This window comes from Cohnella terricola (genome assembly GCF_007786475.1).
Classification (GTDB): Bacteria; Bacillota; Bacilli; order Paenibacillales; family Paenibacillaceae; genus Cohnella; species Cohnella terricola.
On the sequence record NZ_VNJJ01000005.1, the window covers coordinates 115343 to 173013 of the forward strand.

The following is a 57671-nucleotide window of genomic DNA, read 5'->3' on the forward strand; positions in this document are numbered from 1 at the left end:
ATGTCTTTGTCTACGACCATGCCTTTGCCATAATATTTCTCGTTGAGATCGTAATAGATGGAGCTGAACTCCTGCGGCGTCAGAGCTTCGCCTTTCTCTGCTCTCTCGTGAACGATCTTCTCGAACTCCGCGAACATCGTCTGACGGAACACCGTCGTCCGGAACTGATCTGCATAATAGGTCAGTAGATACATTTTCTCCTTCGGATCGGTCGACTTCTCAAGCAAATAGTTCATCAGCAAAGCTTCGTTCAGCGTAGAAGCGACTTCCGCGAGGAAAATCGTATACTGCGCGTCGCGGTACTCGTTGTTGTCGTCCGAGTAATAAGAATGCAGGGCGTGGCCCATCTCGTGAGTTAACGTAAACATGCTGTTCAGGTTATCATTATGGTTCAGCAACACGTAAGGATGCGTGCCGTAAGCGCCCCAACTGTACGCGCCGCTGCGTTTGCCCTCGTTCTCATAAATGTCGATCCATCCGCCGTCGAAACCTTCCTGCAGAACTTTACGGTATTCGTCGCCAAGTGGGGAGAGACTGTCGTAGACGGTTTTTTTGGCTTCTTCATACGTAATGTCCATGTCGAACTCATCGACGAGAGGCGCGAACAAATCGTACATATGTAACTCGTCCAGCTTCAGCAGCTTTTTGCGCAATTCCATGTATCGATGCATTAAAGGCAAGAACTCGTGAATCGTCCCAATCAAGTTATCGTATACGGACTGAGGGATGTTATCGCCGAACAGCGACATTTCCAGAGCGGAAGGATAACGACGGGCTTTGGCGTAAAAAAGGTTTTTCGTCACGTTGGCGTTAAGGGTCGCGGCGATCGTATTGCGCCACTTGCCGTACGTCTCGTACATCGCTTTGAACGCATCGCGGCGGACATCCCGGTTTTTGCTTTCGAGAAACTGTATGTATCTGCCATGCGTCAATTCGACTTCTTCGCCTTGTTCGTTTTTGACTTTCGGAAATTTGAGATCCGCATTGTTCAGCATGCCGAAGATCGTTCCGGGAGCCTGGGATACGTTGCCGACTTGCGCGAGCAAAGCTTCTTCGCTTTTGGACAACGTATGCGGCTTCTGGCGGAGCATCTCTTCCAGTGTGCGCTTGTACTTGGAGAGGGAGGGATCCGCGATCAATCCGGTAAGTTGCTCCTCGGACAAGCTAAGAATTTCCGGCGTGATAAAAGAAGTTGCTTCTCCGACTTCCACGCCAAGCTTCTTGGATTTGTCGGACAGAGCCTGATATTTCGCTTCGGCCATATCCTCGTGGTGGCGCATGTTGGCATAGACGTAAAGACGCTCGGTCAGTAAAGAGATTTCGTCGTCCAGGGCAAAGCATCCTGCGATGGAGGAGGCGTTGTCAAGCTTCCCCTGATAACCGGAGATTTCGCCGAGTTTTTTCCTGACTTGGGCGAATTCGGCGTCCCAAGCGGATTGGTTCGGGTACAGATCCTCCAGCTTCCAGCGGTGATCTTTCGAAACTTCTGATCGTTTGAGGACTTGATTCATAGGCTTATACAACCTCCTGGGTATCGTATCGTAGACATATTTCGGTACTGCGACGAAGCGCGGCAAGATCGGCTTCGCGGAGACTGGAACGGCGACCGCGGTAGAGCACAGAAGGGAAATCGCCGCCAGAGAGGCGGTTAAGGGAATGGCCAATTTGATCATCTAGCGCCTCCGGCAATGGAATAAGTTGCCGGATTAGTATGTCCTCGACCGCGTCGATTATCAATTGCGCGTAAGTCAGGAGCCGATACTAAAGAAGCTGTAAACGATTAAGAAAAAGGCGAACAATACGAGAAAAATCGATAGAATGGCCATCGGACGGCGCAACGGATTGGGAATCCGCTCTCTCATCAGGATCAATACGATGGCGAGGCCGAACGAGGCGATAATAAAAATCAGGTTTTCGTTATTCATGAATGACGGTCTCCTCCAGTTCCGGCCTCATATGCTCTTTAGTGTTTCCAGCGTTTGACGAAGCCCTTCTTCCCCATTCGGGAAATCTTCTGGCGCAAACCTCTGTTCGGCCCAATGGATCATTTCCGGGCGACTGAGGAACTTGTGGCACGTTTCCCCCCATTGGTCGGAAATTTCCCGGACGACGAGCGTTTTCCCTTGAACTTCTACAGTCAGCATATTGTAGTTGTCATGTTTGTAGACGGTATGTTTGGCGAACATTTTATCTCCTGGTCTAGGGCATCGGAAATGCCGTTTTTCTCATCATAGAAGAGATGAAGAGAGAAATCAATGTAACGTTGGAAAAATAAGGTTGACAGAGGCGACTGACTGTGGGATTCTACTAAACAATCCCTCCAAGATGAGGGGGGAGATCGCCAATGAGCCGAGCCGAGATGAGTTAGAAGAGCCGAGAGGAGACGAGGAAAAATGGAAAACAAATTTGTTGCGCCCGCTTATCCGCAGACGGGGGTGGCGTCGACTTGTCGATCGTTCGACGAATACCGCGCCATGTTCCGGTTAGAGGATGAGATCTTGCGGAGAGGGCCGGTGCTGGATGTCGCTGGAGGTGCATCGTCGTTTACGGCGCAGCTTGACGCGATGGGTATCCCGGCAGTCGCCGTGGATCCATTCTACGATGGTTTGTCCGAACAGGTCATCGCCGACGGATATAAGGAAATCGAAGTCTCATCCGCCAAAATCGCGGCAATGGCGAACAGCTACGACTGGAGCTTCTACGGGTCGCCCGAGAATCACCGGCGGATCAGAGAAAGTTCGATGGATTTATTCGCCGAACACTTCCGTAATGAGACAACGAGGTCCAGATACTATGCGGCTTCGCTTCCAAATCTTCCGTTCGAGGACGATACTTTCCAATTGGCGGTATGCAGCCATTTTCTGTTCTTATACTCAGATGCCTTCGACAAACGTTTTCATGCCGCCGCGATCGCTGAATTGCTTCGCGTTTTGCGACCGGGTGGAGAACTCCGTATATATCCCTTGATTACCTTGAAATGGGAAGAACCATCATTCCTTAACGAGCTTTTGGAGGAGCTAAAAGGGGTCGCCCAGGTGGAATTTCTGACCTCGTATTTACCGTTCACTCCGGCCAAAAGTCCCTTGTTACGCCTGGAAAAATCGATCTAATGGGTATATCAGGATATCTTGCAAAAATGGGTTAAATCGGTTATACTCATCGTATTCGCTGACTAACAGCGAGATTTTAGGAGGTTTTTCATTTGAGAGGAATAGTTAAATGGTTTAACGCAGAAAAAGGATACGGCTTCGTCTCCATCGAGGACGGCAACGATGTATTCGTTCACTTCTCGGCAATCCAAGGCGATGGCTTCAAAACTTTGGAAGAAGGTCAAGAAGTCGAATTCGAAATTACGCAAGGAAATCGCGGTCCTCAAGCTTCCAACGTGGTGAAACTGTAAGTCGCGCGAAGCGTAGACTTATTATCATATCACGAACTAGCAGCAAAACCCCTGGCCTTATGCCGGGGGTTTTGCTGTCTCTCCCTTTGACCATGCCCTTGACATAGTGTTACACTATTTCTGGAACAATCAGAAGTTTTTACTTGTTTTATCGATTCTAACGTCTTTCGGGGGTAACAAGGTTATGCCAAAATTCAAGCTTTTTGCGGATCGCAAAGGCAAAGCAGACCAAGCCAAGAACAATCGTTTCGTTAAGCTGGCACGCGAGATTTACGTGCAGGCTCGCAGGGGAGGGCCAAGTCCGGAGTCTAACTATGGTCTCAAGGCGGCCATCGCCAGCGCCCGCGCGATCCAGATGCCGGCAGACAATATTGAAAGAGCGATTAAGAAGGCGGCCGGCGGAGCCGACGGCGTTGATTACGAAGATGTTCTCTACGAAGGGTATGGGCCGGGAGGAGTCGCGATCATGGTGAAATGCCTGACGGACAACCGCAACCGCACCGCCGCCGACGTACGTTCGATCTTCGGCAAGCGCGGGGGTAATCTCGGGGAGTCGGGCTGCGTTTCCTATATGTTCGATCAGAAGGGTTTGATCGTGATCGCGCGCACGGAAAATATGCAGGACGAAGACGGCTTTATGATGGAAGCGTTGGAAGCGGGAGCGGAAGATGTCGTTATCGAAGAAGAAAGCTTCGAAGTTCTGACCGCTCCGGAGGAGTTCGAAGCGGTGAAAGGCAAACTCGAAGCCGCAGGTTATGCTTTCGAAACGGCTAGCGTCCGCTGGCTGCCGCAAAACACGGTTTCGGTCGAAGGCGAGAACGCCGAGAAGCTGCTGAAGATGATGGATGCGTTCGAGGACAACGACGACGTGCAGGACGTCTACCATAACTTCGAGATCAGCGACGAGGAAATGCACCGTCTGGGTTAAAGTTACTTGCTAAACCGCACATCATATCGTCAAGAGGCCGAGAGGCCTCTTTTTGTCGTTGAACCGGAAATTTCTTTTCTATCTCTTGGCCTGCCATATTCGTTTAAGGAATAGATGGTCGAGCACCCGCTGATGATCAGCTTGATCAGGGCTCCCGCAGGGTCGTGCTCGTTGTTGTTGCGAAACCGGTATTCGTAATAATACTTCTCTCGCCGCCACTCGGGAATGCGGCCGTAATGCTTGCGGATGAAAGCTCTGGCTTTCTTCAGCAGGCTTATTCTGGCTTGTCTCACAATGTTGTGGGACTTGCCCAAACATGTGTTTGTATGTCAATAAAAATAGCAGTTTTTCCAAAAATATCTGATCGATTTGCGGCTAAATCTCCAATTTCGCAACCCTGAGTAAAGTGCATATACCGTTGTTCTTTGACCACTACAACTCGTTTTTCGCGGATTCCGAATGTTTTTCAAATGAAATATTTCCTTGGATATCGTTTCATAAGGAAATAGGAAGACCGATGAAAACGCAGGAGGTTCCCATTAACGTGTTGCATGTGTAGATAACTCAGGGTATAGAAAAGGGCGAAAGGCCAATTGAAAAATTTGTTATGATCTAGGAGGGAATAGCATGTGTAGATGACTCAGGGTAAAGAAAAGGGAGAAGAATCGATTGTAAATTCGGGTATGATCCAGTATGGGGTTACGTGTGTAGATGACTCAGGGTTAACGAAAGGGAGACATCGATGGAAGTGAATATTGAGGATGATCTTGGATGGACCGGATGTATGTAGATGACTCAGGAAAGGCGAAAATAAAGAACCCGCCAGTTCCAAAGGAACCGGCGGGTTCGGGCAAGATTAGGCGTCAGCAACGGCGGAGGCGGGCTCCAACATACGGACTTTGTCGATTGTGCCGCCCCCGAGACAGCGATCGCCGTCATAGAAGACGACGGCTTGTCCCGGAGTGATCGCTTTCTGGGCGGTGTCGAACTCGACGAGACCGGAGCCGTCCGGTTGAAGCGTCAACGTGACGCCTTGATCCGGCTGACGGTAACGGAATTTGGCGGTACAGCGGATCGGTCCGTTAGGCTTGTCAGGGCTGATCCAATTGACATCCGTTGCGGTCAAGCCGACGGAATACAGGCTGGCATGGGTTTCCCCTTGCACAACGTATAATGTGTTGCTCTCCAGGTCCTTACCGGAGACGAACCAAGGCTCGCCGTTGCCGGAGCCGCCGATTCCGAGGCCTTGGCGTTGGCCGAGCGTATAGTACATGAGACCGTCATGACGGCCTTTGATTTCGCCGGAGACAAGGTCGACCATATTGCCGGGCCTGGCGGGCAAGTATTGGCTGAGGAATTCTTTGAAGTTGCGTTCGCCGATAAAGCAGATACCGGTGCTGTCTTTTTTCTTTGCTGTAGCGAGGCCGGCTTCCTCGGCGATCTTGCGTACATCCGCTTTCTGCATATGGCCGATCGGGAACATGGCACGAGACAGTTGCGCTTGATTCAGCGCATGAAGGAAATACGTTTGATCCTTGTTCGTGTCCGCGCCGCGCAGCAATTCGTAATTGCCGTCTCGAAGCTCCACGCGGGCGTAGTGCCCGGTGGCAATGGCTTCGGCTCCAAGTTCCAGCGCTTTTTGCAGGAATTCCCCGAACTTGATCTCCCGATTGCACATGACGTCGGGGTTAGGCGTTCTACCCCGGCGGTATTCCTCGAGGAAATATTCGAATACTTTATCGTGATACTCTTGTTCGAAGTTGACGGTATAGTACGGGATTCCGATTTGGTTGCATACCCGACGCACGTCTTCGGCGTCTTCCTCAGCGGTGCATACACCGAATTCGTCGGTATCGTCCCAGTTTTTCATGAATACCCCGACGACGTCGAAACCTTGCTTTTTTAAGAGCAAAGCCGTCACCGAGGAATCCACTCCCCCGGACATGCCGACGACGACGCGGACTTTGGACGGGTCCGGAAACCGATCTTCGAACGAAAGCGCATTGGCGTCTAAATTGTTCATTCGTTCATCTCTCCTAGCTGCTGGCACTTTAAATAAATATTATTTTAGCATAAAGGACGAGATTTCTCACATCGGGGCAGCCCTTTCATGAATATGTCACGTTTTTTTTGCCCAAAAAGGGAGTAGTTGTGATAACATAGATTTAATATGGGGATACCCTCCATTTTAATGGTATGGATAAGTATCCAGGCAACTTATTCTATGCTAACGGCATGAAAGCAGGTGTTCTACTTGAAAATTTCAACAAAAGGCCGCTATGGCTTAACGATCATGATGGAACTTGCGGCCAAATTCGGCGAAGGGCCGATTTCATTAAAAAGCATCGCGGAGAAAAACGCTCTGTCCGAGCATTATTTGGAGCAGCTCATCGCTCCTCTTCGCAACGCGGGATTAGTCAAGAGCGTTCGGGGCGCATACGGTGGGTACATCCTGTCAAAGGATCCCGAGACGATATCGTCCGGCGACGTGATCCGGATTTTGGAAGGGCCGATCAGCCCTGTGGATTTTACGGAAGAAGACGATCCGGCGAAACGCGATCTGTGGCTGCGCATTCGCGACAGCATCGCCGAAGTTCTCGATTCGACTTCCCTTCAAGATCTGATTTCTTATAAGGGCGAAGACAAACTCGACAACTATATGTTTTACATTTAAAAGAAGGTGCAAGGCAATGAGCGTTATTTATTTCGACCACTCGGCTACGACGGCGATGAGCCCGGAAGCGATACAAGCTTATGTCGAGACTGCGTCTGCGGGCCCGAGCAATCCTTCGAGTCTCCATTCCGACGGCCGCGCCGCCAAAGATAGACTGTCGCGGGCGCGGGATGTATTCGCGGAGCTCTTAAACTGCTCTTCTTCGGAGATCGTCTTCACGGGCAGCGGCACGGAAAGCGACAACACGGCTTTGTTCGGCGCCGCGTACGCCCAGCGGAAGCGGGGGCGCACCGGAATCGTTACGACAGCAGTCGAACATCACGCTGTGCTCAATGCGTGCCGCAAGCTCGAAGATGAAGGTTTTACCCTCAAGGTGTTGCCCGTGGATGAATACGGGTGCGTTCGCCTCGAAGATGCGAAAGCCGCCATCGACGAATCGACGGCCGTCGTCAGCGTAATGGCGGGCAATAACGAAACCGGGACACTGCAACCGATCGCGGCAATTGGCGATTGGGCCCGCAAGCATAAGGCATGCATGCATGTCGACGCGGTGCAGGCTTTTGGATATCTTCCATTCGATCTGCAAAAGCTGCCGATCGATTTGTTAAGCTTATCCGCTCATAAAATTAACGGCCCGCAAGGAGTGGGTTTGCTCTATATTCGCAAAGGTACTCCGTTTCTACCCCGTCAATTCGGCGGCATGCAGGAACGCAGCCGCAGAGCCGGCACCGAGAACGTCGCCGGCATCTCGGCGTTCGCCCGTGCGGCGGAGATCGCATGCGGACAAGCCCAGATCAGGCGGGAACACGCGGAGAGCATCAGATCCGCCGTCCTGCAAGAGCTTACGGACCATATAGGTCCGGAACGATTTGTCGTGAACGGACATCCCAACGATCGACTTCCTCACGTTCTGAACGTCAGTTTTCCCGGCATTTCTTCCGAAAGCATGCTGATGAATCTCGATCTGGCCGGCGTAGCGGCATCCGGAGGTTCGGCATGCAATTCGGGCTCCCTAAAACCTTCCCACGTCTTATCGGCTATGAACATTTCTCCCGATAGAATCTCGTCAGCGGTACGATTTAGCTTCGGTTTGGGCAATACTAGAGAAGAAGCCGAAAAAATGGCGAAAATTATTGCAACTATATCAGCCCGTTATGCGTAATAATTAACAAGGCGCTGAAATGGTTAGGAGCCTTCGATGTTTCAAGTGGAGAGAATTCTTGGATTGCCCGTGCTGCGCGAGAGCGGCAAGGGTGTCGGGAAAGTGAAAGACGTTTGGTTTGATGAATTTTGGAGATTGGTTGGCTTTGTCTTGGACAAATACGACCGAGCCGGGTTCATCCGCAAGTTGTCTCGAATTGTCTACTTGGAAGATATCGTTCATTTAGGCGAAGATGCTTTGTTGATCCGCGGCGATACGGCAATCGCGTCGAAAGATGGCAACGAGTTGCTGCGCACGTACGATACGGGCATCGTCCGTCTGAAGGATATGCCGGTCTATACGATTGAAGGACAATATTTAGGCAAAATATCGGACGTTTATTTTAAGTCGTCCGAGGGTACACAGATAATAGGATACGAGTTGACGGACGGTTTTCTCGCAGACGTATTCGAGGGAAGGCGGAGACTGCTTCTGCCGGAAGCGCCCGAGAATATGACGTTGGGCGAGGATGCCATCCTGGTACCGGCTTCTTACGAGCGGATACTGACGAGAGACCATACGTGGAAAGTGACAGGTGAAGACGGATGATGAGATGTCCGAATTGCGGTTCCAAAGATATCGGAAAGATCGGTTCCCATCAATTTTATTGCTGGAGTTGCTTTATCGAATTGACGGTGAACGGCGAGAAAATGTCGGTGTATCAAGTCGAGGAAGACGGAACGCTCAGCTCGCTGGACGATTTGTTTTTCGACGAGCCGATGCCGGCCGAGATTCACGCAAACTAAAAAAGAACGAAATGCCATTAGAGAGCGCTTCGGACTCCGCGGGAGTCCGAAGCGCTTTTTTGCGTCCCTCCGGTTTACAGCAAAGGACAAGTACATATACTAAGGGAGAATTGCCGTTTGCGGGAAGCGGGAAGGGAGAAATGGGGAATGAACCGGTTTGCCCAAAGCCGATTGTTCAGTGCGCTTATCTATACGATACTCATTCTGATCGTGTTGTTCCTGTTAGTTCTCGTTCGGCCGATGCTGTTGTCCGTGTACGGTTTTCTGAAGGCTGTGCTGGCTCCTTTTCTCGTGGCCATGATTATCTCCTATGCGCTAAACCCGATCGTTAATCTGTTGCATGACCGCAAAGTGCCCCGCACGGCGGCAGTGCTGCTCATCTATGCCGTTTTTATTTCCGTATCCGTCGTTATTCTGATGAACGTCATTCCGATGTTCATGAAGCAAGCGGAGGAATTGAACGAGCATATTCCGGAACTGACGATACGGGCGCAAGGTTTGGTCGATCACTTCAACAATAACGACATGCTGCCCGAAACGGTCAGAGACGGCATCAATCGCTCGATCAGCACGATGGAGAAGCAAATCGAGCAGCGGATCGCCGATTTCCTGAACAATATCGGAGCCGTCGTCAACGTGTTGTTCATCGCGATGATCGTACCTTTCCTAGCTTTCTATATGATGAAGGATCTCGACGTGTTCGAACGAGCCGCGCTTCAATACGTGCCCCGAGCGAGGCGCAAACACGCAGTCAGGCTGCTCAAAGACATCGACTCGGCGCTCGGCAGCTATATTAGAGGGCAATTGATCGTTTCCCTGTGCGTAGGAGTACTCGCATATATCGGATATTTGATTATCGGGATGCCATATCCTTTGCTTATGGCAGGCTTTGTCTCCCTTTTCGATATTATTCCCTACCTGGGTCCGTTCTTCGGGGCGCTGCCGGCTCTCATCATGGCAGCGACGATCTCATGGAAAATGGTACTGATGGTCGTCATCGTGAACATGATCTGTCAAAACCTCGAAAGCAACGTGATCAGTCCTCAAGTCGTGGGCAAATCGATGAAAATGCATCCCCTCACGATCATACTCGTTCTCCTTGTCGGAGGAGAACTCGCGGGAATCGTCGGCATGATCCTGGCTGTTCCCCTCTACGCGGCGATGAAAGTAGTCGTCCAGCACGTCGCTGCCTACTATATCCACAGAAAAACCGTTTGACAGCTCTGAAATCGGTTGTCTATAATCTATGTAATATGGATATTTAAACACGTTGACGAAACATAAGTACCTCGAAGACCGCATGGCCAGAGAGAAGATTTCAAACCGGAAATTCCCTTTATTGAGGTTAGACGGTTTGGCTGGGAGAATCTTCGTTGCGAAGAGCGGGGGAAGCTCGTTTCGGAGTGCGGATCGAAGTCCGCCGGCCAGGGCCGTTATCCCGTCAAGAGGAGATCGCGTCTTACGCATGCGATAACCAGGGTGGTACCGCGAAGATTTTCGTCCCTGATTATGGGGGCGTTTTTTTTATTTTCGAAAGAAGTCAAGGAGGATTCCCTTAATGAAACCGATGAAAGCAGCAGAAATCCGCAGCAAATGGTTAGCGTTTTTCGAAAGCAAAGGCCACAAAATCGAACCGAGCTCTCCGCTCGTTCCCCATAACGATCCTTCCTTGTTGTGGATCAACGCCGGTATGGCCCCGCTTAAGGCGTATTTCGACGGCCGGGTCAAGCCGGAAAACCCGCGGATAGCCAATTCGCAAAAGTGCATCCGTACGAACGATATCGAGAATGTAGGCAAAACTCGCCGGCACCATACGTTTTTCGAAATGCTCGGCAATTTCTCAATCGGCGACTATTTTAAAGAAGAAGTGATTACGTGGGCTTGGGAATTCCTGACCAGTCCGGAGTGGATCGGCTTCGATCCCGAGCGTCTCTCTGTTACTGTATATCCGGAAGACGAGGAAGCTTATCGCTACTGGAATGAGAAAATCGGGCTTCCACCGGAGCGGATCGTTAAACTGGAGGACAACTTCTGGGACATCGGCGAAGGACCTTGCGGGCCGTGCACGGAAATTTTCTACGACCGCGGCGACAAGTATGGGGATCTGTCCGATCCCGAGTGCACGCCTGGCGGTGAAAACGAGCGGTTCCTCGAGGTATGGAACCTCGTGTTCTCGCAATTCAATCATAACAAGGATGGCAGCTATACGCCGCTTCCTAATAAAAACATCGATACGGGCGCAGGGCTCGAACGTTTCGCTTCCATTCTGCAGGACGTGGATTCGAACTTCGATACCGACTTGTTCATACCGATGATCGAACGCACTTGCGAGATCGCCGGCGTAAAGTACAAAGAAAACGAAGAAAACGACGTCGCATTGAAGGTGATCGCGGACCATATTCGCACGGTAGCATTTTCCGTAGGAGACGGCGTACTTCCGTCTAACGAAGGCCGCGGATACGTCATTCGCCGTCTGCTTCGCCGCGCGGTGCGTTACGGCAAAGTGCTTGGCATTGACCGTCCGTTCCTATGGGAGCTTACGCCGACTGTCGGCGAGATCATGGGCGTTTATTATCCGGAAGTGCTCGAGAAGCGCGAGTTTATCGAAAAAGTCATTCGCACGGAAGAAGAGCGTTTCCATGAGACACTGTCCGATGGACTGGCGATCTTGTCGGAGCTGTGCACGAAGGCGCGCGCGGAAGGCCGTACGGTCATCTCTGGTCCGGATGCGTTTAAGCTGTACGATACGTACGGCTTCCCGCTTGACCTGACGGAAGATTACGCGACGGAACAAGGCATGGCGGTCGACCGCGACGGATTTGATGCGTCGATGCAGGAACAGCGGGACCGCGCGCGGGCAGCCCGTCAAGAGACGGACAGCATGAAGGTGCAAGGCGGACCTCTTGCAGACTATACGGAGAAGAGCGAATTTATCGGCTACGACGCTCTTACTGCCGAAGCTCGCGTTCAAGCGATTGTTGTCGATAACGAGTTCGTCGACGTCGCCGGTGTGGACCAGAAGGCGCTTGTCGTGCTCGATCGCACTCCGTTCTATGCGGAGAGCGGCGGTCAAGTCAGCGACCGCGGGGTACTGTTCGGAAGCGAAGTCAACGCTGAAGTCATCGGCTTGAGCAAAGCGCCGCACGGTCAATCGGTTCACCAGGTGGTCGTGACCTCTGGATTCCTGAAAGTCGGTGATACGGTAACAGCGTCCGTCAACGCTTCCGACCGCGGAGACATCGTGCGCAACCATACGGCGACGCACTTGCTGCATAGAGCATTAAAAGATGTGCTCGGCGAGCATGTCAACCAAGCGGGCTCGCTCGTCGAGCCGGAGCGCCTGCGCTTTGACTTCTCGCACTTCGGCGCGATTACGCCTGAAGAACTGGCCGAAGTCGAGCGCCGCGTGAATGAGCAAATCTGGATCGGCACCGAACTGGACATCAGCTTGAAGCCGATCGCCGAAGCGAAGGCGATGGGCGCGATGGCTTTGTTCGGCGAGAAATACGGCGATGTCGTTCGCGTCGTCAAGGTCGGCGATTACAGCTTGGAGCTGTGCGGCGGCTGCCACGTTCGCAATACGTCGCAGATCGGTTTGTTCAAGCTCGTCAGCGAAGGCGGCATCGGCTCCGGGGTACGCCGCATCGAAGCGGTAACGGGACGTCATGCGTACTCCTTCCTGGACGATCAATTGAACATTCTCAAAGGCGCAGCGGCGCTGCTGAAATGCAACGTCGGCGACGTGCCGAAGCGGATCGAAGCCGTGCAAGGCGAAGCGCGTCAGTTGCAGCGCGACAACGAATCGCTGCAAGGCAAGCTTAGCCGCCTTGAAGCGGCCGAGCTCGTCTCCGCCGCGAAGCAGGTCGGCGGAGTGACGTTGCTCGCCGCGCAAGTGAACGCGGGCGGCATGGACGCTCTTCGCGGCGTGGCCGACGAGTTGAAGCTGAAGCTCGGCTCGGCTGTGCTCGTGCTCGGTTCCGCTGCGGACGACAAGGTGAACTTTGTCGTTGCCGTAACGCCGGATCTGGTCAAGCAAGGCTTGCACGCCGGCAAGTTGATCAAAGACGTTGCCGCCATCTGTGGCGGAGGCGGAGGCGGAAAACCGGAACTGGCGCAAGCCGGCGGCAAGGACCCTTCGAAGCTGTCCGAGGCGCTAGCTGCGGCAGAACGTTTCGTATCGGCTCAAATTTCCTAAGGCATGAATTTCCTGTCCAACGGAGATTGTGTTATGATGAAGATAAGATATTAACAGCTTGTCACTGAAAGCGAGGTGCTGGAGATGAGCACGTCGGACAAAAACCACTTCGACCAAACGGTCAAATTCGATGTCGTGGCGGATCCCCGCGAGGTGTCGTCCCGAGACATTTTGTTTACGGTTCATGACGCCTTGGTGGAGAAGGAATACAACCCGATCAATCAGATCGTCGGTTATCTGCTTTCCGGAGATCCCGCATTTATTCCGCGTCACAACAACGCGAGAAGCTTGATTCGCAAGAAAGAACGCGACGAACTAATCGAAGAACTCGTTCGCTTCTATCTTCAGCAGAACCGTTAACGATGAGGACAATGGGACTGGATTATGGGGAGAGAAGGATCGGCGTCGCGATGAGCGATTTGTTCGGTTGGACAGCGCAAGGTCTGGAAGTGATCGACCGCAAAGTGGTCACCGATCCGATGGCGCGAATCGCCGAGCTGATCAAGGAGTATGAGGTCGGCGCCATCGTCGTCGGTCTGCCAAAGAACATGAACGGCACGATCGGACCGAGTGGGGAAAATTGCATCACATTCGCGGAAAGCATAAAGCAGACACTAGATTTACCTGTACGCCTGTGGGATGAAAGGCTGACAACGGTATCGGCGGAGCGGACGCTGCTCGAAGCGGATGTCAGCCGAAACAAACGCAAACAAGTCATAGACAAGATGGCGGCGGCGATATTGCTGCAGAGTTATCTTGATTCGGTAGTGAAATGAGGGAACGTCCATGGCGGATTTAATCCATAACGAAGAAGAAGAAGCGGAGATCATTTATATTACGGACGACGAAGGCAACGATGAGCCGTTCGAAGTCATCATGCGTTTCGAGCTTGACGACGGAACGGGCCGGAAATATTTAATGGTCGTTCCGGCGGAAGATGAAGAAGAAGAGCAGGAAGTATTCGCTTTCCGTTACGATGAAGAGAACGAAGAAATCAAGCTGTATCCGATCGAGGATCCGGCCGAATGGGACATGGTCGAGGAGACGTTTAACACCTTGATTGGCGAGTTCGGCGAAGCTGAAGACCAATAAAGAAGTATCGCCGTCAGGCCGAAAGACCGGGAGGATAGATTAATGGCGGACAACAATCAAGACCGCAATAAGCTCTCCGCCCTGCAGCAACGCTACGGGGACAGCGTAGAACTGCTTGCCGAGGATGGTTCTTCCGTGGAATATCGGATACTCGCCGAGCTGTCCGTGGATGGACGCCGCTACGCGGTGCTTCAGGCGGAAGCCATGAAGCAGGAAGACGAGATCGAGCCTTTTAGAATCGTCGAGGATTCGGACGGCGAACTTCAGCTTGAATCGGTAACGGATGAGGACGAGTGGGAAAACGTTGCCGAAGCTTACGACGATTTGCAGTTCGGCAGCGAGGATCAACCATGAGAAAGTTCGAGACCCCACTTTGTGGGGTCATTTTACGATGAAATGTCAGGATTTGCTGGAGGGGAAAAGCAGTGAATAGAGATGATGAATCGGCATCGGGATGGAGATCCATATACGGCGACAAAGTTCCGGACGATTCCAAGAAATCGGCTGAGAATAAAGAGACGGCGGCGGCTTTAGAGACGAACCGGTTTTCTTCGCTGTCCAGATCTTCTTCGATGCGTTCCGAATCCCCGCGCCGGGAGCCGTCGCCCGAACGGCCTTCCGGTTCGGAACCGGAAGCCCGGACGACGTCGGTTCCGGCGGTTCGCAGGCGTAAACCCAAAGTGATGCTATGGTCATTCCTTATTGCGCTCGGTTTGGTGCTGGCAATGGCGGGAAGCGTTTTGTTTTATCTGTGGAACGGCTTAAGGCCGACTGCCGCTTCTTCGAAGACGGTAATGATTACGATCAGCTCGGGCATGCGCGCTCAGAAGGTAGCCGAGATGCTCGAAGAAAACGGACTTATTCGCAATGCGTCTCTTTTTAACGGTTGGTTGAAGCTTCAAGGCGAAGGGTCTCGATTTCAAGCGGGTGAATACGAATTGACGCCGGGTATGACCCGCGATCAAATCGTTGCCAAGCTGAACAAAGGGGATATCGTGGCGGCGAGTACGATCAAGTTTACGATTCCCGAAGGTTTTACGGTTCAGCAGATTGCGGATCGGCTCGCGGAGAAGGCGGGAATCGACAAAGCCAAGTTCCTCGAAATCGCGGGCAAGCCCGAAGAGTGGACGGGATCCATATGGACCAAAACGCTGCCAACCGACAAAAATTTGAGATATCCGTTGGAAGGTTATTTGTTCCCCGATACGTACGAGATGAAAGCGGGATCGACGGAGTCCGAGATTATCAACCGCATGCTGGCCGAGCTTGACCGCAAGCTTGATCAACTGCCCGAGGATTGGCTCGGGACACTTGAAGAACGCGGGCTTACCGTTCATCAATTGTTGACGGTCGCTTCCTTAGTGGAACGGGAAGTCGTCATTGACGAAGAGCGACCGATCGTCTCCAGCGTCATCGAAAACCGGCTCAAGAAAAAAATGCCGCTGCAGATCGATGCCACGATCCAATACTCGCTCGATAAGCCGAAGGAACGGCTGCTCGAGGCAGATCTTAAAGTCAAGAGCCCGTACAACACGTATTTGAATGCGGGACTTCCTCCGGGGCCGATCGCTAACCCAAGTCTCAAATCGATCGAGGCGGCCTTGTATCCAGAGCAAACGGATTACTTTTATTACGTTACGAAGAAAGACGGGACGAATTCCCATCTCTTCGCGGAAACGTTTAAGCAGCACCAGAAAAACATTAAGCTAAGCGAGAAGAACGAGAAGAAATAATACGTTTCGTGAGCGATTGCTCGTCGACCCGGCAAGCTGTCCGAATCCCTTTCGCGGGGACGGATGAAGCTGGCCGGGTCGAAGAATTTCCCGGAGGTGTATCCCCATTACGACAGCTATTCCCGAATTGCAAATATCCGCCGGCTCCGTCGGACAAATAGAGCGCTATGTTCGCGCTGGCGCATCCGCAGTGATCGTTGGCGAATCCCGGTTTGGCATGAGACAGCCGGGAGACATTGCGGCAGATGATTTAAAGGCGGCCGTTGCGGCCGCTCACGGCTTGGGCGCGAAAATTTACGTCAACGCGAATAAACTGTTCCGCAACAGCGAAATCGATCTTCTTCCCGATTATTTGCGTACCGTTCAGGAGGCCGGGGCGGACGCTCTCGTGTTCGGCGATCCCGCTATACTGCTCAATGCCCGGCAACACGCGCAAGGGCTGCCTCTGTTCTGGAATGCGGAGATGACGGGAACGAATTCGTCTTCCGCCTCTTTTTGGGGACGGCGTGGCGCATCCCGGGCGGTGATCGCCAGGGAATTGAACGAAGAAGAAATCGCCGATCTGAAGAGCAAGGCCGGGATGGAAGTCCAAGTTCAAGTTCACGGCATGACGAATATTTACCACTCCCATCGCAATTTGCTGCAAAGCTACCTCGAGCATCTCGGGCGTGAGGCGACGTTGATTCGCAAAGGCGCGGATAACGGGCTGTTCCTCGTCGAGGCGGAGCGTCCGGACGAGAAATTCCCCGTCTATGAGGACGATTACGGAACTCACGTTATGAGCCCGGACGATATTTGCCTTCTTGAGGCGCTGCCCGAGCTTATTCAGGCGGGAGTGGACAGTTTCTATGTCGAAGCGCTTCTGAAGTCGGACGAGTATAACGAAACCGTGCTTAGAAGCTATAGAAAAGCATTAGATCAATGGAAGAGCGGTCCGGACGAGTATTCGTTCGACGAACGATGGCTGGACGACATCCGGAAGGTGCAAAGTTCCGATCGCGAACTCGGGTTCGGCTTCCTGTACAAGGAACAGGTCTATTAACATATCGGGCAAGGAGGAAAATGGCATGAGCTCGACTAGTACGCAACATAAGCTCCGTTTCTCCGGCAAAAGGCATCGTTTGGCCAAGCCCGAACTGCTGGCGCCTGCGGGAAGCTTGGAAAAGCTGAAATTCGCCGTTCATTACGGCGCGGACGCCGTCTATATCGGCGGACAGAAATACGGGCTGAGGTCGAACGCGGACAACTTCACCTTCGAAGAGATGCGCGAAGGCGTCGAATTCGCGGCGAGATACGGAGCGAAAGTGTTCGTGGCGACGAATATATACGCCCATCAGGAAGATTTGGACGGCGTTGCCGAGTATTTGAAGCAATTGGAGGACGCCGGGATCGCCGCCATTATCGCAGCCGATCCCGCGATCGTAGAAACCGCTCAGAGAGTAGCGCCGAAGCTCGAAGTGCATCTGAGCACGCAGCAATCGACGATGAACTGGCAGGCGGTGCAATTCTGGAAGGAAGAAGGATTGCCGCGCGTCGTGTTGGCCAGGGAGACGACAATGGAGGAAATCGCGGAGATGAAAGCCCGCGTCGACGTCGAGCTCGAGGTGTTTATACACGGAGCGATGTGTTCGTCTGTGTCCGGACGCTGCGTATTATCCAACCATTTTACGGATCGCGATTCTAACAGGGGAGGCTGCTGCCAATCCTGCCGCTGGAAATACGATCTGCATGCCGACGAGCAATCGGTCATGGAGCCGGGGCAGAACCCGTTTACGATGGGCTCCAAGGATCTGTGCATGATTCGCCATATTCCGGATCTCGTCGATGCCGGGGTGGACAGCTTCAAGATCGAAGGAAGAATGAAGAGCATCCATTACGTCGCTTCCGTCGTGAACGTCTATAGGCAAGCGATCGATGCTTATATGGCCGATCCGGATCGATACGAGCTGCGCCCGGAGTGGATCGAAGATATCGGCAAAGCCGCGAACCGTCCTCTGAATACGGGATTCTTCTATACGACGCCGGGAGCGGAGGAACATATTTATGAGCCGGAAGAAAAACCTGCGCCGTACGATTTCGCCGCGGTCGTGACCGATTACGATGAATCGACAGGAATCGCCACCGTTCAGCAGCGCTCTCCTTTTCGCCCCGGCATGGAAGTGGAGTTTTTCGGTCCCGGCGGCAGGCAATTCGTCCAGACGCTGGGCGAAATGACGGACGAAGAAGGCAATCCGCTAACCGTCGCTCGCCATCCTTTGCAGAAAATTCGTCTGAAAACCGAGTTTCCTGTCGCGCCTCTCGATATTATGCGCAAAAGGTTGCATTAAAAAATTTTTATCTGAGCATAAAGAATTAGAGGAAATAGGTATAGACTTGTCGAATTTGTCATCCTAAGGTAAACATTGCCATGCTAGTGGCCGATAATTACTTTGTTGACAATTTGGCAAGTCTATTTCTTTGCCGTTATACAGTCGTCACTACATAGTTGGAGGAGTTATTGCAGATGAAGAAATCGTGGCGTGAGAGAATGGGAACGGTGAATTGGAAAAAAGCGACCGATTCCGTGAACGGTCTATCCAAAAAAGTTGGAGGCCAGTTCAAAGACTCCAAATTCGAAAACCCGATTCGTTCCGTTGGAATGAAGCTGTTTTTGCTGATTTTTTGCAGCATTCTCGCATGCGTGCTTTCATTAGGTTGGTTCTCTTATTCCAAGTCCAGCTCGATCATTCAGCAGAAGGTATCCGATTCAAGCCAACAAACCGCGGTGCAGACGGCGGGTAAGATCGCTTTGCTGCTCGAAGGCTATGAAAGACAGTCTTTGCAGTTCATTACCGATTCGTCGTTCACCAAACTGTTGAGCACAATGGCCAATACGAAAGACGATTATGAGGCTTTCGACTCATCTAGACAGCTCACGGAAAAGATGGGCAGCGTGGCGATGGCCGATTCGAACTACGAATCGATCTCGCTGATCCCGGTAGACGGGAAGGGCCAGGCGCTGAGCACCGGAACCTCGGTAAACAAAGAAGGCTTATTGGAGCAACCATTTCTGCAGCAGGTTATCGAGGCCAACGGACGCGCGGTCTGGATTCCGACGCTTGCCAAAGGTGTAGACGGCACCCGAGGCACGCCGACGTTCGCATTGGCTCGCGTGCTTAATCAAGGAAAATCCTTTTTGATGATTTTGGAGATTAAAATTAAGACATTGGACGACGAGATGAAAACGGTGAACTTCGGTGAAGGAAGTTCTTCCTACATCGTCTCAAGCGACGGAACTATCGTATATGGGCCTAATGAAGAGGTTATGGGTGCCAAGTACGAGTACGAAGTACCTGGAGACGGAGAGTCCGCGACGATTGTCATGGACACGAAAACGTTGAGTTCGGCAGGCGAACTGAAAAACAACGGTTGGAAGTTGATCGGAAACATCCCGGTATCCGAGTTGGTCAAGGATGCCAAAGTGATCAGCAACCTGACATGGATTATGTCCTTAATCGCGGCGGTAATCGCCGGTGCAATCGGATTGATCGTTATGATGTCGGTAGGCCGTCCGCTCGCCCAATTGCGCACGCTGATGAACGAAGGCGAGCGCGGAAACTTGACCGTTCGGTCGACGATCCGGAAGAAAGACGAGATCGGCCAAGTATCCGACAGCTTTAACCGGATGATGGAAGAAATTACGGGACTCGTTCGCCAGACGAACCTATCTGCTCAGGAAGTGCTAGATACAGCTACTTCCCTCACCGACGCTTCCCGCAAAACGGCCGGAGCGGCGAAAGAAATCGCGATCGCGACCGAAGAGATCGCCAACGGGGCGACGAATCTCGCGGTAGAGTCGGAGAAGGGAACCGATTTGACGATCCAGATCGGAACTCAAGTTCAATCGGTTATCGATTCGAACTTCGAAATGGGACAATCCGCCAACGAAGTAGAAGAAGCGGGACGCACGGGTTCGGTATACATGGGTTCTTTGATCGAGAAAACGGGTCAAACCGAAGAAATGACGCGTTCGATGGTCGAAAAGGTAGACAAGCTGAAAGAAAGCACCGGATCGATCCGCAAAATTCTGGACGTGCTCGGCAATATCACGAAGCAAACGAATATTTTGTCCTTGAACGCGACGATCGAGGCGGCAAGAGCCGGCGCGGCGGGCAAAGGCTTCATGGTCGTCGCCGACGAGATCCGCAAACTCGCGGATCAATCTCGCGAATCGATCGGAGTCGTAGGCGGCATCGTCGAGAATATCGCTCGTGAGATCGACGAGACGGTCAGCGTTCTATCCGAAGCCTATCCGATCTTCCAGGAACAGATTGAATCCGTGCGCGAAGCGAACCAAATCTTCGTGACGGTTCAAGACAACATGGGCGGATTTATCCAACGGCTCGAATCGGCTACGGATTCCGTTCGCCAACTCGAAGACGCTCAGAACACGCTCTCGCTGGCAATGAGCAACGTCAGCGCGGTTGCCGAAGAAGCATCCGCGACGTCGGAAGAAGTCGCTTCTCTCAGTAACGAGCAACTGAACATCAGTGATGGTCTGGTACAGTTGTCCAATCGCCTAGAAGCGGTATCCGGCCAATTGCGTGAGTCGCTCAGCCGGTTTACAGTTTCTTAATTCGCGAAGGCTTATAAGCAGGCAGAGGAAGTTCCTCTGCCTGCTTTTTGTTATGCTGCGAAATGGAAATAATAGAGGAGTAAAATAACGAAGGGAGCCGTCGTTCATGAGACGCGTGCGGTCGATCAGAGGATTCCATGTCCTGTTGATGCTGGCAATATTGCTTGGAGTGGAAGGAGCGAGATTAGCCTGGATCCAGATGGGCTACGGAGGTCCTGGCTCCGCAAGCGTGAACGCGATCAGCCGCGGCGCCATACTGCAAAGAACGGACGACCTCGTCCTCGACAGCGGACGCGGGCGGTTTTTGGATCGGAAAGGCCGCCTCCTCGCTGGAGTTACGGTACAAGGGTTAGCCGCTTTCCCGGACAACGGAATGCCGCGGGGGCTGGATAAAGATATTCGCGCGCTCGCCGCATCCCTCGGCACGGATGCGGAGATGCTGGATAATTGGTTGACGGAACTGCGGGAACCGGGACTCTGGAAGGACGAACCGGGCTCGGGACGGGCGCTAGGTCTTACCGACGAACAAATCCGGCAGGTCGAAAGATCCGGTCTGCTCGGCGTATCCGTTCTCCCGTATGTCAATCGCTATCCGGCGGAGCTTGCCCCGCTGCACGCGATCGGTTACATCTCCCAGCATCCCGAACACGTTCTTCAAATCTACGGCAAACATATCGAACGCGGCCGAATGAACCTGACGAATCCGATCGGTGGAGCCGGGCTGGAAAAATCGTTGGACCGTTTCCTGCAGGGGAGAGCGCCAACGACGGTTAAACAGGTTACCGATGCGGCTAGACGCCCGCTTGAGGGGCTGGGACTTCGATTAACGTCGTCCCGCAACCCTCACTTCCCCGTGCACGTCACGACGACGCTCGATATGGATATCCAGCGTATTGCGGAAAACGTCATGAACAGGTACGGCATCGGCAAAGGCGCGGTCGTCGTGCTCGACGCGGCTAACGCGGACATTCTGGCGATGGTGTCGCTTCCCCGGCTGAATCCTTATCGTATTGGAGCCAAAGGGACCGATGAGCGCAATCACGCGGTGACCGCCGTTCCGCCTGGCTCCGTGTTTAAAACGGTGACGCTGGCGGCGGCTCTGGAGTCCGGCGTTACGGACTGGAAAGAAACGTTCTTTTGCGATGGGAAATATGGAAAGTACGGTCTGAAATGTTGGAAAAAAGGCGGTCACGGACATCTCACGCTGGAACAGGCATATGCAGAATCGTGCAACGTCGCCTTTGCTGGATTGGCGGAGCGACTGGATCCGGCCTGGCTGCAGATTACTGCAGAGCGTATGGGGCTCGGCAGGCAAATTGGATGGCATGCGAATAACTTCGTGGATGGCAAACCGCTTCGGCTGATCGAAGAGGAGGACGCGGGTACGATCTTTCTGAATAAGCAGATCGCCCGGGACGGCGGAGCGCGAGCAGGATCCGGGATCGGGCAGCGGGACGTGAGAATTACTCCGCTACAGGCGGCGAATATGGCGGTCACGATATTGCATGACGGCTATGTGTTTTCTCCCCGCCTTGTGAAAGATATCCGTTACGCGGACGGAGGATTGATGGCCGAACTAAAGACGCAGTCGTCCCCATCGAAATATGGGCGTATCGAATCAAGCACGGCTGCCCGCCTGAGGCAAGGGATGCTTGCGGTCGCACGAGAAGGCACGGCCGCGAGCGCGCTAAGCGGATCGGCGTGGACGCTCGCCGGAAAGTCGGGTACAGCCGAACTTGCTGGCAATCAAAAGGCCCGTAACGACCAATGGTTCGTCGGTTACGGGCCTGCGAAGGGAAAACCACATTATACTGTTGCCGTGCTGATCGAGGATCAGCCGGCCGGATTGCGCAATCGCGGAGCGACGTTGTTCGGCGCGATTATGGACGGGATTCGCCAGTTGGAGAAGAAGAATCGGCTGGCTGAGGAGCAAGCGGGTGAACGGTAAACTCTTCTTTCGGAAAACGTATCCATTTGTTAAAGTAACCTTGGTCGTACAAGGCTTTCAGCAAGATCATCAGAATCGGCGCCAGAATCAGTCCTGCTACGCCGAATAGCGACAGGGAAATCATCATGAAGGCAAGCATCGTAAAGGCGGATACGCCGACAGTCTGGCCGGTGATGCGCGGTTCGAGGAACTGCCGCGTGAGCGTGACGACTAGGAGCAAGGCGGTCAGCCAGATCGCAAGGGTCGTTTCACCCGTGACGAATAGATAGACGATCCAAGGAATAAATAAAGTATTAACACCAAGAAGCGGCAATATATCGAAAATGCCCGCGAGCAACGCGATGGAGAAGGCGTTGTCCACGCCAAGCGCCAATAATGCCGCGAATATGACGAGGAACGTAATGCTGATCAGCTTCCCTTGCGCCTTCAAGTAAGCGCCGATCCCTTTGAATACGTTGTTGCGCAAAAACTCGAAAGCGACCTTGAGCGTTTTCGGTGCGCGTTCTTTACTCAGCCTTTTCCAAGTTTCGATCTCCAGGCTTAAGAAATAAGCAAGTATGATCGCGATCGATAGATTGAGAATAAACGAAGAGAACGAGGTTAGGAGTCCGACCAGCCATTTCAGGAAGTTGCCTGCCCAATTCGCTCCGAGATCGGTGACGTAAGCAGTCGCTTCTGTTAATTTATCCGCAATTCCGGGAGGCAACGCTTCGATCTGATCCTGAAGATTTGTCGTAATCGCATTGACTTGATGTTCGAGCAGCTTCTGGTATTTGGGCAAATCGTCGGCAAGCTGCGTTATCTGAATCGTAAAAATGTAACCAAGCCCAAAGAAAGCGGCAAGGATGATCAAAGCAAAAAACAAAATGCTAATCCCGGTCGCAATCGACTTCGGGAGTCCGATTCGATTTAACCGTTTGGCGAGCGGTTCGATAATCCAAAAAACGACGAACGAGAGAAATACGGGCGTCGCGAGGTTATACAAATAGCTGAACACATACATCGTAACCCATACGGTGAGGACGATGACCCCGATATCGAAAACGGTCCTCCAATATTTCTGGTACAAAGACAACATCGACTAAGTCACCCTTTTCTGCGCTCGATTGCAGAGCAAGTCTATTCCATTTATCGCTTATTGTACACGAATGCAAAAAAGATGCCTATAAGAATGCCTATTTTCCGATCGAATATGTTAAAATAAAAGGCAAGCAAACGAACGCGTACATTATATTATGGCAAATCAAGTTGGTGGGGAAGGCATGGAAATCATCCTTTGGATCGGTTTTTATTTTTTGACTTTTTACGCTTTTTTGCCGGCTTTGGTGAGCCGGATTTTCGGTTTTAGGGTATTTACGAAAGGCAGATCGGACAGCGGAATCGCTCTGACGTTCGACGACGGACCGGATCCCGAATATACGCCCAAAATGCTCGATCTGCTGAAACGCCACGGCGCGAAAGCGACTTTTTTCGTAGTCGGGGAAAATGCGGAGAAGTATCCGGAGATCGTCGCGAGAATTCATGAGGAAGGTCATATTCTGGGCATACATAATTACGTCCATCATATGAACTGGTTCATGAGACCGAGCACAGTAAAGCGGCAGATCGACCAAACCTCGGATCTGATCAAACGCATTACGGGGACAAGACCGCTTTATTATCGCCCTCCTTGGGGGATTCTGAACGTATTCGACTATGCGAACCTGGGTTATCTTCAGATCGTCCTCTGGACGTCCCTTTTCGGGGATTGGAGAAAAAAAATCGGGCCGGATAAGCTCTACCGCCGCATGAAGCAGAAGCTGAAACCTGGCCAAGTGTTCTTGCTACACGACTGCGGCAGCACGTTCGGCGCGGATCGCGACGCTCCGGCCAATACGCTCTCCGCGCTGACGAAGATTTTGGATGACGGCAAGGAGAAGGGCTACCGGTTTATCGGCATCGACGAGATGATCGCGGTAACCGAGCAAGCGAAAAAGAAAAACAAATCCCGCCAGGCCGCGAAGGGATCCGAAGCGCGCGGCCAAGAAGAGCGCGTGGCTGAGCGCAAATCGTCCATCGGGCCGATCAAGAAAATCGTCGTCAGCTTGTGGATGTTATGGGAAAAGCTGTTCCATGTCCTGTTTAAGCTTCGTCCCGTCGGAGACGCGCATTTTTTCAATTATCGTGTTCGCCGCTATTCGGGTCCTCCGCTAGACTTGCGCAACGATCGCACGTTAAGATCGGGAGACCATATTATGGAGATCCATTTCGAGAATCAAATGCTGTTCGAGATGGGGATGAAATCGAAGACGTCACTGCAGCTCGCCATCCGCATCATTCGCGAGATCGAGAAAACGCTGCCGGATTTAGCCAGGGAGCTGGCCGTTGTGCCGAAGGGCGATCAGGTCAAAGCGCTGTACGGGGTATCCATGATTCATAGAGGTTCGGAGGGACTCGGGTTCGAGACGTTCGAGCTGCCTAAAGGACTGTTCGCGCGATTGACGAATGTGTACTTGCGTTTCTTGATTCGCGTTATCCACCCTACGGGCAACCAGAGAGTTCGCGAGCATAGCGACACGCTAAATCCGCGGATGCTGATCATGGAGCGCAATACGCTGCTCGAATGGGCGGACGAATCGAGGCCGAATCGCAGACCGAATCGCGAACGCCCGGTCGAGTCGAGTTTATAACGGTTTTCGGGTATGTATCTACTTCCGGTTGCTGCTTCGAGGTGTTGTAACGGTCTGCGGGACCGTTACAGAGCAAGCGGCCAGGGTTTTGGTGGTTGTAACGGTCTGCCGGACCGTTACAGGGCGAGTTGCCAGAGTTTTGGTGGCTGTAACGGTCTGCGGGACCGTTACAGAGCGAGTGGTCAGGGTATTGGTGGCTGTAACGGTCTGCGGGACCGTTACAGGGCGAGTTGCCAGAGTTTTGTTGGCTGTAACGGTCTGCGGGACCGTTACAGAGGGAGTGGCCAGGGTTTTGGTGGTTGTAACGGTCTGCCAGACCGTTACAGAGCGATCGGCCAGGGTTTTGGTGGTTGTAACGGTCTGCCAGACCGTTACAGAGCGAGTGGTCAGGGTTTAGGTGGCTGTAACGGTCTGCGGGACCGTTACAGAGCGAGTGGTCAGGGTTTAGGTGGCTGTAACGGTCTGCGGGACCGTTATAGTACCGAAAAAAAACTGGCGATACAGGGAATCCCTGTATCGCCAGTTTTTTTGCTTTACGATTAGAATTTCATGACGCCGCCTTGGCTTGCGTTCGTTACCATTGCGGAATAGCGGGCGAGGTAACCGCGCTTGATTTTCGGTTCGAAGCCTTTCCATTCGGAGCGGCGACGTTCCATTTCCTCGTCGCTTACTTCAAGCGTGATGGAACGGTTGTTCATGTCCAGCTCGATGATATCGCCGTCCTGGACGAACGCGATCGGACCGCCTTCCGCCGCTTCCGGGGAAATATGCCCGATGGCGATTCCGCGGGACGCGCCGGAGAAACGTCCGTCGGTAATGAGGCCGACTTTCGTTCCGAGGCCCATGCCGACGATCTGGGAGGTCGGGGCAAGCATTTCCGGCATGCCCGGGCCGCCTTTAGGTCCTTCGTAGCGAATAACGACGACATGGCCTTCTTTGACTTTGCCTTCGGCAAGGCCTTGCAGAACGGCTTCTTGGGAATCGAAGCAGATCGCAGGTCCACGGTGGTAACCGCCAACCGATTTGTCGACGGCGCCGACTTTGATGATCGAGCCGCCCGGCGCAAGGTTGCCGAACAGAACGGACAAGCCGCCTTCTTTGGTATGTGGGTCGTCGATCGGACGGATAACCGAGTGATCGGTGATTTCCGCGCCTTCGACGTTTTCGCGCAGCGTTTTGGCGGAGACGGTCAGAACTTCGCCCTTGAGGGCTCCTTCTTTCTTGAACAGCTCGTTGATAATCGCGCTTACGCCGCCCGCGTTATGCAGATCTTCGATGTGATGATCGGAGGCGGGAGCAAGCTTGGACAAGTAAGGGACGCGTTTCGCCACTTCGTTGATCCGCTCGATCGGATACTCGATGCCGGCTTCGTGAGCGAGCGCGAGCGTGTGCAGAACGGTATTCGTCGAACCGCCCATCGCCATGTCGAGCGCGAACGCGTTGTCGATCGAGTCCAGCGTGACGATGTCGCGCGGTTTGATGTCTTTCTTGATTAGTTCCATCAGTTGGGTAGCCGACTGTCTGACGAAATCGCGGCGTTCGGGAGCGACGGCGAGAATCGTGCCGTTGCCTGGAAGAGCTAGGCCGAGCACTTCCGCGAGACAGTTCATGGAGTTGGCAGTAAACATGCCGGAGCAGGAGCCACAGGTCGGGCAGCCGTATTGTTCGAGCTCGGTCAAGCTCTGCTCGTCAATCTTGCCGGTCATATATGCGCCGACGCCTTCGAATACGGATGTAAGCGAGATTGCGCGTCCATCCTTCGTACGTCCGGCTTTCATCGGTCCGCCGCTGACGAAGATCGTCGGAATGTTGACCCGCAGGGCGGCCATCATCATGCCGGGCGTGATTTTATCGCAGTTGGGAATACAGACCATTCCATCGAACCAGTGCGCGTTGACAACCGTCTCGACGGAATCCGCGATAATCTCGCGGCTCGCGAGCGAGTAGCGCATGCCGATGTGGCCCATCGCGATGCCATCGTCTACGCCGATTGTATTGAATTCGAAAGGTACGCCGCCAGCTTCGCGAATGGCGTCCTTGACGATTTTGCCGAATTCCTGCAAGTGGATATGGCCGGGAACGATATCGATGTAAGAATTGCAGACGGCGATAAACGGTTTCCCGAAATCCTCTTCCTTAACGCCGGCGGCACGCAGCAAGCTGCGGTGCGGTGCGCGGTCGAAGCCTTTGGTGATCATGTCTGAGCGCATTTTTTTGTTAGCCAACTATTAGTCCCCTCGCTTTCGGATAAACCGGAATGTTTTATCATATGATTTTAGCACAAATGCGGACGAATTGACTAGAATGGGCTTTCGGCTATGGTGAGGGAGCAAGCGCGATCGTGTGGCTTAACTATTCGTTGTCGCAAAATGCGGCAATGGTGCATCCGCAACGGGGTCGGAGCTTCTCATTGTCGCAAAATGCTGCAATGGCGCATCCGCACCGGGGTCGGAGCTTCTCATTGTCGCAAAATGCGGCAATGGTGTATCCGCAACGGGGTCGGAGCTTCTCATTGTCGCAAAATGCGGCAATGGTGCATCCGCAACGGGGTCGGAGCCTCTCATTGTCGTAAAATACTGCAATGGCGCATCCGCAACGGGGACGAAGCCTCTCATTGTCGCAAAAAGCGGCAATGACGGGTGTCAGTCCTCGGCATCAAAAATGGCGGCCGACCGGCCGCCATTTCTGCTATAGAATCGATTTTCGCGCATCAAAACTAATTGCTTTGATCAGTAAATAAATTGGCAAGACCAGCGAACGGCAAATTCTCGTAGTGCTCGGTTTTATATACGACTTCGCTTTCGATTTTCGATTCGTCCCCGAGCTTATTACGCTTAAACTGAAATTTATCGTAGAGCTTGACGAGAATATGAGCAGTGTTAACCGCGTCGTCCATGGCGCGATGATGGGAACCGCTGAACGGGATTTCCAGCAACTCCAGCGCGGATTTTAAGCCAACCTGCTGATGCTTCTCGAACTTGTATACTTTAGAGAGCATCTTCTGAAGATTGTTATGATTAACGACCCAGTCCGTGGGTATTTGCTGTTCGCGGCATTCTTGAACAAGCTGGCGCTGATCGTCCGGGCCCCATGCGCAAAGATAATATTCCTCTTGTCCGATCCATTCGACGAACTGCCGAATGACTTGGGGAAGGGTCTCGGCGCTGTTGACGTCGTCTTGTGAAATGCCGGTAAATTCGGTCGTATCCGACGACAGTTGGGGAACGATCGCTGGCTTGACGAACGACTGAAAAGTGGAGACAATTTGCGGTGCCCCATCGAACTCACTGACTTTCGCGGCACCGACTTCGATGATTTCCGCGATCTGGCCTTTTTTTCTCCGGACGGTCATTTCTAAGTCATATACAATAATGGTCACTTCAAGCACCTCTAAAACATTCCGATGTAAAATGCGTACCTTAGTTATTATAGACCTCAGATCGCCATTTGTCAGTGCGGGAATTGTTTTCTCTGAGAAAAAAGCCTGACGTATTTGGCGAGCAGGCTGCTGCTACAAGAGTATTATTGCTTATTAGCAGGGGAATCATCGGCATTGTTGAAATGTTAGATTAGGTCTGGGTATTTAATTGTATCCGTATGTACTTATGTTATGGCCAAGCTTTTTTAATAAAATGGAGTCGCAAGTAAGAAATGAACTATTTACCGATTTTTCCGTCTATTGTATGGAGTGCAAAAATGCTATGCGATAGGTGAGGGATGTCCATGAAAACGTTTTTGGATAAAAGATCTGTGACTAGCTTGGCAGTTGTGCTGCTCGCGTTCGTGGTCGTTCTTGTCGGCTGCGGCCAAACCTTGCCTTTATCAACGCCGGACTCATCGCCGTCCGCATCCGTATCAATCGACACGGTGGAAGATACCTTTTACTTGAATGAATCGGAAGGTTGGCGAGTCGATCTTACGCCCACGGGAATGTTTCACGAAGAGTTTCGAATATACAAAACGAACGATGGTGGAGAGACCTTCCAGCTCGTTAACGATTCTCAAAATAAAGGAAGCAAAACACCGGGCGGCATGCTGGCAGGAATGGCCTTCATCGACTCGGATCATGGATGGATCATCGCTAATGCGCCATGGCAAGGAAAAATCGGGTTGTTCCGAACGAAGGACGGCGGCGTGAGCTGGGACGAACAGCGGACGGGCGAAGTACCGAAGGCTTTTGCGGACCTCGAGATTCAATCGGACTCCTTAGCATTCTTGGACGCGCAAACCGGATTGATTCTCGCCCATGTTCCGATGGATAACAAAATATCGTTATTCTACCTCACGACAGATGCGGGAGAAACTTGGCATCCGATGGCCGACAAGCTGGAAGGAAGCGCGGAAGGGCTGGATTGGACGTTTGAGCGCAATCCGAACGGAAGCCTTCAGGGCAAGGTCCGTTATAACCATGATGAGTGGGAGACTGGCAAAGGCGTATGGAAGCGCGAATTCTTGCCTGGTGTGTTCATGACTGAAGACCAGTACGCGAGCGACAGCAAGAAGAAGAAACTCGCAGGTCTGGTAATTGAGAACTTGAAGACGATCATCGCGAAAGATTGGCAAGGCTTCGGCGCGAATATGGTATCGCCAGACTTGACCGATGCGATGCTAGTCGTGTTCGACAATTCGAATAAGTACCGCTTTATCCGCATCGATCAAATCTACCCGCTCGGAGACGATCCGAATCGGATGAACGTTAATGTCGTCGCCGAGGAGCAGACAGAGGACGGCACCATCCGAACGCGGAATATCACTTATACGCTGCGCCCCGACAAGAAGGGGGATTGGCATATCGCGGCAATCGATTGAACACATAGAGAATACCGGACTTTCATTTCTTCGCCTTATAAAACTCGTGATACAGCTTCATTAAAGCTCTTTTTTCAATCCTCGATACATACGAGCGAGAGATGCCGAGTTCCCGCGCAATCTCTCGCTGCGTCCGTTCATCCCCGCCGCCGTCCAGGCCGAATCGGCCGCGAATGACTTCCTGTTCGCGGTCGTCCAATATGTCCAGATTGCGATAGATTTTGCTTTTCTCGATTTTGAGCTCCACTTTGTCGACGACCTCGTCCGGTTCCGTACCCAGAATATCTTGCAGCGTAATTTCGTTGCCTTCTTTGTCCGTCCCTATCGGATCGTGGAGCGACACGTCTTTCCTTGTTTTCTTCAGAGAGCGTAGGTGCATCAGAATCTCGTTCTCGATACAGCGGGCAGCGAATGTCGCCAGCTTCGTTCCCTTGTTCGGCTGGAAGCTTTCGATCGCTTTAATAAGGCCGATCGTGCCGATGGAGATGAGATCCTCCAGATCCTCGCCGGTATTGTCGAACTTCTTGACGATGTGAGCCACCAGCCGCAGATTGTGTTCGATAAGCAAGTTGCGGGAAACGGGGTTCCCCTCCGCCAGCCGCTGCAGATGAAGAGCCTCTTCCTCGTCGGTAAGAGGTTGCGGGAACGCGTTGTTCTTTACATAAGAGACGAGAAGGGACAACTGCTTGAGGAACAAGGCAATCGATGTAAAAAAACCAGGCACGGGAAGGCCACCTCCGTTGGTAGGTTCAGCTCAGCTTGCGGAAAGAAGCATTACCATTGTATGTGGGTATTCGCCCAACCGTGCCTGTTCTATTCATGAAAGTAAAAAGGCCGAATGACAACACCCTCCAATGGGAAATAATGAACGCGACGATTACAGTCGATTTCCCTGGAGGTGTTTCCTGATATGGCCGTAAAAAGCGCGGGGAACGGACCGAAGGCTTATAAGCCCGTTTCCATGTCGTCCAAGGAGTATCAAGCGTTCGCCAAAGCTCGCGAACCCGCCCGTTCCGTCTGGAGCAACTGTCTGAGAGCATTTCTGGCAGGAGGGATCATCTGCACGATCGGGCAAGGCGTGACGCAGTTTTTTATAACCGTGTTCCACATGTCCTCCAAGGACGCCGGCAATCCGACGGTGGCGGTTATGATTCTGATTTCCGTCATTCTGACTAGTCTCGGGATCTACGACAAAATCGCCCAGTGGGCCGGGGCGGGAAGCGCGGTTCCGGTAACCGGCTTCGCCAATTCGATGTCCTCCGCAGCGATCGAGCATCGCAGCGAAGGACTCGTGCTCGGAGTAGGCGCGAATATGTTTAAGCTGGCCGGCTCGGTTATCGTGCTCGGCGTCGTCGCCGCTTTTGTCGTGGGGATTATTTATTGGATTTTCGGAATCGGGGCTTGGCATGATACTACAGGGTAAACGAACGTGGGTTTTCGATAAGCCGCCCGTCATTATCGCTGCCGGAACAGTCGTCGGACCTGACGAGGGTGAAGGGCCGCTGGCCGCCGATTTCGATCTGGTGCACCCGGATCTGGAGATGGGCCAGCCTACATGGGAGAAATCCGAGAAGCTCTTGATGGAGCAAGCGGCCGATATCGCGCTTCAGCACGCCAAGCTGACGAAGGATCGGTTGAACTTTTTCGTCGGCGGAGACCTGATGAATCAAATTATTAGCACGACATTCGCTGCCCGCACGGTAGGAGCGCCTTATATCGGCGTTTTCGGAGCCTGTTCCACCTCGATGGAGACGTTAGCGGTCGCTTCTTTGATGATCGGGACGGGCGCGGCCGAATTTGCGATGGCGGGCACTTGCAGCCATAACTGCACGGCCGAGAAACAATTCCGTTATCCAACGGAATACGGATCGCAGAAACCTCCGACCGCACAATATACGGTAACCGGAGCGGGCGCTTCCATCGTTGCGAGAGCCGGCGACGGACCGGTCGTCACGGCGGCCACGATCGGCAAAATCATGGATCTCGGTATTAAAGACCCGTTCAATATGGGATCCGCGATGGCTCCGGCAGCCGTGGATACGATACAGGGACATTTTCAAGATACGGGCCGTGAACCGGGGTATTACGATCTGATCGTCACCGGCGATCTGGCCGGCGTCGGACATCCCCTCGCGAGCGAGATGCTGAAACGAAACGGCGTTCCGATGGAGCAAACGAAGTTTCAGGATTGCGGGCTGATGATCTACGACGTGGAGAAACAAAAGGTGCAAGCGGGCGGAAGCGGCTGCGCGTGTTCCGCGGTCGTCGCTTACGGGCATCTGCTCAAGCGAATTCGCAAGGGGGAGCTCCGCCGGGTTCTCGTCGTTGCCACCGGAGCGCTACTGAGCCCGCTTTCGTATCAGCAGGGGGAAAGCATTCCTTGCGTGGCGCATGCGGTAGCGATCGAATCGTCGCATCCGGGATATCAAGGGGGTGTAACCGCATGATGACTTACGTCTGGGCATTCGTTGTCGGAGGAGGAATATGCGTCGTCGGCCAATTGCTGTTCGACGTTGCTAAGCTGACGCCTGCGCATACCATGTCGCTGCTTGTCGTTATAGGCGCTTTGCTCGATGCGGTCGGCTGGTACGATCCGCTCATCGATTTCGCCGGAGCCGGAGCGACCGTTCCGATTACGAGCTTCGGCAACGCTCTCGTGCACGGCGCGTTGACCGAGCTGCAGCAGGTCGGTTGGATCGGCGTCATTACGGGGATTTTCACCGTGACGAGCGCGGGCATATCAGCCGCAATCGTATTTTCCTTTCTGGCCGCGATCGCCGTTCGGCCGAAAGGATAACCATTATTTAAATGTTGGAAATTGTCCTTTACAGCCAAGCCCCGCAGGGTTTGGCTGTTTCTCTATGGATTTTTGGAAGAAACTAAAATTTACGATGCCATCCAAATTCCGGTATAATGAAAGAGGACAATATAAAACGACATCAAAGTAGAATCCATAGGAGGAACGGGAATGGATCATCATGCCGCGATGCAATTATTAGATCAAATCAGACAAAATATGGAATCCTGTGTTTACGGTAAAAAAGAGGAAATCGCCTCGATGCTTACGGCGATGCTTGCTGGCGGCCACGTGCTGATCGAGGATGTGCCGGGCACCGGCAAGACGCAACTGGTTAAATCGCTGGCCATGTCGATCGGCGGCGTATTTCATCGCATTCAATGTAATCCTGACTTATTGCCCACGGATATTACCGGGGTATCGATCTATCATCCGAAATTGGAGGAGTTCGTATTCAGGCCGGGACCGATCATGGCGAATCTGCTTTTAACTGACGAGATTAACCGGGCCACGACGAAGACGCAGTCCGCCTTGCTCGAAGCGATGGAAGAAAGGAAAGTATCCGTCGACGGGGAAACCCATGTTCTTCCGCACCCATTCATGTTATTCGCAACGCAAAACCCGATCGAATTCGAAGGCACTTACAGCTTGCCGGAAGCGCAACTGGATCGTTTTCTAATGAAAATCAATCTTGGATATCCGGACGAAGCTTCCGAGAAACGCCTTGTGTTGGAGCCGGGCGCGAGCCGCGCGGCCGAGTCTCTTCAGGCGGTCGCCACGGTGGAAGACGTCGCCCACATGCAGAAGCTCGCCGAGACCGTTCATCTGGAGTCGACGGTTGCCGATTATTTGATCGCTCTGATCCGCGGGACACGCCAGCATTCGGCCGTCCTGCTCGGGGCAAGTCCGCGCGCGGCCGTCGCGCTATCATCCGCAGCCAAGGCTTACGCTTTCCTGAACCATCGTTCCTTCGTCTTGCCGGACGACGTGAAAGCGATGGCTCCGCTCGTATTAAGCCATAGGCTGCATCTGCGTTCCGAAGCGCGCATGCACGGAACGACAACCGTTCAAGTGCTGCAGGACGTTCTCCGCCAGCTGCCGGTTCCCGTCGGGATGGAGCGATAATCATGCCGCGGCTGCACTTTTCGCGCGCTTTGTGGTTAAGCGCGATTTTATACTTCACTGCCCTCTTTTATTTGCTGTTCCAAGGCGGCAAAACGTCGCTGATGCTTTTCATGATCTTGAACGCCCTCGCCCTCTATTTGTTGCTTGGGCGTTGGAGCGGCATTACCGGCGTGCAGGGCGCGCGCTGGACGGAAACCGGCGTGGGCGGCTCGACGCTGCTCAGCGCAGGCACGAGGCTCCAAGTGAAGCTTAAGATGCAAATCCCGGGATTTTGGCCGCTTCCGTATGTTATCGTGAGAGAAAAACTGGTCCGCGCTTCGGGCGGCGAATCCCAACTGTACGAAATGTCGTTCGTGCCGGATTATCGCCGCAGGGGCGAAGTTCAATTCGAGACTGCGCCGTTGAGAAGAGGCAGATATCATTTTCATCGAACCGATTGTTCGACGAAGGACATTTTCGGATTGTTCGAGCATCGCGGTTTTTTCCAACAGCCTTTTCATATTCAAGTGATGCCTCGAACCGTGGAGATGAAGGATTGGCGTCTATTCCGCCGTTCGCAGCGCGGCGTTTTCCATCATACGCTGACGTCGTTATGGGCGAAGGAGACGACGCAGATCGACGGGGTACGAGAATATATTCACGGGGATCGACTGTCCCGGGTTCATTGGAACGCCACGGCTAAGACCGGGCAATGGAAATCGAAAGAATTCGAGCGGGAAGCTCTTCCCCGGGTCGTATTCGTGCTCGACCGGAATGCCCAATCGTACTTGAATGGAGATCAGTTCGAGCTTGCGGTATCCGTTGCGGCGTCATTGCTCGAACTAACGATCGCCAAGGGAATGCCGATCGGGTTCGTTTCTTCCGGGGCTGTCTCCAACTGGTACGGAGAAGGTAGAACACCGGTATCGCGGGACGATGTTTTTCAGCATCTGATTGATGTGGAAGCCGACGGGGAACACGCGATGGGCGATCTATTGTGTCAAGTCGCCGAACGTTTCGAGCCGGGCGTTCATATCGTCCTCATCAGCCCATCCGTGGACGATCGGACGATTAAAGCGATGGAAACGCTCGAGAGCAAGAGAATGGTTCCGAGCGTCATTCATATCGGACATAAGGTTTCGTCCGCGGACTTGGCGTCCAAACTTCGCCAATGGCACACATTGTGTCAAGCCAAGCAATGGGAGTTCACATCCGTGTCCGATCTGGACAAACTCCCCCAAGCATTAAGGGGGGGACAGGCATGATGCTAAAAATGGCAGGTCGAATATTACGCGGGGTGTTGACCGAACGTCTCCATCGTTTGCTTGCCATAATCGTGATTCTTCAATTGATTCAAATTTTCGGCGAGTATTGGTGGGAAGAAACGTATTCGATCATTTATGGAACTTTGACGGTAACTGCGGTTACCGAGCTGCTCATGACCAGGCTGTTATGGCTCAGGCTGACGGTACAGATCGTAGCCATCGCGGGCATGATCTTATGGAAAATACCGATTGTTTGGTATGGGGGACCGGAAAAATGGCGCGATTGGGGTCAGGTGAGCGAATTCGTATCGCTGCACGCAAGCCAATTTCATCCGTTCTTCGCGATAACCTTAGGCGTCGTACTGGCCGCGCACGTTATCGCTTGGATCGGTTCGCGCAAATTCGGTGCGATCGCCATTATCGTGCTTTCGATCGCCGCTATGGCGATCGCCGATTCGTTTTTCCCGCTCGAGCTTTGGCATAATATTGCGTGGGTCGTAGCTGCCGGACTGGCTTGGCTGGTCGTTCTCCATCTGGGGCAGCTTCGTCACCGCCATCCCGACAGTTGGGAGGCGCTCGCGGAACGACCGCTGGATATTGCGTTTCCGGCCATCCTTGTCATTACTCTCGTTCTGTTGACTGGTATTTTCATGCCGCGCGCTCCGGTTATTCTCGAAGATCCGTATACGGCTTGGACCGAAGCCCAAGGACGAGAGGTGCCTGCTTTCTCGGGAGAAGGCGGATTTCAGAGTGTCAGCATGCCAAGAAGCAATGGTTCGTCATTGTCTGGATACAGCAGGGATGATCGCAAGCTCGGCGGCGGGTTCCAGTTCGACTATTCGCCGGTCATGACAGTGACGACCTCCCAGCGCAGTTATTGGCGCGGGGAATCGAAGTCGGTCTACACCGGCAAAGGCTGGGCGGATGTTAAAAATCCTCGGCTGGTTTCAGCTACGATCGGCAAAGAAGCCGAACCTTTGGAACTCGATCCGCCGCGGGCCAAAGGCGTCGAGACCATCGAAGTCGTCCAGTCGGTCACCGTCGAACGCAAAGACAGGCTGCCGGTGCTATTCGCAGCCGGCCCCGCCAAAGCTGTAACCGAGCTTAAAAGCGACAATAACGCGGGGCTCAAATGGAATCCGCACGAATGGGAGCTCCGTTGGGACAAAACAGCGCGGGTGCAAAAGTACTCGGTCGTATCGGAGATCGCCGTACTCGACGAGGACGTGCTGCGCCAAATCGACACTTCCAAGAAAAGCAGCATCGATGTAAAGCCGTATCTGCAGATCCCCGATAGCGTACCGAAACGGGTGCGCGACTTGGCTGCGGAGCAAACCAGCGGATTATCGAACGATTACGATCGCGCGAAGAAGCTGGAACAGTTTTTAAAAGAAACTTTTCCGTATACGAACACGCCGGATCTGACCAAACAGAAAGATAGGGCGGACGGAGATTTCGTAGATTCGTTCTTGTTCGAAATCCAAGAGGGCTATTGCGACTACTTCTCGACATCGTTCGTTGTGATGGCCCGATCGATCGGATTGCCGACGAGGTGGGTAAAAGGATACACGGCCGGCTACGATCTCGCCGCGGAGGAACGGGAGCGCTACGGCGGCGGCTTCGGGCGAGCCCCGGATCCTACCGGCGCGGGAACGTATACGGTTCGCAATGCGGACGCGCACTCTTGGGCCGAAGTTTACTTCGAAGGGTACGGGTGGGTTCCGTTCGAACCGACTTCCGGTTTCTCGATCCCGCAGCCGCGTCCCGCGAGCAAGCCGATTCAATCGGATAAGGAGTTGCCGGTAGATACGGCGCCCGTCGAGAAGCCGGATTTAGCTAGCAAAGGAACGAACTGGATCGTTCTGGCCGGCGCGATCGGAATCGCTCTCGCGATTGCCTGCGGCGCGATCTTCGGATACAGAAGCAAGAAAATCAGGCAGTTGTGGAGCCGAATTCGTTACGGAGGCAACACTCCGAATGAACGGGTCGTGCGGGAAATGGAAAGGCTGCTCTCGTTCCTTCAGCGGCAAGGCATGCGGAGGGAATCGCACGAGACGATTCGGGAGAGCTTCACCCGGTGGGGGAACAAGTTCTCCTCGCTGCGCGGCGAGTTTGACGGCGCGGTGTCGTCTTTTGAAAGGGCAAGATATAGTAAAGATAAGGGCAATAGCCAATTGTTGTTGGAGTTTAACGAAGCCGCAGAAAAAATCCGCAAAGCCTTATAAATGGGTAAGACTTCGTTACCTGTGGCGGGGAACAGAATGCGAATATGGGAAAGCGCGGGTTGTCCGGGCTTTCCTGTTTTTTTTGCAAGGCCGTTTGGGGTATGGTATATTTTGAGGAAGATTAGGCGTATAGAGACAGGAGTTTTTATTGAAGATGTTCAAGCGTTTGCTTCCCGATCAGATCGTAAATACCGTTTACGATATCGATCTGAATGAATTGCGAGATCAGGGCGTTCGCGGCATTATTACGGATCTTGACAATACGCTCGTCAGCGCCAAAACCCCGCTGGCCACCCCCCAACTAATCGGTTGGCTGGATATGGTCAAGGAGCGGGGCTTTCAGGTTGTCATTCTTTCCAATAACAACAGCATGCGCGTAAGCAAATTCGCCGAACCGCTCGGCATCCCGTTCATCCCTTCCGCGCGCAAACCCGCGGGAGCGTCTTTTCGCCGGGCTTTGCAGCTCATGGGGCTCGAAGCGGATCAAGCCGTCGTCGTAGGCGACCAGATGCTGACCGACGTATTCGGCGGACGCCGCGCGGGGTTGCGTACGGTATTGGTGACTCCGATCGCCATTTCCGAAGAAGGCTGGGCGACGAGAATCAATCGCCGGATCGAGAAAATCGCGCTCGCGCGCCTGCGCAAAAAAGGACTTTGGCCGGAAAAGGGAGGACGCTGACATGACGCTGGACACCAAGAAACCTCCGCATTGCGCGGGCTGTGGAATCGCGCTGCAAAGCGAAGAGCAGGAGAAGCCGGGGTACGTTCCCGCTTCCTCGTTAAATAAAGAAGAAGCCGTATGCCGACGTTGTTTCCGAATTAAGAACTATAATGAAACCTCAAATGTCGCTGTCGATCAGGACGAATTCCTGAAGCTGCTCGGCGGCATTTCGTCGACGGACAGCCTGGTCGTTCACATCGTCGATCTGTTCGATTTCCAAGGCAGCCTAATATCGGGTTTGCAGCGTTTCGTTGGCCAGAATCCGGTGCTGCTGGTCGTCAACAAGATCGACCTGTTTCCGCCTGTAACGAATTGGAACAGGCTGCGGAATTGGGTGCAGAAGCAAGCCCGTGAAGAAGGACTCAAGGTCGCGGACGTCGTGTTGTGCAGCGCGCGCCGCAACATCGGCTTCGACCGCGTCGTGGAGGCGGTCAACGCATATCGGCAAGGCCGGGACGTCTATGTAGTCGGAGCGACCAACGTTGGGAAGAGTACGCTGATCAATCGTTTGATTTCCGACTACAGCGACCTGGAGCGGGAACTAACCGTATCCCGTTATCCGGGTACGACGCTCGATGCGGTGCATATTCCGCTTGACGACGGCAAGAGCATCATCGACACCCCGGGAATCGTGTACGCCTGGAGAATGTCGGAGATCGTGCCGCGCAAGGATTTGGCCTCGCTGTTGCCGGATAAACCGCTGAAGCCGATGACCTATCAGCTAAACGCTCAGCAAACGTTGTTCATAGGAGCTTTGGCGCGCTTCGATTTCATCGAAGGAGAAAGGCAATCTTTTACCGTTAACGTCTCAAGCGGACTTACGATTCACCGGACGAAGCTGGAACGAGCAGACGATCTTTACGCGCAACATCGCGGCGAGATGCTCAGCCCGCCGGCCAAAGAGGATTTGGACGAATTTCCGGCATGGACGCGGCATAGGTTGCGAATCGCTCCGAACACGAAGCAGGAAGTGTTCATCTCCGGCCTTGGCTGGATTCAAGCCAGCGGTAAAACGGGGGCCGTCGTCGATGTGCACGCGCCTAAGGGAATTAAAGTGATGCTAAGAGAGAGCATTCATTCGTAAGCCTCTTGATGGGAGAGGAGTGTCGATCATGGACAGTCATACATTATTATTCGGGGTGATCGGAGACCCCGTGCGTCATTCCAGGTCGCCGATCATGCTTAACCGCGCGTTTAGGGAAACCGGCGTGAACGGTGCCTACGCGGCGTTCCACGTCGTCCCCGGCCGATTGGAGCAGGCGATTGCCGGCGTGCGCGGCTTGGGGTTTAGGGGATTAAATGTGACGATCCCACACAAAGTCGAAGTCATGCCGTTCCTCGACGAGATCAGTGAAGGCGCGAAAGCGGCTGGGGCCGTAAATACGATCGTCAACGAGAACGGCCGGCTTATTGGATATAATACGGACGGCATCGGTTATGTCCGCTCGCTCAAGGAAGAGGCCGAGCCGGATTTGACCGGCAAAACGATCGTTGTGCTGGGCGCGGGAGGTGCGGCAAGAGGCATCCTGTGGGCGCTGGCGCAAGAGAAGCCTAAGGCGATTATCGTCGCCAACCGCACGGAAGCGAAAGCAGCGGAGCTGGCCGCCTCGTTCGATCCGGAGCTTCGCATCACCGCCGTCCCGTGGGACGGTCTTCGCGAAGTGTGCCGAGAGGCGGACGTCGTCGTGAATACGACTTCCGTAGGGATGTCGCCGAACGTCGATGCCTCTCCGATCGACGCGTCGTGGATGAAGCCGGGTGCCGTGGCCAGCGACTTGATCTACAATCCGCTCAAGACTTTGTTTCTTAAGCAGGCCGATCTGAACGGCTGTCGCGTTCACGGGGGTTTGGGCATGTTCATTTACCAAGGCGCGTACGCATTCGAGTATTGGACCGGAGAGCCTGCTCCCGTCTTGGCGATGCGCGAGTCCGTCCTGGCATCATTCGATTCCTAGGCCGTCCCGATGCGCATGAGTTTTAACTTATTCTCCGAACACAAATGATTTCTATAATAGAAAGCGGGAAAAACAAATGTTAACGGGAAAACAAAAACGCCACCTGAGATCGCTGGCGCATCACTTGACGCCGATCTTCCAGGTCGGCAAAGGCGGCGTCAACGACAACCTGATCCGCCATATCGAAGAAGCGATCGAAGTGCGCGAGTTGATCAAAGTGTCCGTACTGACGAATAACGACGACGATCCACGCGAGATCGGCGCCGAGCTCGCCGGGAAATCGGGTTGCGAGCTCGTTCAAGTCATCGGCAAAACGATCGTCCTGTACAAGGAGTCCGTCGACCATAAAGAGATCGTGCTTCCTCGATAACAATGACGGAAGGCGGGGATAACTTATGGGCAGAATCGGTTTGCTCGGCGGAACATTCGACCCGGTGCATTTCGGCCATCTGCTGGCGGCTCAAGCCGCTATTGAAGGGGCGCGGCTCGATGAAGTATGGTTTATTCCGACCGCCATTCCTCCACATAAGCCTGGGCCCGGGACGAACGGGGAGCGACGGCGCAGCATGCTTGAGGCGGCTATCGCGGATAATCCGTTATTCCGGGTCGAAGATATCGAGCTGCAGAGGGAAGGCACCTCCTATACGATCGACACCGTGACCGCGCTGCGGGAACGGCATCCGGAGGCGGAGTTTTTCTGGATCGTCGGTTCGGACATGGTGAAGGATTTGCCGAATTGGCGGCGAATCGCCGAGCTAACGCGGCAGGTATCGTTCATCGGACTGGAAAGACCGGATCAGCCGAGCGATGACGACTTGTTGCCCGTTTATATCCGCAGTCGCTTAATCCGTGCGGTTATGCCCCCGATCGGCATCTCGTCAACCGATATTCGTCGGAGGCTGCGGGAAGGACGCCCCGTTCGATACTTGCTTCCGGATCCGGTCATCGACTTTATTCAAAGGAATGGCTTATATGAATCTTGAGCAGCTAAAGGAAGCGACCAGGCGGCAGATGCCCGAGAAAAGATGGAAGCATACGCTAGGCGTCGTTGATACCGCAATCGCACTCGCTGAACGATATGGCGGTGACGCGGAGCGGGCGGAGCTTGCCGCTCTGCTGCACGATTATTCCAAAGCGTGGGCGATCGACCGGATGGAGACGATCATTCGCGAGCAGGGGCTGCCTCCGGAGTTGCTGGAATACGACAAAGAGTTGTGGCATGCGCACGTCGGCGCGTGGGCGGTGCAGGCCGAACATGGCATAACCGACGAAGAAGTGCTGAACGCGATACGCTACCATACGTCAGGTCGCGAACGGATGACGAAGCTGGACAAAATCGTCTGCTTAGCGGACTATATCGAACCGGGACGCGACTTTCCCGGAGTGGATCACCTGCGGGAACTGGCGAACGTCGGCTTGGAGGAAGCGCTGGCCGCCGCTTTCGGTTCGACCATCACTGTATTGGTCGAGAGGGGCAAGCGTATTTTTCCGTTAACCGTTGCCGCACGGAACGATCTGATTAAGCAAATCAAACAAACACAAAAATAAATAAACATTACGGAGGCCGAGATATGGCAGGAAGTTCGGATCAATTGTTGAAAACGGTCATTAACGCCGCAGAAGAAAAAAAAGCACACGATCTCGTGGCATTAAATCTGCAAGGGATTTCCCTCGTTGCGGATTATTTCGTGATTTGTCACGGGAATTCGGATACGCAAGTATTGTCGATCGCGACGGAAATCCGCAAAACCGCGGAAATGGCGGGTCATAACGTTCGCATCGAGGGACAGGATACGGCACGCTGGGTGCTCGTTGATATGGGAGACGTCGTCGCTCATATCTTCCACCGCGACGAACGGGAATATTATCACCTCGAGCGTCTGTGGTCCGACGCGAAGGCTGTGGAAATCGTATGAATTTGACCGCCGGGACCTTGCAGAGATTGTGGGTTCGTAGGGAAGTTTCTCCTTATGGCTGGTTCCTCGGCTTTGGTCCGGAAGACGGTCCGGAGGTTCATCTTCCATACGGAGAGGCGATGGGCGAACGGCCGGAAGTCGCTTCCGAGATCGAAGTGTTCCTGTTCCATGACGACAAGGAGCGGATTACGGCCACGCTGCGCAAGCCATTGATTACGCTCGGGGAGATGGCGAGGCTTGAAGTCGCGGATTTTCACCCGAACTACGGTTTTTTTCTGGAAATGGGGATCGGGCGCCAGCTCTTGCTGCCGCTTAAGCAATTTCCCGCGGAACGCAAGAACGTATGGCCGCAGACGGGGGACGAGCTATTCGTTGTCATGAAGCACGACAAAGAAGGGCGTATGCTCGCGCGGCTCGCCAAGATCGATGATTTGGCCCCCGATGTATTTCGCGCGCCTTCTTCGTGGCAAGGCGAGTGGAAGGAAGGCTGGGTGACGGACGTGTTCCGCGATGGCGTATTTACGCTGGTCGAAGGAGGCATCCTCGGTTTCGGGGCGCTCGGCTACATCAATGAAGCTACCATGGTTCATCCATTGCGCATTGGACAGAAGTTCAGGGCCCGCGTTACGCAAGTTCGCGAAGACGGCCGGGTCTCGCTCAGCATCCGAGCAAGCAAAGAAGTCGGAAGGCTGGAGGATGCGGACCGCATTCTTGCGTTCCTAAAGGAACGTCCGGGCGGAGCGATGCCCTATTCGGACCAGACGAGCGCCGAAGATATCCAACGGCGCTTCCAGCTCAGCAAATCCGCTTTCAAGCGGGCGCTAGGCAAGCTGATGAAAGACGGCTTGATCGTGCAGAAAGGCAACTGGACGCATTTGACTTTGGTTGAAGACGATCGACCGAAAGATCAAGCAACCCGCGAGGACGATCAATAAACGATCAAACCGATATGCGATCATAGAAAACGGACCGGAGGAACGACGATGCGCACATACCGACAGTTCGCCGCCGTCTACGACCGGTTGATGGAAGATATGCCGTATTCCGATTGGATGAGTTTCGCGCGCCGCTGTTGGGACCGTTACGGGATTCCGCATACGGTCGTCGATCTCGGATGCGGAACGGGCAATTTAACGATCCCTTTGGCGCGTTCTGGCTTTAGCGTGTTCGGGATCGACATCTCCACGGAAATGCTGTCGGTCGCCCGAAACAAATGGGACGGACCGTCTTCCCGCGGGAGCTACCGGGACGAGCCGGGAACGATCCGCTGGCTTCAGCAGGATATGCGGGATTGGGAACTTCCTCACCCGGTGGACGCGGTAATCAGCTTCTGCGATTGCCTGAATTATTTGACCGATCCGGAGGATGTTACGGCAACGATCCAACGGACATACGAGGGACTGGCTCCTGGCGGCCTGTTTCTGTTCGACATGCATTCGCCTCGCCAACTCGAGAGATATGCGGAAGAGCAGCCGTTCGTATACGACGAAGCGGATATTGCTTACTTATGGGTGAGCGAATACGACGAAGAACGGATGGAAATCGAGCACGCTCTTACTTTTTTCATTCGGGAGGAGCAGACTTCCAGAGGAGAGGCGTTGTACAGCCGTTTCGAGGAATCGCACGTGCAGAGGGCTTACAATCCGGATTGGGTCGAGAAGCAGTTGACGGCGACCGGGTTTGAGCTCCTTCATCGCGTGGCCGACTTTACATGGGACAAGCCGAGCGAGGAATCGGAAAGGCTGTTTTTCGTCGCTCGGAAGCCGGAGTAAGGGAAATAGGAAAGAGAAGACTCCTCTCGTGTCCGACTTGACACGGATCGCGGGAATTGGCTATAATCATGGCATACTTTGGCTGAGAAAAGGATCAGTACTCGTCAGACGTTATCCCAGAGAGCCGGCGGTCGGTGCAAGCCGGTTAACGAAGACGACGAACTCGCCTTGGAGCCTCCAGGCCGAACGGACACGCCGCGCGCGATGTTCGACAAGCTTGGCGTTTCCCCTCGTTACGGGGCACGAGTGGACGGCAATCCAAGCAGGATGCCCGTCAACTAGGGTGGTACCACGGGAATTCACGCTCTCGTCCCTAGCGATTACGCTAGAGGCGGGAGCTTTTTTGTTTGCATTTGAACTTAAAGGGAGTTAATCGACATGTCACACGAACACGGCCAAGGCTATCAACCGCAAAAAATCGAACCGAAATGGCAGAAATTCTGGGACGAGAACAAATCGTTCCGCACGACGGAAGACGCGGACAAACCGAAGTTTTACGCGCTCGATATGTTTCCGTATCCATCCGGCGCAGGATTGCACGTCGGTCACCCGGAAGGCTATACCGCCACGGACATAGTGAGCCGCTTCAAAAGAATGAAAGGCTTTAACGTGCTGCACCCGATGGGCTGGGACGCTTTCGGATTGCCGGCGGAACAATACGCGCTGCAGACGGGTCGCCATCCGCGCGAGATTACGGTGGAGAATATCGACAATTTCCGCCGCCAAATCAAATCGCTCGGGTTCTCCTACGATTGGGACCGCGAATTCAGCACGACGGACCCGGATTATTATAAGTGGACGCAGTGGATTTTTATTCAGTTGTATAAAAAGGGTCTCGCGTACGTCGCGGAAGTTCCGGTGAACTGGTGTCCGGCGCTTGGCACCGTGCTCGCGAACGAAGAAGTCATCGACGGATTGAGCGAACGCGGCGGACATCCGGTCATCCGCAAGCCGATGCGCCAGTGGATGCTGAAAATTACCGAATACGCGGAAAGGCTGCTCGAAGACTTAGAAGAGCTGGATTGGTCGGAAAGCATTAAAGACATGCAGCGCAACTGGATCGGCAAATCGACAGGAGCGGAAGTTACGTTCGCGATCGAAGGGCACGACGCTTCGCTGACCGTGTTCACGACCCGTCCGGATACTTTGTTCGGAGCGACGTATTGCGTGCTTGCTCCGGAGCACGAATTGGTTGCGATGATCGTTTCGGCCGACCAGAAAGTTGCCGTCGAAGCTTATATCGAACAAGCGGCTCGCAAGAGCGACCTCGAGCGCACCGATCTGGCTAAGGATAAGAGCGGCGTGTTTACAGGGGCATACGCGATCAATCCGGTGAATGGCGGCAAGGTGCCGATCTGGATCGCCGATTACGTGCTCGGCGGATACGGCACGGGCGCAATTATGGCCGTTCCGGGCCACGACGAGCGTGACTGGGAGTTCGCGAAGAAGTTCGGTCTGCCGATCATCGAGGTTGTTGCGGGCGGCGACGTCGCGGAAGCGGCTTATACCGGCGACGGCAAACTGGTGAATTCCGATTTCTTGAACGGAATGAACACGTCGGAAGCGATCGCCGCGATGATCGCGCGCCTCGAGCAAGAAGGCAAAGGAAAGGGCAAAGTGACGTACCGTCTGCGCGATTGGCTGTTCAGCCGCCAGCGCTATTGGGGCGAGCCGATCCCGGTACTGCACTACGAGGACGGCACGATGGATACGATTCCGGAAGAGGATCTTCCGCTCCTGCTGCCGGATGTAGACGCGATTCAGCCTTCCGGCACCGGCGAATCCCCGCTGGCCAACGTGACGGAATGGGTGAACGTGGTCGATCCTCGCAACGGTCGCAAAGCTCGTCGCGAGACGAACACGATGCCGCAATGGGCGGGCAGTTGCTGGTACTACTTGCGTTTTATCGATCCGAAGAACGACAAGGAAATTTGCTCGCCGGAGAAGCAGCGCGAATGGTTGCCGGTCGATCTGTACATCGGCGGAGCCGAGCACGCGGTTCTTCACTTGCTGTACGCTCGTTTCTGGCATAAGGTGCTCTACGATCTCGGCGTCGTAAATACGAAAGAACCGTTCCATAAGCTCGTAAACCAAGGCATGATTCTCGGTATGAACAACGAGAAAATGTCCAAATCGCGCGGCAACGTCATCAACCCGGACGACATCGTCGGAGAGTTCGGGGCGGATACGTTGCGGATGTACGAGATGTTCATGGGTCCGTTAGAAGCGACGAAGCCTTGGAACACGAACGGGGTAGAAGGCGTATTCCGCTTCCTGGCCCGCGTATGGCGCTTGTTTGTCGACGAGAACGGCAACCTGAACGGCAAAATCCAGGACGTTCCGGGAGATGATTCCTTCCGCCGCGTTTGGCATAAGAGCATCAAGAAAATCGGCGAGGACTACGAAGGCCTGCGTTTCAATACGGCCATCAGTCAAATGATGATCTTCGTCAACGAAGCTTACAAGACCGAAGTTCTGCCGAAACAAGCGATGGAGCATTTCGTTCAGATGCTGTCCCCGATCGCGCCGCACATCGCGGAAGAGCTGTGGGAGAAGCTTGGCCATTCTGAATCCGTCACGTACGCGCAATGGCCACAATACGATGTGTCGCTCACGGTGGATGCCGAGGTCGAGATCGTTGTGCAAGTGAACGGCAAGATTGCCGAACGGCTGAAAATCGCTGCCGACTTGGACGAGGCGGGCATGCAAGCTCAAGCACTCGAATCCGCGAAAGTGCAGGAGCTTATTGATGGCAAAACCGTCCGCAAAGTGATCGCCGTCAAAGGCAAACTCGTCAACATCGTCGCCAATTAAATGATTTAACGCAGCGCGAAGCACGCGCCGCTTGCCTCCGTCTTCCGGGACGGGGCGAGCGGTGTTTTTTTGTTTTTTCGGAGGAGGGCGGACGTCTTAATGGAATCACAAAAACGATAAATTTTTGGGAGGATTCTTCATGTTTGAACAAGCGTTCGAAAAGTTTTTGAGCGACCAGCGGGAAGGGGCTTCGGGCAGGAGATTGGAGATGCTGAGTATGGACTTGACCGGCACGAAGAAACTGCTCGAAGTTGTCGTTTGGCCGATTCTGCGATCGTTCGAGGGAATCGTCTTAGAGTACGAGGTGGCGAACGCATCCGGGGTGACCATCTATATCGATGCTTTCTATGTACCATTATCCGCGGCATTGGAGTGCGAAGGCTTCGCTTCGCATGCGGAGAAAGTTACCCGCAGTCGGTTCGATTTCGAAAGGACGCGGGTTCGGACGCTAGGGACGAGGGGAATCATCCATATGCCTTTCACGAAGGACCAATTGGACAAGCAACCCGAGCTTTGCCGGCAGTCTATGTATGAATTGATGGGAAAACATTCGAGCATCGCGGGTGCTAGGGGGATGAGGGAGTTGTCCGTGTTCGAGAGAGAAGTCATCCGGTTTGGGTTGCACTTGCACCGGCCGTTGCGTCTTGAAGACGTGAAATATTGTCTGCAATGCAAATATGACTTGGCCAAGAAGACGCTGACGCAGCACATGTTGAAGGGAGTGATCGCTCCAGTCGGATCCGGTTCGAAGAGGTATCACGAATATCGTCTTTTAGAACAAGCGGGAGAACTTCTCGCGAAAGTGTATTAGTCCGGCGAAACGAGTTAGATCGTGCGAGATGGTGGTGTGAGCTCGTGTAGTCCGGCGAAACCGAGTTAGAACGTACGGAAAAGGGGGTGCGAGCGCATGTAGTCCGGCGAAACCGAGTTAGAACGTGCGAAAAGGGGTGCGAGCGCATGTAGTCCGGCGAAACCGAGTTAGATCGTGCGAGATGGTGGTGTGAGCGCGTGTAGTTTGGCGAAACCGAGTTAGAACGTGCGAGATGGTGGTGTGAGCGCGCGTAGTCCGGCGAAACCGAGTTAGAACGTGCGAAATGGGTGCGAGCGCATGTAGTCCGGCGAAACCGAGTTAGAACGTGCGAAAAGGGGTGCGAGCGTGTGTATGCTAGGTACATTCACGTGGGAAGAGAGATGAGTCGACGCGGTCGACGTCTTCGGCGAACTTCTCGTGGGTCGTGTATAACACCTGCAGGAAGGCGCCGCGTGTCGATCTGCGCAACGTTGCGAGAGCGGCAGCGGTAATTCCGCCAGGAACGGAAACTTTGGCTTGCAGTTCCTCGGGCGTGCAAGGGAGCTCCAGCATGAGACGGGCGGTGCCGAGCATCATTTCGCAAGCAAGAGAGGTGGCCTTCGCGCGATCCATGCCGACGGACATCACCGCAGCATCGATAAACTGCTCAAGCAGGCTCGCCATGAAAGCTGGTCCGCAGCTGGACAAGTCCGACGCGACGCGAACTTCATCTTCCTGTATGTCGATCGGTCGGCTGATCGCGGAGAACAAGTCCCGTAAGCCTTTTCGGTCATCATCCGTCAAGCGATCGCCCCACATCATAAGCGAGGCCCCTCCGCCGATGGCGTTAACGACGCTGGGGATGATTTTGGCGATTTTGCAGGGTATGAGTTCTTCCAGAGACGAGAGCTTAACGGGGCTCGTAATCGAGATTACGATCTGTTCGGGAGTTAGAACAGGCGCAATATCGTCCAGCACTCGTCTAAAGTCCATTGGTTTAACGCACAAAAACAAATAATCCGCGTCTGTGGCCGTCTCTTTGTTCGAATCGGCGATATGCAGACGGGGATACTGCTCTTTCAAAACGGATAGCTTGGAAGGCGTTCGAGAACTGATGACGATGTCGTCCGGCTGCATCGCACCGGCGCGTACGAATGCTCCCACGAGTAAGCTGCCCATACTACCTGCACCGATGAAGCCGATTTTCATCCGCATTCCCTCCCAAGACGTATGTTTACATCCCATTCTATGAATAAAAGCTTGGACGTCATGAATCTTTTTTTCATCATGGCTTGCCGTCGCAGTCGTTTTCTCGTATATATATGCAAATTTAAGAATGGAGGATACTGCAATGATGAAAACAACTATACGGAAACCCCTCATCGCCGTATTGTTTATGACCGGCGTCGCGCTTCTCGTTTACGCCTTGTTCCTCGGATCGACGAAAAACCCAATCACCGAATGGAAGCCGGTTAACGAACCATTGAAAGCGGCTGTCGAAAGATTGTCCGAGCCCGTTAAACGCGAACAAGCCGCCGACACAGATCGCAAGCCGGATTTGCTCGCGGCAGCGAGCGGGAACGAGCCGAGCGCACCTGAAACCGAACCTGCAGAAAGCGTCGGTCCCAGCACGGAAGTTATCAAGGATCCTCCCGTACCTTCGGCGGATTCCTCCGGAAGCTTGATCGATCTCAATCGAGCGACACAATCGGAGCTGGAGACTTTGCCCGGCATCGGTCCATCCAAAGCGAAAGCGATCATAGCTTACCGCGAGAAAATAAACGGCTTCCGTCAAATCGATCAACTCAGGGACGTTAAGGGGATCGGCCCCAAAGTATATGAAAGAATATCCGGCCTCGTCCGAATCTCGCAGAAATAAAAACAAACCCCGCTTTACATTCGCAATAATTATGAGAAAATAAGGAGGAAAACTAATACTTTAGGAGGCTAACTGAATGAGCAATGAATCCTATTCGTTGGAAACATTAGCGGTTCATGCCGGACAACAAATCGATCCTGCGACGATGTCCCGCGCTGTTCCAATTTATCAAACGACTTCTTACGGTTTTCGCGATACCGACCACGCTGCCGACTTGTTCGCGTTGAAAGAATTCGGCAATATTTATACTCGGATCATGAACCCGACCTCGGACGTGTTCGAGCAACGCGTTGCCGCTCTGGAAGGAGGCGCAGCCGCTCTTGCAGTCGCTTCCGGACAATCCGCGATTACATATTCTATTTTTAATATCGCTGGAGCAGGGGACGAAATCGTATCCTCGGCGAGCCTCTACGGCGGAACTTACAACCTTTTTGCGATTACCCTGCCCAAATTGGGCATTAAAGTACACTTCGTAGATCCGTCCGATCCGGAAAATTTCCGTGCGGCGATTACGCCGAAGACAAAAGCGGTATTCGCGGAAACGATCGGCAATCCAAGGGGCGATATTCTTGATATTGCCGCTGTAGCCGCGATTGCGCACGAAAACGGTATTCCGTTGATCATCGACAGCACGTTCACGACTCCTATGCTTTGCCGTCCGCTCGATCACGGCGCGGACATCGTGCTTCATTCGGCGACGAAGTTCATCGGCGGACATGGAACGTCCATCGGCGGAATCGTCGTCGACGGCGGCAAATTCGACTGGAAGGCGAGCGGCAAGTTCCCAGGCCTTACTGAGCCGGATCCGAGCTACCACGGCGTAGTCTATACGGATGCGGTAGGTCCGATCGCTTATATTATTAAAATGCGGGTTCAACTGCTTCGTGACATGGGAGCGGCGATCTCGCCGTTTAACTCGTTCTTGCTTCTGCAAGGATTGGAGACGCTGCATCTGCGCATGGAACGCCACAGCAGCAACGCGCTTGCGGTTGCACGTTTCCTCGAATCCCATTCGGCGGTCGAGTGGGTAAGCTATGCGGGTCTGGAAAGCCACCCGTCTTACGAGCTCGCTCAACGTTACTTGCCGAACGGCCAAGGCGCGATTCTGACTTTCGGCATTAAAGGCGGAGTGGAAGCCGGGAAGAAAGTCATTAATGCTGTCAAGCTGTTCTCGCATTTGGCGAATGTCGGCGATTCCAAGTCGCTGATTATTCATCCTGCGAGCACGACGCACCAGCAACTCAGCGAAGATGAGCAAATCGCAGCCGGCGTTCAGCCGGGTATGATCCGTTTGTCGATCGGCACGGAAGGCATCAAAGATATTATTCAGGATCTGGAGCAGGCGCTTACGGCCAGCCAGCGGTAATACCGGCATTCGCCGGGCGGAGGTGTGAAAGATGGCAGCCCTGCGCAAGGACTGGGATACGTATTTTATGGATATAGCGTTCATGGTTTCGACTCGCTCCCGTTGTCCGCGGCGGCACGTTGGAACCGTGCTCGTGCAGGGGAAAAAACTGCTCGGCACGGCATACAACGGCGCTCCGATGGGCGTTCAGGATTGTTCCGAGGCGGGGTGCATGATCGTCGAGGAATACGAACCCGCTCCGGCGGGAACCTCAGCGGCGGCCATGGTCAAGAAGCAACGGTGCATTCGGACGATACACGCCGAGCAGAACCTGCTGCTTTTTACGGACCGCGTGGATCGCGAAGGCTCGGTCGTATACGTCACTGACCAACCGTGCTGGACGTGCGCGAATATGCTCGCGAACAGCGGAATATCGGAAATCGTGTACTACCGGCCTTATCCGAAAGACTACGATAAAGTAGCCGCGCTTATGGAGCAAAGGGGCTTGATTTTTCGCAAGCTCGAGTATTACGCTCCTCCGCCGGATACGGAGGTTCAAGACGGATCTTAGCTTGAGCATGACCCATAGAAACAGCTTGAAGAGGAAGCACCTCTTCGCCGAGCATCGACACTCGGCGGAGAGGGCTTTTTTTTTGTGATAAGGAGGAACCGACGATGAACCGGAGACCGCTGGTCGCTGTTGCTTGCAGTTTTATTGCCGGGACCGCGGTATTCCCGCTGTGCCCTGGAAAGGAAGCGTTCGTGGCGCTCGCCTCTTTGCTTATTCTTCTGTTTGCTTGCGCGATAGCCGGAATCGTTACCCCAAAGCTTGTACTGGTTTGTGGCACGGCGTTGCTGCTGGCTTATGGGGAAAGGGCGTGGCAAGATAGGGATCGTTATTCCGATCTGGAGATCTCGCTTGCCGAGAGCGGAATCGAAGCCGAACTGCACGGCCGTATATCGTCGGCCATCGAAGTGGACGGGGATTTGGTTTCCTTTATGCTGAAGGCGGATAAGATCCGATTGGCTTCCGACGATCACGACTCCCCGATGACCGATACGGTTGTCGTCAGAATCAGACTGAGCAAACAGTCCGACCAGGAGGTCGCCGGGAGATGGAGAAGAGGCGACGGCTTTCTCGCGAAAGGTACATTAGAATTGCCGGGGGAAGCGGGCAACTTCGGCGCGTTCGACTATCGAAGTTATCTGATAAAACAAGGAATTTATTGGCAGTTGTCGGTCAAAGGGCTTGGTTCCGTTAACGACGAGAAGAAACCCGTTCCTCTGTCGATGCAGCCTTTGCGCTTTTTCGATGATGCTCGGAATACGATAGGCGCTTTGATGGACCGCTTGTTTCCTGGCGGAGATTCGGGTTATATGAAAGGTCTGGTGATCGGCATTCGTTCCGATCTCGATCCCGCACAGTATGACAGCTTTGCCCGTATTGGAATGACGCATGTGCTGGCGATATCCGGGCTGCACGTGGGCGTCGTCGTTTATTTGTTGCTGCAAGTGGGAGCTTGGATCAGGCTGACGAGGGAACGTTCGCTAGATATTACGATCGCTATGATGCCGGTCTATATGATGATTACGGGAGCTTCCCCGTCGGTCGTTCGGGCTTGCCTGATGGCGATGATCGCGCTTTGGCTGGCTCGCAAACAGGCGCTGAAAGACGGGCTTCATTTGCTGTTCGCGGCGGCCATGGCGATGCTCATCTGGAACCCGACGTTGATCGAGGAAATCGCCTTTCAACTGTCTTTTCTCGTTACGTTGGGGTTGATCTTGTTTGTACCGACCGTAAGCGAGTGGCTGCCGTTTCGGTGGAAACGGCTGAACGGCGCCTTAGCCGTTACGGTCACCGCGCAAGCCGTGTCCTTTCCGGTCACCGTATATTACTTCCATTCAATGCATTTGCTATCGTTGCCTGCCAATTTCCTTCTCGTACCGTTCATTAGCATGATCGTGATGCCTCTGGGCATGGCTGCCGTCGCTTTGGGGGCGATCTGGCTTCCTCTTGGGATCGTTCCGGCCAAGCTTGCGACGCTGGGCAATCGATTAACTTTCGCGGTCGTCGATTGGCTGAATGGTTTCGTGGACTTTCGGACGATTTGGCCACAACCGCCGTTAATTTGGGTCGTCTGCGCATATGCGCTCATGGGCGTCGGACTGGTGGGAGCCCGAAGATTGCTGGCTCGCCGACAAGAGCGAGCGTGGTGGATCAAACAGGCGGAGGAACAAGTGGCGCGCGATTCGGGAGGAGGGTCTACTGCGCCGTTATACCCGCTGGGCCTGCCGGATATCCGCCAGAATCGGCTGAAATCGTATGGGCTGCGAGCCGCATTCGGTCTGGCGTGCGCATGCTGGCTGTTATGGGGTTACCGGCCGGCCTGGGCGGATCAAACGGCGACGGTATCTTTCATTAACGTGGGGCAAGGCGATAGCATTTTGATTCGGACGGGACAAGGAAAATATATATTGGTAGATGCCGGTGGGACGATCGGTTTCCGCAAGCCCGGGGATGAGTGGAAAGAAAGGAGGTCCCCTTACGAAGTAGGGCACAAGCTGCTCGTGCCGCTGTTGTTGAAAAGAGGGGTGAGAGAGATCGACGCGCTTGTGCTCACTCATTTGGATGAGGACCATATCGGAGGCGCCCGAGCGGTATTGGATCATATTCCAGTACGGGCGCTCCTGTTCAATGGGACGGTCAAAACTTCACCCGGCGCGTTAGCTGTACTTAACAAGGCAACCGATAAACAAATCCCCGCCTATAGCGTCCATGCTCCGATGGAATGGACTGTCGATCGGTCGGCGCATATCCGGGCGTTGTATCCGCTCTCGACGCACTCAGATTCCGAAGCGGACGCTATTGAGCGACAGGACGACCAGAACGCGAGCAGCGTCGTATTGCACGTTACGCTGTACGGCAGGAATTTTCTGCTTCCCGGGGACCTGGAAGCGAAAGGAGAACGAGAGATCGTAGATATCGAATACGAGCAAGGCCACAATGCGATGCAAGGGACGATCGACGTGCTCAAAGCCGGTCATCACGGCAGCAAAACCTCGTCGACCGGCTTATGGGTCAGCTATTGGCTGCCGACGGAAACGGTCATTTCCGTCGGTAAGAACAATTTCTACGGGCATCCGAACATGGATGTGCTCCAACGTCTGGAGGTTGCGGGAAGCCGAGTATGGCGAACCGATCTCGACGGAGAAGTGCAATACCGCATCCATCCGGGAGGAGCGATGGAGCGTAGAGTGCTGCGCCAATGAACGGGGAACGGGGGCTCTCGCACCTCAAGCCGAGCTAGTCAGCGGGAGCGTATCGGATGTTCGCCGCAATCGCGAGAAGAAGCGGACGAATCTGATCCGTTTTAAGAGCTGTCTTCCAACAGCGCCAACACGTCTTCGTGTTTCTTGTATTGGTAAGCGATCGTTCGATCCGGGAAATAAGCCGTGAAAACGCGTCGCTTTGCGTCGAAAACGACGGAACCCGGATTGCCCGACAATAGCGTTTCGTTCAGGTCGACGAACTGGATTCGATCGCCGTCTTTTTTGTAAATTTGCGTGTTGCTAATCGTGGACGCTTCCGACGCGACGACTTCCGGAGTCCCGTCCTCGTCAAGATCGATTTCCTCGGCGAACGCCTGCAGTCGAAAATCGCTGACCGGCACGCCGGGGACGGAGTCTTCGAAGCGAAACCAAACGTTCATCACGCAGTTCGCTCCGCACGGGCCGTAAGCGCGAAGATGGAATTGGCCGAATAAGTTGCTTTTGAAGATTTCGACGTCGTTGAGGTACGGAAGCTCTCCGATCTGACCGATCTCGTATATCTCCCTGTCGGAGCCGCCGCCTGGGGCGACCATCCCAATGTAAAGTTCGGATTCTCCTTCATTCTTGACGTACACGACGAAGTTCAGCAAATCGTCCATCCCGTCGGCTTCGATCGTACGTTTGACTACGACCGATGTTCTCTCGATGCGCTTCGCCTCAATGCGGCTAACCTCTGCAGGGGGCTTACCCGGCGAGCTCTCGACATCTTCGTAGTTGAGCCGAATTTCTTTGGCGGCGATTGGAGGGGGCGTCTCCGAAGGCTGCTTGCTTTCGGTCGGGACAGGGGGCGGGGTCTCCGTGCGCGGAACATCGGTTCCGGCGGGCGCTTGCGGTTGCTGGTGCGTCTGGTCCGGAATTGCGATCACGATCGCGGCGATGCAGAATACGATCGCCAATGCGGCGGCGAGACGGATTCCGTGCCGTGTATTCGCACGTCTGCGCAATCTGCCTTTAGCGGCCTCGTAACAATTCGGCTTCGGTTTTTTCATTTTAAATCCCATCCCTTTGATATCGCTCGAGCTCCGTCGAGTCGACGGAGTGCACATGTTTTAAATATTCAGACTCCACAGGCTCACCTCCAACCTATTAGACAGTGTATAATAGTATTCGGTTCCGTATATCCAACATAAAACATTGTTCCTATTCGAATTATTTTGCTAGACTTATAGGGAAAAGCATTTATTTACCAAAAAATTCCCACGGGGGGAATGCAACCTTTTATCGGACATCGGCGTCTGAGAGGGTGCAGGAGAGGAGGATCTTCTGTGGTGGAGCCGGCTCTGATCAAAGCCGCACAAGCGGGCGACCGGGAAGCTCTCGTTACGCTACTCCGCGAAATCGAGAATCAAGTCTATCGGACCGCATACTATTTGCTGAATAACGAACAGGATGCGCTTGATGCGTCCCAGGACGCGTTAATCCGGATATATACAAAAATCGGGTCCTATGAGGAAAAAGCTCAATTTCGCACTTGGGTGCAGCGAATCGTCACGAACATTTGTATCGATAAATTTCGTCGCAAGAAATCTTCCGTGTCCATCGAGGAACACGAAATGGTCTTCGAAGCGGGAGATAATGTAGAGACGGAAGTTCTTTCCGCGTACGCCGCGGAGGAAATACGCGAGGCCATCGGTAAGCTTCCCGAGCATCATCGTACCGTTGTCGTTCTCCGTTATTTGCAGGATTTCTCGTACAATGAAATTGCCGACTCTTTGAACTTGCCGCTGAACACCGTAAAGTCTTACTTATTTAGAGCCCGGCAGCAATTGCAAATTCTACTTCAAGATTATCAGAAAGGTGGTGTCCGGGGATGAATTGCCAAGAGGTGATGGAACTCATGCAGCGTTACGTTGATGGCGATTTGGACGAACAAGAAACATCGCTCATGATGGATCATACCGGTCAATGCCCTGACTGCGCCGCCATGTTAGTGAGATTGCAGAAGCTGTCGAGCGAGCTCGAACAGTTGCCGCGAGTCGTGCCGAAGTTCAGCATCGTGGATTCGATCATGCCGGAATTGGAACGCCTTCACATCGAAGCGACGGACGAGGGGCAAGAAACATCGGGGAGCCGCGATGCGTCGCCGGCGCCGATCAGGTCGAACCGCCCTTCACGCCATTTATTCGGCAAAGTAGCGGGAACGGTCGCCGCCGGCGTCATCGCCGGACTGTTGCTGTTCGGCCATCCGGATCAATGGCTGCTGAGCGGGAGCAAGGGCAGCAACGACGCGTCTGCACCTAGTCTTGCTGCGGCTCCGGCCAAGAATGAAAGCTCTTCGCTGATGTCGAAGCGATCGTCCGAACTCGATATGTCTGATCAGTCCGGAGGCACGGGGGAAACCGGTTCGGCCTCGAATGCCGATTCTGGCAATTCGATAGCTGGAGCGATGGGAATCGCGCCCGAAGCAAACCCTTCATCCGTGGAACGTCCGACGCTCACTACCGGGGACGAATCGAAAATCTCCGGATTCACGGTTGCGTCCGAGCAAGCGGAATCTCCGGACGGCAAGTGGAGCGCGGTCGCGGGAGAAGAAGCTCAAACGTTCAAGATCGTCAAAATCGAAGACGGCAGTGTAATCTACTCTTCCCAACCGTTAGAAGGGACGATCGGTTCGCTGGAATGGAACGACACGAGCACGATTCTCTATTATACGGTCACGGATGCGCAAGGGAATCAAACCAACTGGCAATTCGATCTGGCGGCTTCTAAGGAATCGAAACGTTAAATTTGCAACTCCTCGGTCACCTTTTTGCGCGGGATGCGTATAGTGTACGGATGGAGTTGACGATAGTCTGCGGACCCTCGTCACGCTCGTTCGCGCCGGTACCATGGCCCGGCCGGCGAACGTTGATATAGATGTCCGAGAACAAAGGGATCGCGCCTTGTATAAAGGTGTGATCTCTTTGTCGTTTGTTGTACAATGGGGGGAGATCAAGAGTAGGGAGCGGCGCAATGGATGCCAAGAAGGCTTTTCGATTGATAAAGCAAGACCAGGTCTCGCCGATTTTCGTATGTTACGGGACCGAGTCCTATCTGATGAATGAATTTATCGAGCGTATGCTGGAGCAGCTCGTACAGCCCGAACATAAGGAGATGGCGATCGTCCGTTTCGATACGGGGGAGACACCGCTCGACACGATCATTGATGAAGCGGAGACGCTGCCTTTTCTCGTTCCGAGCAAAATCGTCCTCGTGCGGGACAACGTTCTGTTCGCGGCAGGAAAAGATTCTTCGCGGATCGAACACCGCCCCGAGAGATTGCTTGCGTACATGGAGCAACCGATGGATACGACCGTCCTCGTCTTTATCGTATCGCATGAAAAACTCGATGAGCGCAAAAAGATCGTAAAAACAGCCAAAGCCAAAGATGCCGTTGTTTCCTTCGGTCCGTTGCAGCCGGACGAGCTGCTTCGCTGGTTGCTGAAGCGAGCGTCAAATCAAGAGCGTTCCTTGGGAACCGAGACGGCCGAAGAATTGATTCGGCGGGTAGGTACCGATATGCATGCGCTCGCAGCGGAGACGGATAAACTTTGCTTACATGCGGGGCAAGGGGGAACGGTAACGCTGGATGCGGTAAAAACCCTCGTGCCGATGGCGACGGAGCAGAACGTATTTAAGCTGACGGAGGAATTGGCCGCGCTTCGCACGAGAGAGGCCATAACTCTCTACTACGACCTGCTGAAGCAACGGGAAGAGCCGATCAAGCTGCTCGCGTTGCTCGTCCGCCAATTCCGCAATATGCTTTACG

General features: G+C 53.7%; 56 protein-coding genes and 1 other annotated feature (2 of these 57 running past the window's edge). Of the genes, 45 read left to right on the top strand and 11 right to left on the bottom strand.

The annotated features are described in order from the left end of the window. From pepF to FPZ45_RS10480, 3 genes are all read right to left on the bottom strand, one after another. On the bottom strand, window positions 1–1511 hold the 5' portion of the coding sequence (gene pepF / locus FPZ45_RS10475; protein ID WP_144701569.1) for an oligoendopeptidase F. Its footprint begins 280 nt before the window's first position; 1511 of the gene's 1791 nt are visible here — the first part of the coding sequence; its start codon is at window positions 1509–1511; its stop codon lies off the left edge, out of view. Window positions 1512–1748: 237 nt separating this feature from the next. Further along, the gene (locus tag FPZ45_RS25310) at window positions 1749–1925 is read right to left on the bottom strand and encodes a hypothetical protein (protein WP_186438338.1); all 177 of its coding nucleotides are present in this window, start codon (window positions 1923–1925) and stop codon (window positions 1749–1751) included. A gap of 27 nt (window positions 1926–1952) precedes the next feature. Further along, window positions 1953–2186 carry a hypothetical protein gene (locus tag FPZ45_RS10480; protein WP_144701021.1) on the bottom strand — a complete coding sequence of 78 codons (234 nt, stop codon included), beginning with the start codon at window positions 2184–2186 and terminating at the stop codon, window positions 1953–1955. 207 nt (window positions 2187–2393) lie between these two features. Here FPZ45_RS10480 and FPZ45_RS10485 point away from each other — a divergent pair, with 207 nt between their 5' ends. The 3 genes from FPZ45_RS10485 (at window position 2394) to FPZ45_RS10495 (ending at window position 4328) form a co-directional block, all read left to right on the top strand. Further along, window positions 2394–3110 (top strand): class I SAM-dependent methyltransferase, encoded by a 717-nt coding sequence (locus FPZ45_RS10485; protein ID WP_144701023.1) that lies wholly within the window; start codon window positions 2394–2396, stop codon window positions 3108–3110. A gap of 92 nt (window positions 3111–3202) precedes the next feature. After that, window positions 3203–3400 carry a cold shock domain-containing protein gene (locus FPZ45_RS10490; RefSeq protein ID WP_144701025.1) on the top strand — a complete coding sequence of 66 codons (198 nt, stop codon included), beginning with the start codon at window positions 3203–3205 and terminating at the stop codon, window positions 3398–3400. 184 nt (window positions 3401–3584) lie between these two features. After that, a complete protein-coding gene (locus tag FPZ45_RS10495) occupies window positions 3585–4328 on the top strand; it encodes a YebC/PmpR family DNA-binding transcriptional regulator (RefSeq protein WP_144701027.1) in 744 nt (247 codons plus the stop codon). 29 nt (window positions 4329–4357) lie between these two features. Here the strand turns inward: FPZ45_RS10495 and FPZ45_RS10500 are convergent, their stop codons facing one another. Together FPZ45_RS10500 and mnmA are read right to left on the bottom strand one after the other, a co-directional pair. Continuing rightward, a complete protein-coding gene (locus FPZ45_RS10500) occupies window positions 4358–4621 on the bottom strand; it encodes a hypothetical protein (protein WP_144701030.1) in 264 nt (87 codons plus the stop codon). A gap of 563 nt (window positions 4622–5184) precedes the next feature. After that, window positions 5185–6351, bottom strand: coding sequence for a tRNA 2-thiouridine(34) synthase MnmA (gene mnmA / locus FPZ45_RS10505; RefSeq protein ID WP_144701032.1), 1167 nt, complete (start codon window positions 6349–6351; stop codon window positions 5185–5187). 231 nt (window positions 6352–6582) lie between these two features. On the opposite strand from mnmA, the gene cymR reads away from it, so the two are divergent. The 15 genes from cymR to FPZ45_RS10580 all read left to right on the top strand — a co-directional run bounded on the left by cymR (window position 6583) and on the right by FPZ45_RS10580 (window position 22532). Further along, window positions 6583–7002, top strand: a complete 420-nt coding sequence (cymR, locus tag FPZ45_RS10510; RefSeq protein WP_144701034.1) for a cysteine metabolism transcriptional regulator CymR — start codon at window positions 6583–6585, stop codon at window positions 7000–7002. 16 nt (window positions 7003–7018) lie between these two features. Next, entirely contained in the window at window positions 7019–8164 is a 1146-nt protein-coding gene (locus tag FPZ45_RS10515) for a cysteine desulfurase family protein (protein ID WP_144701036.1), read from the top strand. Window positions 8165–8200: 36 nt separating this feature from the next. After that, a complete protein-coding gene (locus tag FPZ45_RS10520) occupies window positions 8201–8752 on the top strand; it encodes a PRC-barrel domain-containing protein (RefSeq protein ID WP_144701038.1) in 552 nt (183 codons plus the stop codon). Then, entirely contained in the window at window positions 8749–8949 is a 201-nt protein-coding gene (locus tag FPZ45_RS10525) for a DUF2797 domain-containing protein (protein WP_144701040.1), read from the top strand. Before FPZ45_RS10520 ends, FPZ45_RS10525 begins: the two co-directional genes overlap by 4 nt. A gap of 147 nt (window positions 8950–9096) precedes the next feature. After that, window positions 9097–10167 (top strand): AI-2E family transporter, encoded by a 1071-nt coding sequence (locus FPZ45_RS10530; RefSeq protein ID WP_144701042.1) that lies wholly within the window; start codon window positions 9097–9099, stop codon window positions 10165–10167. A gap of 349 nt (window positions 10168–10516) precedes the next feature. Further along, a complete protein-coding gene (gene alaS / locus FPZ45_RS10535; protein ID WP_144701572.1) occupies window positions 10517–13144 on the top strand; it encodes an alanine--tRNA ligase in 2628 nt (875 codons plus the stop codon). A gap of 84 nt (window positions 13145–13228) precedes the next feature. Then, window positions 13229–13504 (top strand): IreB family regulatory phosphoprotein, encoded by a 276-nt coding sequence (locus tag FPZ45_RS10540; protein ID WP_144701044.1) that lies wholly within the window; start codon window positions 13229–13231, stop codon window positions 13502–13504. Window positions 13505–13506: 2 nt separating this feature from the next. After that, entirely contained in the window at window positions 13507–13920 is a 414-nt protein-coding gene (gene ruvX / locus FPZ45_RS10545; RefSeq protein WP_144701046.1) for a Holliday junction resolvase RuvX, read from the top strand. Between the two features lie 10 nt (window positions 13921–13930). Further along, entirely contained in the window at window positions 13931–14236 is a 306-nt protein-coding gene (locus FPZ45_RS10550; RefSeq protein WP_144701048.1) for a DUF1292 domain-containing protein, read from the top strand. 42 nt (window positions 14237–14278) lie between these two features. Further along, a complete protein-coding gene (locus FPZ45_RS10555) occupies window positions 14279–14590 on the top strand; it encodes a DUF1292 domain-containing protein (protein ID WP_144701050.1) in 312 nt (103 codons plus the stop codon). 71 nt (window positions 14591–14661) lie between these two features. Then, entirely contained in the window at window positions 14662–15969 is a 1308-nt protein-coding gene (gene mltG / locus FPZ45_RS10560; protein WP_246120407.1) for an endolytic transglycosylase MltG, read from the top strand. A 190-nt stretch (window positions 15970–16159) separates the two neighbouring features. After that, a complete protein-coding gene (locus FPZ45_RS10565) occupies window positions 16160–17011 on the top strand; it encodes a peptidase U32 family protein (protein ID WP_246120408.1) in 852 nt (283 codons plus the stop codon). Window positions 17012–17036: 25 nt separating this feature from the next. Beyond that, complete coding sequence (locus FPZ45_RS10570) at window positions 17037–18296, top strand: peptidase U32 family protein (protein WP_144701054.1); 1260 nt, start codon at window positions 17037–17039, stop codon at window positions 18294–18296. 176 nt (window positions 18297–18472) lie between these two features. After that, window positions 18473–20584, top strand: coding sequence for a methyl-accepting chemotaxis protein (locus tag FPZ45_RS10575; protein ID WP_246120409.1), 2112 nt, complete (start codon window positions 18473–18475; stop codon window positions 20582–20584). A 106-nt stretch (window positions 20585–20690) separates the two neighbouring features. Then, window positions 20691–22532, top strand: coding sequence for a peptidoglycan D,D-transpeptidase FtsI family protein (locus FPZ45_RS10580; protein ID WP_144701056.1), 1842 nt, complete (start codon window positions 20691–20693; stop codon window positions 22530–22532). Here FPZ45_RS10580 and FPZ45_RS10585 read toward each other — a convergent pair. Then, on the bottom strand, window positions 22465–23610 hold the full coding sequence (locus FPZ45_RS10585; protein WP_144701057.1) for an AI-2E family transporter: 1146 nt from the start codon (window positions 23608–23610) through the stop codon (window positions 22465–22467). The genes FPZ45_RS10580 and FPZ45_RS10585 overlap by 68 nt on opposite strands. Before the next feature lie 184 nt (window positions 23611–23794). Here FPZ45_RS10585 and FPZ45_RS10590 point away from each other — a divergent pair, with 184 nt between their 5' ends. Further along, a complete protein-coding gene (locus FPZ45_RS10590; protein ID WP_144701059.1) occupies window positions 23795–25201 on the top strand; it encodes a polysaccharide deacetylase family protein in 1407 nt (468 codons plus the stop codon). Between the two features lie 88 nt (window positions 25202–25289). Continuing rightward, the gene (locus FPZ45_RS10595; RefSeq protein WP_186438340.1) at window positions 25290–25598 is read left to right on the top strand and encodes a hypothetical protein; all 309 of its coding nucleotides are present in this window, start codon (window positions 25290–25292) and stop codon (window positions 25596–25598) included. 142 nt (window positions 25599–25740) lie between these two features. Here the strand turns inward: FPZ45_RS10595 and ilvD are convergent, their stop codons facing one another. Beyond that, window positions 25741–27411 carry a dihydroxy-acid dehydratase gene (gene ilvD / locus FPZ45_RS10600; protein ID WP_144701581.1) on the bottom strand — a complete coding sequence of 557 codons (1671 nt, stop codon included), beginning with the start codon at window positions 27409–27411 and terminating at the stop codon, window positions 25741–25743. A gap of 506 nt (window positions 27412–27917) precedes the next feature. Beyond that, complete coding sequence (locus FPZ45_RS10605) at window positions 27918–28580, bottom strand: 3'-5' exonuclease (RefSeq protein ID WP_144701063.1); 663 nt, start codon at window positions 28578–28580, stop codon at window positions 27918–27920. A 344-nt stretch (window positions 28581–28924) separates the two neighbouring features. Here FPZ45_RS10605 and FPZ45_RS10610 point away from each other — a divergent pair, with 344 nt between their 5' ends. Continuing rightward, window positions 28925–30010, top strand: a complete 1086-nt coding sequence (locus FPZ45_RS10610) for a WD40/YVTN/BNR-like repeat-containing protein (protein WP_144701065.1) — start codon at window positions 28925–28927, stop codon at window positions 30008–30010. 22 nt (window positions 30011–30032) lie between these two features. Here the strand turns inward: FPZ45_RS10610 and sigK are convergent, their stop codons facing one another. Beyond that, the gene (gene sigK / locus FPZ45_RS10615; RefSeq protein WP_144701067.1) at window positions 30033–30734 is read right to left on the bottom strand and encodes an RNA polymerase sporulation sigma factor SigK; all 702 of its coding nucleotides are present in this window, start codon (window positions 30732–30734) and stop codon (window positions 30033–30035) included. A gap of 186 nt (window positions 30735–30920) precedes the next feature. On the opposite strand from sigK, the gene spoVAC reads away from it, so the two are divergent. The 17 genes from spoVAC (at window position 30921) to FPZ45_RS10705 (ending at window position 47390) form a co-directional block, all read left to right on the top strand. Beyond that, entirely contained in the window at window positions 30921–31433 is a 513-nt protein-coding gene (spoVAC, locus tag FPZ45_RS10620) for a stage V sporulation protein AC (RefSeq protein WP_144701070.1), read from the top strand. Next, window positions 31420–32457 carry a stage V sporulation protein AD gene (gene spoVAD, locus FPZ45_RS10625; protein ID WP_186438353.1) on the top strand — a complete coding sequence of 346 codons (1038 nt, stop codon included), beginning with the start codon at window positions 31420–31422 and terminating at the stop codon, window positions 32455–32457. The genes spoVAC and spoVAD overlap by 14 nt, the downstream gene beginning before the upstream one ends. After that, a complete protein-coding gene (gene spoVAE, locus FPZ45_RS10630) occupies window positions 32457–32807 on the top strand; it encodes a stage V sporulation protein AE (protein ID WP_144701584.1) in 351 nt (116 codons plus the stop codon). Before spoVAD ends, spoVAE begins: the two co-directional genes overlap by 1 nt. Before the next feature lie 171 nt (window positions 32808–32978). Continuing rightward, a complete protein-coding gene (locus FPZ45_RS10635; protein WP_144701074.1) occupies window positions 32979–33932 on the top strand; it encodes an AAA family ATPase in 954 nt (317 codons plus the stop codon). A 2-nt stretch (window positions 33933–33934) separates the two neighbouring features. Beyond that, on the top strand, window positions 33935–35176 hold the full coding sequence (locus FPZ45_RS10640; RefSeq protein WP_144701076.1) for a DUF58 domain-containing protein: 1242 nt from the start codon (window positions 33935–33937) through the stop codon (window positions 35174–35176). Further along, a complete protein-coding gene (locus tag FPZ45_RS10645; protein WP_186438341.1) occupies window positions 35173–37401 on the top strand; it encodes a transglutaminase TgpA family protein in 2229 nt (742 codons plus the stop codon). Before FPZ45_RS10640 ends, FPZ45_RS10645 begins: the two co-directional genes overlap by 4 nt. Before the next feature lie 154 nt (window positions 37402–37555). Then, window positions 37556–38080, top strand: coding sequence for a YqeG family HAD IIIA-type phosphatase (locus FPZ45_RS10650; protein WP_144701080.1), 525 nt, complete (start codon window positions 37556–37558; stop codon window positions 38078–38080). A gap of 1 nt (window position 38081) precedes the next feature. Beyond that, on the top strand, window positions 38082–39206 hold the full coding sequence (gene yqeH / locus FPZ45_RS10655; RefSeq protein WP_144701082.1) for a ribosome biogenesis GTPase YqeH: 1125 nt from the start codon (window positions 38082–38084) through the stop codon (window positions 39204–39206). 28 nt (window positions 39207–39234) lie between these two features. Beyond that, complete coding sequence (gene aroE, locus FPZ45_RS10660; RefSeq protein WP_144701084.1) at window positions 39235–40077, top strand: shikimate dehydrogenase; 843 nt, start codon at window positions 39235–39237, stop codon at window positions 40075–40077. 76 nt (window positions 40078–40153) lie between these two features. Beyond that, window positions 40154–40447, top strand: coding sequence for a ribosome assembly RNA-binding protein YhbY (gene yhbY, locus FPZ45_RS10665; protein ID WP_144701086.1), 294 nt, complete (start codon window positions 40154–40156; stop codon window positions 40445–40447). A gap of 25 nt (window positions 40448–40472) precedes the next feature. After that, entirely contained in the window at window positions 40473–41060 is a 588-nt protein-coding gene (gene nadD, locus FPZ45_RS10670; protein WP_144701088.1) for a nicotinate-nucleotide adenylyltransferase, read from the top strand. Beyond that, window positions 41050–41625: a bis(5'-nucleosyl)-tetraphosphatase (symmetrical) YqeK gene (gene yqeK / locus FPZ45_RS10675; RefSeq protein ID WP_144701090.1), complete on the top strand. Its 576-nt coding sequence runs from the start codon at window positions 41050–41052 to the stop codon at window positions 41623–41625. Before nadD ends, yqeK begins: the two co-directional genes overlap by 11 nt. A gap of 23 nt (window positions 41626–41648) precedes the next feature. Beyond that, a complete protein-coding gene (gene rsfS / locus FPZ45_RS10680; protein WP_144701091.1) occupies window positions 41649–41993 on the top strand; it encodes a ribosome silencing factor in 345 nt (114 codons plus the stop codon). After that, window positions 41990–42928, top strand: a complete 939-nt coding sequence (locus FPZ45_RS10685; protein WP_144701093.1) for a CvfB family protein — start codon at window positions 41990–41992, stop codon at window positions 42926–42928. The genes rsfS and FPZ45_RS10685 overlap by 4 nt, the downstream gene beginning before the upstream one ends. Window positions 42929–42976: 48 nt before the next feature. Continuing rightward, on the top strand, window positions 42977–43765 hold the full coding sequence (locus FPZ45_RS10690) for a class I SAM-dependent DNA methyltransferase (protein ID WP_144701095.1): 789 nt from the start codon (window positions 42977–42979) through the stop codon (window positions 43763–43765). A gap of 75 nt (window positions 43766–43840) precedes the next feature. Beyond that, window positions 43841–44083: a binding site (T-box leader), on the top strand. Window positions 44084–44143: 60 nt separating this feature from the next. Next, window positions 44144–46579: a leucine--tRNA ligase gene (gene leuS / locus FPZ45_RS10700; RefSeq protein ID WP_144701099.1), complete on the top strand. Its 2436-nt coding sequence runs from the start codon at window positions 44144–44146 to the stop codon at window positions 46577–46579. A gap of 139 nt (window positions 46580–46718) precedes the next feature. Further along, window positions 46719–47390, top strand: coding sequence for a hypothetical protein (locus FPZ45_RS10705; protein ID WP_144701101.1), 672 nt, complete (start codon window positions 46719–46721; stop codon window positions 47388–47390). Window positions 47391–47744: 354 nt separating this feature from the next. On the opposite strand, the gene comER is transcribed toward FPZ45_RS10705, so the two are convergent. Further along, entirely contained in the window at window positions 47745–48578 is an 834-nt protein-coding gene (comER, locus tag FPZ45_RS10710) for a late competence protein ComER (protein WP_144701103.1), read from the bottom strand. A gap of 142 nt (window positions 48579–48720) precedes the next feature. Here comER and FPZ45_RS10715 point away from each other — a divergent pair, with 142 nt between their 5' ends. The 4 genes from FPZ45_RS10715 to FPZ45_RS10730 all read left to right on the top strand — a co-directional run bounded on the left by FPZ45_RS10715 (window position 48721) and on the right by FPZ45_RS10730 (window position 53863). Then, complete coding sequence (locus tag FPZ45_RS10715; RefSeq protein ID WP_186438342.1) at window positions 48721–49248, top strand: ComEA family DNA-binding protein; 528 nt, start codon at window positions 48721–48723, stop codon at window positions 49246–49248. 76 nt (window positions 49249–49324) lie between these two features. After that, window positions 49325–50614: a homocysteine synthase gene (locus FPZ45_RS10720; protein WP_144701107.1), complete on the top strand. Its 1290-nt coding sequence runs from the start codon at window positions 49325–49327 to the stop codon at window positions 50612–50614. A 31-nt stretch (window positions 50615–50645) separates the two neighbouring features. Beyond that, window positions 50646–51164, top strand: coding sequence for a deoxycytidylate deaminase (locus FPZ45_RS10725; RefSeq protein WP_144701109.1), 519 nt, complete (start codon window positions 50646–50648; stop codon window positions 51162–51164). A 104-nt stretch (window positions 51165–51268) separates the two neighbouring features. Further along, a complete protein-coding gene (locus FPZ45_RS10730; protein WP_144701112.1) occupies window positions 51269–53863 on the top strand; it encodes a DNA internalization-related competence protein ComEC/Rec2 in 2595 nt (864 codons plus the stop codon). A gap of 101 nt (window positions 53864–53964) precedes the next feature. Here the strand turns inward: FPZ45_RS10730 and FPZ45_RS10735 are convergent, their stop codons facing one another. Further along, window positions 53965–54912 (bottom strand): hypothetical protein, encoded by a 948-nt coding sequence (locus FPZ45_RS10735; RefSeq protein WP_144701114.1) that lies wholly within the window; start codon window positions 54910–54912, stop codon window positions 53965–53967. A 276-nt stretch (window positions 54913–55188) separates the two neighbouring features. Here FPZ45_RS10735 and FPZ45_RS10740 point away from each other — a divergent pair, with 276 nt between their 5' ends. The 3 genes from FPZ45_RS10740 to holA form a co-directional block, all read left to right on the top strand. Then, window positions 55189–55737, top strand: a complete 549-nt coding sequence (locus tag FPZ45_RS10740; RefSeq protein WP_144701116.1) for an RNA polymerase sigma factor — start codon at window positions 55189–55191, stop codon at window positions 55735–55737. Continuing rightward, window positions 55734–56648: an anti-sigma factor family protein gene (locus tag FPZ45_RS10745; RefSeq protein WP_144701118.1), complete on the top strand. Its 915-nt coding sequence runs from the start codon at window positions 55734–55736 to the stop codon at window positions 56646–56648. The genes FPZ45_RS10740 and FPZ45_RS10745 overlap by 4 nt, the downstream gene beginning before the upstream one ends. A gap of 251 nt (window positions 56649–56899) precedes the next feature. Then, window positions 56900–57671, top strand: the 5' portion of a protein-coding gene (holA, locus tag FPZ45_RS10750; protein WP_342780039.1) for a DNA polymerase III subunit delta. The gene runs 236 nt beyond the window's last position; 772 of the gene's 1008 nt are visible here — the first part of the coding sequence; its start codon is at window positions 56900–56902; its stop codon lies off the right edge, out of view.

Bases quoted from the DNA above. Each gene is read 5' to 3' on its own strand.
- FPZ45_RS25310 (WP_186438338.1), bottom strand. From the start codon at position 1,925: ATGAATAACGAAAACCTGATTTTTATTATCGCCTCGTTCGGCCTCGCC.
- FPZ45_RS10480 (WP_144701021.1), bottom strand. From the start codon at position 2,186: ATGTTCGCCAAACATACCGTCTACAAACATGACAACTACAATATGCTG.
- FPZ45_RS10485 (WP_144701023.1), top strand. From the start codon at position 2,394: ATGGAAAACAAATTTGTTGCGCCCGCTTATCCGCAGACGGGGGTGGCG.
- FPZ45_RS10495 (WP_144701027.1), top strand. From the start codon at position 3,585: ATGCCAAAATTCAAGCTTTTTGCGGATCGCAAAGGCAAAGCAGACCAA.
- mnmA (WP_144701032.1), bottom strand. From the start codon at position 6,351: ATGAACAATTTAGACGCCAATGCGCTTTCGTTCGAAGATCGGTTTCCG.
- FPZ45_RS10515 (WP_144701036.1), top strand. From the start codon at position 7,019: ATGAGCGTTATTTATTTCGACCACTCGGCTACGACGGCGATGAGCCCG.
- FPZ45_RS10520 (WP_144701038.1), top strand. From the start codon at position 8,201: ATGTTTCAAGTGGAGAGAATTCTTGGATTGCCCGTGCTGCGCGAGAGC.
- FPZ45_RS10525 (WP_144701040.1), top strand. From the start codon at position 8,749: ATGATGAGATGTCCGAATTGCGGTTCCAAAGATATCGGAAAGATCGGT.
- FPZ45_RS10530 (WP_144701042.1), top strand. From the start codon at position 9,097: ATGAACCGGTTTGCCCAAAGCCGATTGTTCAGTGCGCTTATCTATACG.
- alaS (WP_144701572.1), top strand. From the start codon at position 10,517: ATGAAAGCAGCAGAAATCCGCAGCAAATGGTTAGCGTTTTTCGAAAGC.
- FPZ45_RS10540 (WP_144701044.1), top strand. From the start codon at position 13,229: ATGAGCACGTCGGACAAAAACCACTTCGACCAAACGGTCAAATTCGAT.
- ruvX (WP_144701046.1), top strand. From the start codon at position 13,507: ATGAGGACAATGGGACTGGATTATGGGGAGAGAAGGATCGGCGTCGCG.
- FPZ45_RS10550 (WP_144701048.1), top strand. From the start codon at position 13,931: ATGGCGGATTTAATCCATAACGAAGAAGAAGAAGCGGAGATCATTTAT.
- FPZ45_RS10555 (WP_144701050.1), top strand. From the start codon at position 14,279: ATGGCGGACAACAATCAAGACCGCAATAAGCTCTCCGCCCTGCAGCAA.
- FPZ45_RS10570 (WP_144701054.1), top strand. From the start codon at position 17,037: ATGAGCTCGACTAGTACGCAACATAAGCTCCGTTTCTCCGGCAAAAGG.
- FPZ45_RS10575 (WP_246120409.1), top strand. From the start codon at position 18,473: ATGAAGAAATCGTGGCGTGAGAGAATGGGAACGGTGAATTGGAAAAAA.
- FPZ45_RS10580 (WP_144701056.1), top strand. From the start codon at position 20,691: ATGAGACGCGTGCGGTCGATCAGAGGATTCCATGTCCTGTTGATGCTG.
- FPZ45_RS10585 (WP_144701057.1), bottom strand. From the start codon at position 23,610: ATGTTGTCTTTGTACCAGAAATATTGGAGGACCGTTTTCGATATCGGG.
- FPZ45_RS10590 (WP_144701059.1), top strand. From the start codon at position 23,795: ATGGAAATCATCCTTTGGATCGGTTTTTATTTTTTGACTTTTTACGCT.
- ilvD (WP_144701581.1), bottom strand. From the start codon at position 27,411: ATGCGCTCAGACATGATCACCAAAGGCTTCGACCGCGCACCGCACCGC.
- FPZ45_RS10610 (WP_144701065.1), top strand. From the start codon at position 28,925: ATGAAAACGTTTTTGGATAAAAGATCTGTGACTAGCTTGGCAGTTGTG.
- spoVAC (WP_144701070.1), top strand. From the start codon at position 30,921: ATGGCCGTAAAAAGCGCGGGGAACGGACCGAAGGCTTATAAGCCCGTT.
- spoVAE (WP_144701584.1), top strand. From the start codon at position 32,457: ATGACTTACGTCTGGGCATTCGTTGTCGGAGGAGGAATATGCGTCGTC.
- FPZ45_RS10635 (WP_144701074.1), top strand. From the start codon at position 32,979: ATGGATCATCATGCCGCGATGCAATTATTAGATCAAATCAGACAAAAT.
- FPZ45_RS10640 (WP_144701076.1), top strand. From the start codon at position 33,935: ATGCCGCGGCTGCACTTTTCGCGCGCTTTGTGGTTAAGCGCGATTTTA.
- FPZ45_RS10645 (WP_186438341.1), top strand. From the start codon at position 35,173: ATGATGCTAAAAATGGCAGGTCGAATATTACGCGGGGTGTTGACCGAA.
- FPZ45_RS10650 (WP_144701080.1), top strand. From the start codon at position 37,556: ATGTTCAAGCGTTTGCTTCCCGATCAGATCGTAAATACCGTTTACGAT.
- yqeH (WP_144701082.1), top strand. From the start codon at position 38,082: ATGACGCTGGACACCAAGAAACCTCCGCATTGCGCGGGCTGTGGAATC.
- aroE (WP_144701084.1), top strand. From the start codon at position 39,235: ATGGACAGTCATACATTATTATTCGGGGTGATCGGAGACCCCGTGCGT.
- yhbY (WP_144701086.1), top strand. From the start codon at position 40,154: ATGTTAACGGGAAAACAAAAACGCCACCTGAGATCGCTGGCGCATCAC.
- nadD (WP_144701088.1), top strand. From the start codon at position 40,473: ATGGGCAGAATCGGTTTGCTCGGCGGAACATTCGACCCGGTGCATTTC.
- yqeK (WP_144701090.1), top strand. From the start codon at position 41,050: ATGAATCTTGAGCAGCTAAAGGAAGCGACCAGGCGGCAGATGCCCGAG.
- rsfS (WP_144701091.1), top strand. From the start codon at position 41,649: ATGGCAGGAAGTTCGGATCAATTGTTGAAAACGGTCATTAACGCCGCA.
- FPZ45_RS10685 (WP_144701093.1), top strand. From the start codon at position 41,990: ATGAATTTGACCGCCGGGACCTTGCAGAGATTGTGGGTTCGTAGGGAA.
- FPZ45_RS10690 (WP_144701095.1), top strand. From the start codon at position 42,977: ATGCGCACATACCGACAGTTCGCCGCCGTCTACGACCGGTTGATGGAA.
- leuS (WP_144701099.1), top strand. From the start codon at position 44,144: ATGTCACACGAACACGGCCAAGGCTATCAACCGCAAAAAATCGAACCG.
- FPZ45_RS10705 (WP_144701101.1), top strand. From the start codon at position 46,719: ATGTTTGAACAAGCGTTCGAAAAGTTTTTGAGCGACCAGCGGGAAGGG.
- comER (WP_144701103.1), bottom strand. From the start codon at position 48,578: ATGAAAATCGGCTTCATCGGTGCAGGTAGTATGGGCAGCTTACTCGTG.
- FPZ45_RS10715 (WP_186438342.1), top strand. From the start codon at position 48,721: ATGATGAAAACAACTATACGGAAACCCCTCATCGCCGTATTGTTTATG.
- FPZ45_RS10720 (WP_144701107.1), top strand. From the start codon at position 49,325: ATGAGCAATGAATCCTATTCGTTGGAAACATTAGCGGTTCATGCCGGA.
- FPZ45_RS10725 (WP_144701109.1), top strand. From the start codon at position 50,646: ATGGCAGCCCTGCGCAAGGACTGGGATACGTATTTTATGGATATAGCG.
- FPZ45_RS10730 (WP_144701112.1), top strand. From the start codon at position 51,269: ATGAACCGGAGACCGCTGGTCGCTGTTGCTTGCAGTTTTATTGCCGGG.
- FPZ45_RS10735 (WP_144701114.1), bottom strand. From the start codon at position 54,912: ATGAAAAAACCGAAGCCGAATTGTTACGAGGCCGCTAAAGGCAGATTG.
- FPZ45_RS10745 (WP_144701118.1), top strand. From the start codon at position 55,734: ATGAATTGCCAAGAGGTGATGGAACTCATGCAGCGTTACGTTGATGGC.